Annotated in this window: 58 protein-coding genes (2 of these 58 running past the window's edge); 19 read left to right on the forward strand and 39 right to left on the reverse strand. The window is 41.2% G+C overall.

The features are described 5' to 3' along the window. The 4 genes from V7K61_RS20370 to V7K61_RS20385 all read right to left on the reverse strand — a co-directional run. A protein-coding gene (locus V7K61_RS20370) for a metallophosphoesterase (RefSeq protein WP_335056017.1) crosses the window boundary here: on the reverse strand, positions 1-570 show its 5' portion. The gene continues 258 nt to the left of window position 1, outside the view; 570 of the gene's 828 nt are visible here — the first part of the coding sequence; it begins with the start codon at positions 568-570; its stop codon lies beyond the left edge, outside the window. 368 nt (positions 571-938) lie between these two features. After that, a complete protein-coding gene (locus V7K61_RS20375) occupies positions 939-2,621 on the reverse strand; it encodes a DUF262 domain-containing protein (RefSeq protein WP_335056019.1) in 1,683 nt (560 codons plus the stop codon). A 403-nt stretch (positions 2,622-3,024) separates the two neighbouring features. Beyond that, complete coding sequence (locus V7K61_RS20380; RefSeq protein WP_094348080.1) at positions 3,025-3,297, reverse strand: GlsB/YeaQ/YmgE family stress response membrane protein; 273 nt, start codon at positions 3,295-3,297, stop codon at positions 3,025-3,027. 468 nt (positions 3,298-3,765) lie between these two features. Beyond that, entirely contained in the window at positions 3,766-4,035 is a 270-nt protein-coding gene (locus V7K61_RS20385; protein WP_094348081.1) for a hypothetical protein, read from the reverse strand. Positions 4,036-4,264: 229 nt separating this feature from the next. On the opposite strand from V7K61_RS20385, the gene V7K61_RS20390 reads away from it, so the two are divergent. The 4 genes from V7K61_RS20390 (at position 4,265) to V7K61_RS20405 (ending at position 7,213) form a co-directional block, all read left to right on the forward strand. Further along, entirely contained in the window at positions 4,265-4,897 is a 633-nt protein-coding gene (locus V7K61_RS20390) for a bifunctional 4-hydroxy-2-oxoglutarate aldolase/2-dehydro-3-deoxy-phosphogluconate aldolase (RefSeq protein ID WP_335056022.1), read from the forward strand. A 113-nt stretch (positions 4,898-5,010) separates the two neighbouring features. Further along, positions 5,011-5,526 carry a L,D-transpeptidase gene (locus tag V7K61_RS20395; protein ID WP_334893176.1) on the forward strand — a complete coding sequence of 172 codons (516 nt, stop codon included), beginning with the start codon at positions 5,011-5,013 and terminating at the stop codon, positions 5,524-5,526. Between the two features lie 472 nt (positions 5,527-5,998). Further along, positions 5,999-6,532 carry a L,D-transpeptidase gene (locus V7K61_RS20400; RefSeq protein ID WP_335056024.1) on the forward strand — a complete coding sequence of 178 codons (534 nt, stop codon included), beginning with the start codon at positions 5,999-6,001 and terminating at the stop codon, positions 6,530-6,532. A gap of 117 nt (positions 6,533-6,649) precedes the next feature. Then, positions 6,650-7,213, forward strand: coding sequence for a Uma2 family endonuclease (locus V7K61_RS20405; RefSeq protein ID WP_335056026.1), 564 nt, complete (start codon positions 6,650-6,652; stop codon positions 7,211-7,213). 97 nt (positions 7,214-7,310) lie between these two features. On the opposite strand, the gene V7K61_RS20410 is transcribed toward V7K61_RS20405, so the two are convergent. From V7K61_RS20410 to fni, 6 genes are all read right to left on the reverse strand, one after another. Beyond that, positions 7,311-7,712: a helix-turn-helix domain-containing protein gene (locus V7K61_RS20410; protein WP_335056028.1), complete on the reverse strand. Its 402-nt coding sequence runs from the start codon at positions 7,710-7,712 to the stop codon at positions 7,311-7,313. Continuing rightward, the gene (locus V7K61_RS20415; protein WP_335056030.1) at positions 7,696-7,995 is read right to left on the reverse strand and encodes a type II toxin-antitoxin system HigB family toxin; all 300 of its coding nucleotides are present in this window, start codon (positions 7,993-7,995) and stop codon (positions 7,696-7,698) included. The genes V7K61_RS20410 and V7K61_RS20415 overlap by 17 nt, the downstream gene beginning before the upstream one ends. A 5-nt stretch (positions 7,996-8,000) precedes the next feature. Continuing rightward, entirely contained in the window at positions 8,001-9,599 is a 1,599-nt protein-coding gene (locus V7K61_RS20420; RefSeq protein WP_335056032.1) for an Hsp70 family protein, read from the reverse strand. 227 nt (positions 9,600-9,826) lie between these two features. Continuing rightward, positions 9,827-10,066 (reverse strand): hypothetical protein, encoded by a 240-nt coding sequence (locus V7K61_RS20425; RefSeq protein WP_104909601.1) that lies wholly within the window; start codon positions 10,064-10,066, stop codon positions 9,827-9,829. A gap of 366 nt (positions 10,067-10,432) precedes the next feature. Continuing rightward, positions 10,433-12,268, reverse strand: coding sequence for a signal peptide peptidase SppA (sppA, locus tag V7K61_RS20430; protein WP_335056034.1), 1,836 nt, complete (start codon positions 12,266-12,268; stop codon positions 10,433-10,435). 174 nt (positions 12,269-12,442) lie between these two features. Then, positions 12,443-13,492, reverse strand: a complete 1,050-nt coding sequence (gene fni / locus V7K61_RS20435) for a type 2 isopentenyl-diphosphate Delta-isomerase (protein WP_335056036.1) — start codon at positions 13,490-13,492, stop codon at positions 12,443-12,445. A 153-nt stretch (positions 13,493-13,645) separates the two neighbouring features. Between fni and V7K61_RS20440 the strand changes: the two genes are divergently transcribed. Continuing rightward, positions 13,646-14,230, forward strand: a complete 585-nt coding sequence (locus tag V7K61_RS20440; RefSeq protein ID WP_335056038.1) for a Uma2 family endonuclease — start codon at positions 13,646-13,648, stop codon at positions 14,228-14,230. A 220-nt stretch (positions 14,231-14,450) separates the two neighbouring features. Here V7K61_RS20440 and V7K61_RS20445 read toward each other — a convergent pair whose 3' ends face one another. From V7K61_RS20445 to V7K61_RS20455, 3 genes are all read right to left on the reverse strand, one after another. Beyond that, positions 14,451-15,302, reverse strand: coding sequence for an abortive infection family protein (locus tag V7K61_RS20445; protein WP_335056040.1), 852 nt, complete (start codon positions 15,300-15,302; stop codon positions 14,451-14,453). A 375-nt stretch (positions 15,303-15,677) separates the two neighbouring features. Further along, complete coding sequence (locus V7K61_RS20450; protein ID WP_335056042.1) at positions 15,678-16,070, reverse strand: hypothetical protein; 393 nt, start codon at positions 16,068-16,070, stop codon at positions 15,678-15,680. 649 nt (positions 16,071-16,719) lie between these two features. Then, positions 16,720-16,998: a hypothetical protein gene (locus V7K61_RS20455; RefSeq protein ID WP_335056044.1), complete on the reverse strand. Its 279-nt coding sequence runs from the start codon at positions 16,996-16,998 to the stop codon at positions 16,720-16,722. A 160-nt stretch (positions 16,999-17,158) separates the two neighbouring features. Here V7K61_RS20455 and V7K61_RS20460 point away from each other — a divergent pair, with 160 nt between their 5' ends. Next, positions 17,159-20,272 (forward strand): HEAT repeat domain-containing protein, encoded by a 3,114-nt coding sequence (locus tag V7K61_RS20460; RefSeq protein WP_335056046.1) that lies wholly within the window; start codon positions 17,159-17,161, stop codon positions 20,270-20,272. 225 nt (positions 20,273-20,497) lie between these two features. Here the strand turns inward: V7K61_RS20460 and V7K61_RS20465 are convergent, their stop codons facing one another. From V7K61_RS20465 to V7K61_RS20475, 3 genes are all read right to left on the reverse strand, one after another. Next, positions 20,498-20,761, reverse strand: coding sequence for a type II toxin-antitoxin system RelE family toxin (locus tag V7K61_RS20465; RefSeq protein WP_335056048.1), 264 nt, complete (start codon positions 20,759-20,761; stop codon positions 20,498-20,500). Beyond that, complete coding sequence (locus V7K61_RS20470; protein WP_335056050.1) at positions 20,754-21,032, reverse strand: hypothetical protein; 279 nt, start codon at positions 21,030-21,032, stop codon at positions 20,754-20,756. Before V7K61_RS20470 ends, V7K61_RS20465 begins: the two co-directional genes overlap by 8 nt. 67 nt (positions 21,033-21,099) lie before the next feature. After that, a complete protein-coding gene (locus V7K61_RS20475; RefSeq protein WP_335056052.1) occupies positions 21,100-21,261 on the reverse strand; it encodes a hypothetical protein in 162 nt (53 codons plus the stop codon). Positions 21,262-21,352: 91 nt separating this feature from the next. Here V7K61_RS20475 and V7K61_RS20480 point away from each other — a divergent pair, with 91 nt between their 5' ends. After that, positions 21,353-22,072, forward strand: a complete 720-nt coding sequence (locus V7K61_RS20480; protein WP_335056054.1) for a transposase — start codon at positions 21,353-21,355, stop codon at positions 22,070-22,072. A gap of 52 nt (positions 22,073-22,124) precedes the next feature. Here the strand turns inward: V7K61_RS20480 and V7K61_RS20485 are convergent, their stop codons facing one another. Beyond that, the gene (locus V7K61_RS20485; protein WP_335056056.1) at positions 22,125-23,681 is read right to left on the reverse strand and encodes a phenylacetate--CoA ligase family protein; all 1,557 of its coding nucleotides are present in this window, start codon (positions 23,679-23,681) and stop codon (positions 22,125-22,127) included. A gap of 135 nt (positions 23,682-23,816) precedes the next feature. Between V7K61_RS20485 and V7K61_RS20490 the strand changes: the two genes are divergently transcribed. Then, on the forward strand, positions 23,817-25,508 hold the full coding sequence (locus V7K61_RS20490; RefSeq protein ID WP_335056058.1) for a serine/threonine-protein kinase: 1,692 nt from the start codon (positions 23,817-23,819) through the stop codon (positions 25,506-25,508). An 85-nt stretch (positions 25,509-25,593) separates the two neighbouring features. After that, positions 25,594-27,774, forward strand: coding sequence for a serine/threonine-protein kinase (locus V7K61_RS20495; RefSeq protein ID WP_335056060.1), 2,181 nt, complete (start codon positions 25,594-25,596; stop codon positions 27,772-27,774). Between the two features lie 376 nt (positions 27,775-28,150). On the opposite strand, the gene V7K61_RS20500 is transcribed toward V7K61_RS20495, so the two are convergent. Next, positions 28,151-29,353, reverse strand: coding sequence for a phosphoglycerate kinase (locus V7K61_RS20500; protein ID WP_193948422.1), 1,203 nt, complete (start codon positions 29,351-29,353; stop codon positions 28,151-28,153). A gap of 89 nt (positions 29,354-29,442) precedes the next feature. Here V7K61_RS20500 and V7K61_RS20505 point away from each other — a divergent pair, with 89 nt between their 5' ends. After that, a complete protein-coding gene (locus V7K61_RS20505; RefSeq protein WP_335056333.1) occupies positions 29,443-29,853 on the forward strand; it encodes a universal stress protein in 411 nt (136 codons plus the stop codon). Positions 29,854-30,343: 490 nt separating this feature from the next. On the opposite strand, the gene V7K61_RS20510 is transcribed toward V7K61_RS20505, so the two are convergent. Beyond that, the gene (locus V7K61_RS20510; protein WP_335056061.1) at positions 30,344-30,691 is read right to left on the reverse strand and encodes a hypothetical protein; all 348 of its coding nucleotides are present in this window, start codon (positions 30,689-30,691) and stop codon (positions 30,344-30,346) included. A gap of 507 nt (positions 30,692-31,198) precedes the next feature. On the opposite strand from V7K61_RS20510, the gene V7K61_RS20515 reads away from it, so the two are divergent. Continuing rightward, on the forward strand, positions 31,199-31,630 hold the full coding sequence (locus V7K61_RS20515; RefSeq protein WP_335056063.1) for a hypothetical protein: 432 nt from the start codon (positions 31,199-31,201) through the stop codon (positions 31,628-31,630). Between the two features lie 70 nt (positions 31,631-31,700). On the opposite strand, the gene V7K61_RS20520 is transcribed toward V7K61_RS20515, so the two are convergent. The 7 genes from V7K61_RS20520 to V7K61_RS20550 all read right to left on the reverse strand — a co-directional run bounded on the left by V7K61_RS20520 (position 31,701) and on the right by V7K61_RS20550 (position 36,733). After that, the gene (locus tag V7K61_RS20520) at positions 31,701-32,231 is read right to left on the reverse strand and encodes a DUF3122 domain-containing protein (RefSeq protein WP_335056065.1); all 531 of its coding nucleotides are present in this window, start codon (positions 32,229-32,231) and stop codon (positions 31,701-31,703) included. A gap of 248 nt (positions 32,232-32,479) precedes the next feature. Further along, positions 32,480-33,592, reverse strand: coding sequence for a ferrochelatase (locus V7K61_RS20525; protein WP_335056067.1), 1,113 nt, complete (start codon positions 33,590-33,592; stop codon positions 32,480-32,482). Positions 33,593-33,596: 4 nt separating this feature from the next. Beyond that, on the reverse strand, positions 33,597-33,911 hold the full coding sequence (locus tag V7K61_RS20530; RefSeq protein ID WP_335056069.1) for a hypothetical protein: 315 nt from the start codon (positions 33,909-33,911) through the stop codon (positions 33,597-33,599). Between the two features lie 162 nt (positions 33,912-34,073). Further along, positions 34,074-34,286 carry a hypothetical protein gene (locus V7K61_RS20535; protein WP_335056071.1) on the reverse strand — a complete coding sequence of 71 codons (213 nt, stop codon included), beginning with the start codon at positions 34,284-34,286 and terminating at the stop codon, positions 34,074-34,076. A gap of 38 nt (positions 34,287-34,324) precedes the next feature. After that, positions 34,325-34,561 carry a DUF308 domain-containing protein gene (locus tag V7K61_RS20540; RefSeq protein ID WP_335056073.1) on the reverse strand — a complete coding sequence of 79 codons (237 nt, stop codon included), beginning with the start codon at positions 34,559-34,561 and terminating at the stop codon, positions 34,325-34,327. A gap of 326 nt (positions 34,562-34,887) precedes the next feature. After that, positions 34,888-35,313, reverse strand: a complete 426-nt coding sequence (locus V7K61_RS20545) for a hypothetical protein (protein ID WP_335056075.1) — start codon at positions 35,311-35,313, stop codon at positions 34,888-34,890. 784 nt (positions 35,314-36,097) lie between these two features. Then, positions 36,098-36,733 carry a hypothetical protein gene (locus tag V7K61_RS20550; protein WP_335056076.1) on the reverse strand — a complete coding sequence of 212 codons (636 nt, stop codon included), beginning with the start codon at positions 36,731-36,733 and terminating at the stop codon, positions 36,098-36,100. Between the two features lie 140 nt (positions 36,734-36,873). Between V7K61_RS20550 and V7K61_RS20555 the strand changes: the two genes are divergently transcribed. Further along, positions 36,874-37,305, forward strand: a complete 432-nt coding sequence (locus V7K61_RS20555) for a biotin carboxylase (protein WP_335056077.1) — start codon at positions 36,874-36,876, stop codon at positions 37,303-37,305. A gap of 169 nt (positions 37,306-37,474) precedes the next feature. Here the strand turns inward: V7K61_RS20555 and V7K61_RS20560 are convergent, their stop codons facing one another. From V7K61_RS20560 to upp, 3 genes are all read right to left on the reverse strand, one after another. Next, the gene (locus V7K61_RS20560) at positions 37,475-37,753 is read right to left on the reverse strand and encodes a YggT family protein (RefSeq protein WP_069070457.1); all 279 of its coding nucleotides are present in this window, start codon (positions 37,751-37,753) and stop codon (positions 37,475-37,477) included. Between the two features lie 129 nt (positions 37,754-37,882). Beyond that, positions 37,883-38,236, reverse strand: a complete 354-nt coding sequence (locus V7K61_RS20565) for a hypothetical protein (protein ID WP_335056335.1) — start codon at positions 38,234-38,236, stop codon at positions 37,883-37,885. A gap of 75 nt (positions 38,237-38,311) precedes the next feature. After that, complete coding sequence (gene upp / locus V7K61_RS20570; protein ID WP_335056079.1) at positions 38,312-38,962, reverse strand: uracil phosphoribosyltransferase; 651 nt, start codon at positions 38,960-38,962, stop codon at positions 38,312-38,314. Between the two features lie 422 nt (positions 38,963-39,384). On the opposite strand from upp, the gene crtH reads away from it, so the two are divergent. Then, a complete protein-coding gene (crtH, locus tag V7K61_RS20575) occupies positions 39,385-40,875 on the forward strand; it encodes a carotenoid isomerase (protein ID WP_335056081.1) in 1,491 nt (496 codons plus the stop codon). Between the two features lie 304 nt (positions 40,876-41,179). Here the strand turns inward: crtH and V7K61_RS20580 are convergent, their stop codons facing one another. After that, positions 41,180-41,812, reverse strand: coding sequence for a DUF1003 domain-containing protein (locus V7K61_RS20580; RefSeq protein WP_335056082.1), 633 nt, complete (start codon positions 41,810-41,812; stop codon positions 41,180-41,182). A gap of 489 nt (positions 41,813-42,301) precedes the next feature. Next, positions 42,302-42,760 (reverse strand): hypothetical protein, encoded by a 459-nt coding sequence (locus V7K61_RS20585; protein ID WP_335056084.1) that lies wholly within the window; start codon positions 42,758-42,760, stop codon positions 42,302-42,304. 523 nt (positions 42,761-43,283) lie between these two features. Between V7K61_RS20585 and V7K61_RS20590 the strand changes: the two genes are divergently transcribed. Both V7K61_RS20590 and V7K61_RS20595 read left to right on the forward strand, forming a co-directional pair. Continuing rightward, complete coding sequence (locus V7K61_RS20590) at positions 43,284-44,624, forward strand: serine hydrolase (RefSeq protein WP_335056337.1); 1,341 nt, start codon at positions 43,284-43,286, stop codon at positions 44,622-44,624. A 720-nt stretch (positions 44,625-45,344) separates the two neighbouring features. Further along, positions 45,345-45,875, forward strand: a complete 531-nt coding sequence (locus tag V7K61_RS20595; protein WP_335056087.1) for a calcium-binding protein — start codon at positions 45,345-45,347, stop codon at positions 45,873-45,875. A gap of 352 nt (positions 45,876-46,227) precedes the next feature. On the opposite strand, the gene purT is transcribed toward V7K61_RS20595, so the two are convergent. The 4 genes from purT to V7K61_RS20615 all read right to left on the reverse strand — a co-directional run bounded on the left by purT (position 46,228) and on the right by V7K61_RS20615 (position 50,861). After that, positions 46,228-47,391, reverse strand: coding sequence for a formate-dependent phosphoribosylglycinamide formyltransferase (gene purT / locus V7K61_RS20600; protein WP_335056089.1), 1,164 nt, complete (start codon positions 47,389-47,391; stop codon positions 46,228-46,230). A gap of 65 nt (positions 47,392-47,456) precedes the next feature. Then, on the reverse strand, positions 47,457-47,939 hold the full coding sequence (locus V7K61_RS20605) for a pentapeptide repeat-containing protein (protein WP_335056091.1): 483 nt from the start codon (positions 47,937-47,939) through the stop codon (positions 47,457-47,459). A 148-nt stretch (positions 47,940-48,087) separates the two neighbouring features. Continuing rightward, the gene (locus V7K61_RS20610) at positions 48,088-49,863 is read right to left on the reverse strand and encodes an ABC transporter permease subunit (protein ID WP_335056092.1); all 1,776 of its coding nucleotides are present in this window, start codon (positions 49,861-49,863) and stop codon (positions 48,088-48,090) included. Positions 49,864-49,910: 47 nt separating this feature from the next. Next, the gene (locus V7K61_RS20615) at positions 49,911-50,861 is read right to left on the reverse strand and encodes an ABC transporter ATP-binding protein (protein WP_335056094.1); all 951 of its coding nucleotides are present in this window, start codon (positions 50,859-50,861) and stop codon (positions 49,911-49,913) included. Positions 50,862-51,091: 230 nt separating this feature from the next. On the opposite strand from V7K61_RS20615, the gene V7K61_RS20620 reads away from it, so the two are divergent. After that, positions 51,092-51,700, forward strand: coding sequence for an EcsC family protein (locus V7K61_RS20620; protein WP_335056096.1), 609 nt, complete (start codon positions 51,092-51,094; stop codon positions 51,698-51,700). Between the two features lie 260 nt (positions 51,701-51,960). Here the strand turns inward: V7K61_RS20620 and V7K61_RS20625 are convergent, their stop codons facing one another. Continuing rightward, on the reverse strand, positions 51,961-53,241 hold the full coding sequence (locus V7K61_RS20625) for a sensor histidine kinase (RefSeq protein WP_335056098.1): 1,281 nt from the start codon (positions 53,239-53,241) through the stop codon (positions 51,961-51,963). Positions 53,242-53,378: 137 nt separating this feature from the next. Further along, positions 53,379-54,059 carry a two-component system response regulator RppA gene (gene rppA / locus V7K61_RS20630; protein ID WP_335056100.1) on the reverse strand — a complete coding sequence of 227 codons (681 nt, stop codon included), beginning with the start codon at positions 54,057-54,059 and terminating at the stop codon, positions 53,379-53,381. A 674-nt stretch (positions 54,060-54,733) separates the two neighbouring features. Here rppA and V7K61_RS20635 point away from each other — a divergent pair. Further along, on the forward strand, positions 54,734-55,108 hold the full coding sequence (locus V7K61_RS20635) for a hypothetical protein (RefSeq protein ID WP_335056102.1): 375 nt from the start codon (positions 54,734-54,736) through the stop codon (positions 55,106-55,108). 15 nt (positions 55,109-55,123) lie between these two features. On the opposite strand, the gene V7K61_RS20640 is transcribed toward V7K61_RS20635, so the two are convergent. Further along, complete coding sequence (locus V7K61_RS20640) at positions 55,124-55,609, reverse strand: SRPBCC domain-containing protein (RefSeq protein WP_335056104.1); 486 nt, start codon at positions 55,607-55,609, stop codon at positions 55,124-55,126. 300 nt (positions 55,610-55,909) lie between these two features. Beyond that, on the reverse strand, positions 55,910-56,335 hold the full coding sequence (locus V7K61_RS20645) for a universal stress protein (protein WP_335056106.1): 426 nt from the start codon (positions 56,333-56,335) through the stop codon (positions 55,910-55,912). Positions 56,336-56,776: 441 nt separating this feature from the next. Between V7K61_RS20645 and V7K61_RS20650 the strand changes: the two genes are divergently transcribed. Next, positions 56,777-57,298, forward strand: a complete 522-nt coding sequence (locus V7K61_RS20650) for a hypothetical protein (RefSeq protein ID WP_335056108.1) — start codon at positions 56,777-56,779, stop codon at positions 57,296-57,298. Between the two features lie 295 nt (positions 57,299-57,593). Next, positions 57,594-57,671 carry the beginning of a cation-translocating P-type ATPase gene (locus V7K61_RS20655; RefSeq protein ID WP_335056109.1) on the forward strand. 2,691 nt of this gene lie beyond the right edge of the window, so only the first 78 of its 2,769 coding nucleotides appear in the window; it begins with the start codon at positions 57,594-57,596; its stop codon lies off the right edge, out of view.

Genomic DNA, 57,671 nt, shown 5'->3' on the forward strand with positions numbered 1-57,671 from the left:
ACCGTGAGTATGACCAGATAATTGTAAATCAACTCGCCATGTTTGTAATATCTCCGCAGTATCCGGGTTGTGGGATAAAACAATGCAGGGTGTGTCGGGGTTTAGCTGGTTCATAAGTGTTGCGGGGTGAAACTCCCGTGACCAATAATCAGCCAGTCCAACGAGTGGTAATTCTTTTCCTAGTGGATAGGCAATTTCGTTCCAAAGAACGTGAATTCCGATGCTAGTAAGGGCTTCTGTAACTTCTGCTTTTGCGTGTTTATATATATCGTGATTGCCAAGGATAGCATAGATACCACTGCGACTTTGCAGATGTTTGAGTCGAAGTACCAGTTGGTGAATTGGCGACGGATCGTCAGTTATGTAGTCACCAGTTAATAAAATTAAATCTGGTTTAGCTTCGTTAGTCACTGCGATCGCTTTTTCTAACATCTCTGCCGACAGCCGCAAACCATCGTAGTGAAAATCTGACAACTGCACCAGCTTTTTACCTTGTAACGATGCAGGCAACCCTGCAATGTTAACCGTCAATGCTTCTGTACTCAACGGCCCAGATAACAACCAATGCATAAAACGTTCAATAAAGCTTAATCATAGCGCTTACAGCTTAACTGAACATTGTTGGTTTGTGTGTAGCGGCCAGTGCAACTTATTGAGAATTTTATGAAAGCTGTAGATTTTAGTGTATTTATACTTAGTTAAATCAAAAACAAATTTACTATTAATTTATTTTGTACAAAAATACTAATTAATATTAGAGTTAGTCTGCGTAGGCGTAGCCCATCGTACCCCTACGAGGAAGCAAGCTATGCGTAACGTATGGCAGAGAAGATATCGCTTTCCAAATTTCTGTATAATTCTGGATGCGATGTCTAACAACAAGCTCGAAAGCAGAATGTCTTCGGTTTTGCTCTATGGGTCTACGCACGTGCAATTTACTACTGTAAACGCCAAACTTGTTTCAGTTTATCAATTAGTTGTTCCTGGCGTTTATTGATAACTTCAGGTGTCCATTCTTTTTCCATCAGCACTTGTGTAGTTAGCGCAAAATTTGAAACACCTGTTTTCGTAGTGAAATACTTCTGCTTTTTCAGTTCAAAATCGTAGTTTTGGGCTTGACTATTTTTATAGGAAGAGAGCAAAACTAAATTTCCTATACGATTAACATATTGATCGCGTTCTTCCTGAGTGGCAAACCATTTTTCCCACACACTATTAGAAATGGGATTTTGCGGAAGCACATGCTCAATAGTAATGTTATGGAAGTGATACGAAGCTTTTCCTTCCGACAATGCAGTATCTAAGCGAATTAAAACATAAAGTCGAATTTTCTTCATTAAATAAAGGTCATCATTCAGTATTTTGAGAATATATTGCTTTTCTTCCATTTTCAATTGCAGCGGTGAATGAGATGCGTACAAATCTTCTCCAATCTCGATAGCATACAGCAACTTGCTGTAACGTTCTATGCGTTCATTAATATTAGCTCGTTGAATCATTAAACCTGAAGCGAGGCGATCTAAATCTGTGAAAAACCTCACTAACAATTCAGGATTGCTGTAATTCCGAGAAAGGTACAAAATAGCTGGAGGTATCCAGTCAGAATTATCAATAAGCTGTAACCATCTAAAAAATTGGTTTACTTTTTCAGATAAAATATCACTGTGATAAGCTTGATTATTAATGTCATAAAAAGCTTCACCGAAAGGAATTAGTGTTTTATCAATTAACTGCTGAGGATCGTGGATTGGTTTAATATCATTTAGGAATTCCTTAAGTATACTTTCACGGGGCTTGGATTTGGCATTAATCATTCTAATGTGAGAGAATAAGCTTTTGAATATATCACGTCCCAGTTTTTCTTCTAGCTCTTCCCATTTTTTACTATATTTATCCTGTTGTTCAAGAGAAATTTTACCAATAATTTCAGCTTTCAATATATCAGCATGAGACAAATCCATTCCTCGATTATTAATTACGGAAAATATTCGATATGCAGAGTCAATATCTGGAGTAGAAACTACTACTAAAAAACATCGTTTAATTATGAATTGAGTTAGGCGTAGAAGCTGATTATTAGTAAATAGCTGTAAGCGTTTTACAAATAATAATGTATTTTCTTTTATGTTTTTACGACTATCTGATAGTTTGGCACTATGTAAATTTTTCAGTTTATCAATTCCACCTTCATCCTGAATATATTCTTTAAAAAACTGTGCATCTCGCTCACGCAAATTCAAACGGTAAACGTTATCATCAGGATCAAAATCATCTTTTTCGTAAAGATATCTTGTTAATATATGTATGTGTTCTTTAGAAACGCATGTCCGTAAAGCAGCTAGCAGTATAGTAAGTGTAGTCAAACGCTGTTGACCATCCACAACCTGGGCATCTCGTTTATCTCCTTTTATGAGTACAATATTTCCTAAGAAATATGGGTTTATCTCATCAATTTTATCGTCACTGTCTCCTAAAGCAGTAATTAAATCTTCAAGTAGTTCTCCAGCTTGTTCGGTTGTCCATGCATAGGGACGCTGATATAGAGGAATAGTGAAGACAAAATCGTTGCTAAATACTTTAGAGATAGGATAATCAGTAGCTTGAATTTTAACCGCGCTCATATTTACCTGCTTTAGTGGGATAGTAGACTGCACTTTACTAAAGTTAGTTTTCCCATTAAATACAGCAATATTTCAGGTCGTTGTAGTATTGTTCAGTTTTTTGTAGGGCTTGGGGAAAATAAGCATTTATTAAGGACAATAGAAAAATCTACACTTAGCGATCGCTAATCTTCTTATAGAATTTTTAGCAATACCTGTGCTAAATTCGGTAGATTTTCTTATTTTAAACACCCTCCAAGCCCTAACACGCCCTACTAAGGCTAATTTTGATAGTTTTATGCAAAATAATCAAAAAAATAACGCCTACCTGTCATTATGGTGGCGCTATTTTTTTAATTTAATTCACAGTTAAAAATAGTTAAATGAATTTGCTAAATCTTTGTCATTGATTTACCGCAATTTTTTATACAGCACTGCGGTTGGTTAATAAATTCCACAGGAAAACTGCGACAATCGCACCAAGAACTGCTACCGCAATACCTGGAATGCTGAGACTAGGAGCTGCTAGAGATAAAGTTCCCGTACTGAAAAATACACCTAAACTACCGCCAACAAAAGCACCGATAATTCCTAACACAATTGTTCCTAGAATTCCGCCACCTTGATGACCAGGGTAGATAGCTTTTGCGATCGCACCAGCAATTAGACCTAAAACAATCCAAGCAAGAATATTCATTGTTGTTAAGTTGGTAAACGTTTTTGACTTACAACTACATATTAACGATCTTCATTTCTGACTTAATCTACCATCAGAATTAATTATGAATATCCATTAGGAATAGTTTAATTGCTACTAAGCTTTTTGATATATTGCGGCTAACATCCAGCTTAGGACAAGTCCGCTATGGATAGCTGTGACAGCCGTTATCTTAGGATTTGCTAATGTCCCAAGCTGTCTGACTACTGCTAGATGACCCATTTGAGGTAGATAGTCAATTAAAAAAAAGCTCCTAGTAGGTCTTTAACTAGGGGCTTATATAAACTATTGCTTGGTTAATTGCAGTATATGCATTTTTAATTAGCTCTCTCCTCTACTAGAAGAATTAAGCTGAGTTTTTAGAGACTGTCTCTAAAGTAATGTAAAGGAAGCAAAATCAGATAATTGAGACGATCGCTTATCCCTTTACAAGTTCATGTCTAGTTTTTAATTTTTAATTGCTGCACGATCGCTGCCGATGACTCGATGGCCGATCAATGGGAACAGTCTGCGGTAAGACCAATGCATACTTAGGAAAATCAGACTTACTAAAGTCAGCAGCATGACGCCCAGAATCGTTGTATATGACTTGGTGCGCCACCAAAATCCATTTGCACCTAGTCGCACAAGCTTCCATAAGCTAGCTATATCGACGCTTTCGGAATCGTGAATGGTGATTGCTAAGGATGCTGCTGTGTTTTGTCGTGCAATTGTCATTTTAATTACTCCTTTAGACCCAAATGCTGAGGCATTAATCTTAAACTACGGTAATACGATAGATTTTATGTTATTTATATGTAATATCTCATAGCTTGATGCAAGAAGCAAGTTTTAAGGGAATTATGAATCGGGGATTGGGCATTAGGATTAAAAATTAGGTATTTACTAGATTGAAAACTATTCTCTAGTCCGAGTCCCTACTCCCAGTCCCCAATTCCCAGTTAAAATGCCTAATCAAATTTGGTTATCACAGTTGCAAAAACATCGAGCGATCGCAGTCATCCGCGCCCCCAAAATCGAATTGGGACAGCAAATGGCAATGGCTGTAGCATCTGGGGGAATGCAGCTAATTGAGATTACCTGGAATAGCGATCGCGCTGGGGAATTAATCAGTCAACTACGTTCGGAATTACCAGCCTGTATCATTGGCACTGGTACGCTATTCAATGTGCAGCAGCTAGAAGAAGCGATCGCATCTGGGGCGCAATTCCTCTTCACACCCCACGTCGATCCGGCAATGATTCAAGCAGCACAAGAAAAAAATGTGCCTATTATACCAGGAGCTATGACTCCTACAGAAATTGTTACCGCTTGGAATCAGGGCGCTAGTTGTGTAAAAGTGTTTCCCGTGCAGGCAGTGGGAGGGACTAACTATATCAAAAGTTTGCAAGGGCCGCTGGGTGAGATTCCCTTAATTCCTACTGGCGGCGTGACTCTAGAAAATGCCAAAGAATTTTTGCAAGCTGGAGCGATCGCTGTCGGTTTGAGCGGGGAATTATTTCCTAAAAAGCTTGTCATAGAGGGAAATTGGTCAGCGATCGCAACTCAGGCAAAAAACCTAATGCAACAGTTAGGTTAACTTAGAATCAAATTATCAAACATTCACGTCTATTAAAGTAATAGATATGGAAATAAAGGTGAAACCTGATAAGTTTCTCAAGACCCCATGATTTGAGTGTGAGTGTATCTAAAATGAAAAGACAAATTTCTCCTGACTGGGTGCGTCGCTTACAAATAATCCTCACTGGTACGGTACTGTCCCTAAGTGTTTTTACTACTACTGGAACCAGTGAAGTTTGGGCGAATTCCAAAACTCAAGTAATTGCACAAAAAATCCAGACATTACAACAATCAAATCAGCGCTGGATTCAAATTGATCTTTCCAAGCAAAGATTAATAGCTTGGCAAGGTGACAAAGTTGTTTATGGAAGTGCTATTTCCTCTGGCAAAAAAGCCACTCCTACTCTTGTTGGTACTTTTAGGGTTCAATCCAAATTTAAAACTACGCGGATGCAGGGAGAAAACTACAATGTTCCCAACGTTCCTTATGCGATGTTTTACCAAGGTAATTACGCTATTCACGGAGCTTACTGGCATAAGAGATTTGGCACTCCAGTGAGCCACGGCTGTGTGAATATCGCACCTAAACATGCAAAATGGCTATTTGAGTGGGCATCGGTAGGGACACCAATAGTCATTCATAAATAGTAGGTGAAGTAGCCAAAAGGCAATTTAGGTAAAATTATAAATAACAACAAATCAAGACAATTAAGTGATTCCCAGCAATATTTTATGCTGGGAATCTTCGGAGTCGGAATTACTGAATTTGAAATAAAATCTAGAGAAGGGCATTTAACGATTTGCCCAAAAAATAAGCGGAAATCCTGACAATTCCTCTATGAAATTACAAATGCAAACATAAATTTGGGGAAAGTTTGTATTTAAGCATTTAAATGACAGATTTTTGTAAAGATTGTCCTTTGTAATTAGTCACTTGTACTGAGCGTAGTCGAAGTATTGGTCATTACTCATCATTTAACCAAGAATAAATGACAAGTGACAAATAAAAGATGAACTGCGTAAATCCTGCACAGAAAGCAAGTAATTTTCTGGAAATTTGTAGTTTTCCAGAAAATTACTTCACTTCATGATTTTTGCGTAGTTTAGAAGGTGAGGCATAATGCAATCCTGGATTCGCAGTGGTGGAATTCGTTCTTCAGGAACTTTTTGTACAGGCGTGGCGCTGATGGTGGTGACTTTATTCTCTTGGTCATCGCCGTTAACAGGTACACCCAACTCGACTACAGCAACAGCCATGTCAGTCGATGAAAACAGCATCACTGTATCTGATAATATTAGCCAACCTCGCTGGATTGAAATTGATTTGTCAGAGCAACGTTTACGTGCATGGGAAGGTAATAAACTTGTTCATTCATATCGCATTTCTGGAGGTAAGCGAGCGACTCCTACACCCATAGGTAGGTTTCGGATTAATTCTAAGTATCGTATTAACAGAATGCGAGGCAGAGGCTACAACATTCCTGACGTTCCTTACACAATGTATTTTTACAGAGGGTATGCCATTCACGGAGCTTATTGGCATAATCGTTTTGGGACTCCAGTCAGTCACGGTTGCGTAAATTTACCTGTTAAGCAAGCCCGTAATCTTTACAACTGGGCTTCAACAGGAACTTTAGTAGTGGTGCGGAAATAATTCGTAATTAAGAGTTGCAATTCTTCCTTTGATGTATAGACGGGTGTGTTCATGGAGTTAAGCACCTGTCTATACATCTTGCTAGACTAAAAACAATCTTCAAGGGATTCAGGAGCTATGAGCGTCATAATTACTCAACCTCTCACATTGGAAGAGTTTCTGAAGCTCCCAGAAACAAAGCCTGCGAGTGAATATATTAACGGAGAGATTATTCAAAAGCCAATGCCAAAAGGGAGACACAGCCGCTTACAAGGCAAGCTTTGTGCTGTTATCAATGAAGTCACAGAGAATAAGAAGATTGCCTATGGATTTCCCGAATTACGGTGTACTTTTGGTGGACGTTCAATTGTACCTGATGTAGCTGTATTTCTGTGGGAACGTATACCGTTCACAGTTGACGATGAAGTACCCGATAATTTTGAACTTTCACCAGACTGGACGATTGAGATTCTCTCGCCAGAACAAAAACCTAACAAAGTAATTGGGAACATTCTTCACTGTCTGAAGTATGGTAGTCGTCTAGGATGGTTTCTTGACCCTGATGACCTCAGTATTTTGGTATTTCTACCAGAGCAGCAGCCAGTGCTACTCCAGGGAGAAGATTTTTTGCCTGTATTTCCAGAAATTGAACTTGCGTTAACCGTCAATCAAGTTTTTGGCTGGTTAAAAATGGGCAAATAGAAATAACTCGGCTGGAATGAGAAAAAGCGTAGCCCGCACTTCGGCTCCTTTCGACTTCGCTCAAGGCAAGTCGCTCAGTGACCTTCGTAGACATTGCCTAATTCTCAAACAAACTAGTATCAACGTGAAAAAAGTTCCCTAAGACCTTAGCCATCTCCTGAGTAATTTCTTGTTTTCCACTCATAACTTCAGAAACAACCTCTCTTGAACCAAGAATTGCTACTAACTCAGCTTCCTTAACACTCTGAGCATCGATTAGATGGAGGAACATTGAGTGTGCTGTTGATTCTCCCATTGAATAATGCTCATCCTCATATTTTTCTATCAGAGCGATCAACAGGTCTAATAATGCCGACTCTTCCAAAGTTCGGTTAACTCGATGAGACAGTTCCTCAGCTAGTGTAATAGCTTGCTCGTTTTCCTCATCTGTTTTAATAACCTTGGGTTGATATTTAGCAAGCAAACTAGCATAAGTCTCACGGTTAAAAGTAAGGGTCATTTTTCCATTTATCCTTATCGTATTCTGCGTGCGTCAAAATGTATTTAAGATAAATTATTTGGTCACTGTAAACCAAATCAACTATCAGACGGTATTTGTTGCCTTTGATATTAAAAACAGTAAAATTACCAACAGCTTCTGTTTGAGGATAAACTGCTTGTACCTGGGCAAGATTATTCCATGTAGCTTTATTGGCAGCCTTGTACCAGTTTTTAAGTGCATCACAGGAATCAGCATAATTTTGGCAAAATCCGCGCAGCTTTTTACGACTGATGATGTGCATTATATCTAGCTCAACTGTGCCACGAGTTGATTTTCTAAAAGTGTGTCATTCGTTAACAAGTCTTCAACGGTGATTCGCAAAAAGCGTTGTTCATCAACTTGAAAGAGAATTTTGATGCGATCGCTTCCAGGATATCCGGCTGGTGTCAGTTGGGCAATTGTCTTCGCACCTTCTCGATCGTTGAGAGGTTTGACGCTGGTTTCACTATTGTCCATACGGCGAGTAATTAAGCGATCGCCATCAAAATAAACTTCAGTACTACCTGTATCTGCTCCTAATTCTCCCATAATTAGTTCAATACTGGGCTGATTTTCTACAGAAGCGCCTAAGACTAATTCCACTGCTTGACTCATTGGGTATGCTTGTCCAGCTTTAATTAAAGAATGCCATTTGTGACGCTGATTGCGGCGATCCCAGTAGCGGATACCATAACTATGGTAAAGAAAGTCTTTGATTTGTATGCCTTGGGCTAACTGTAATGCACCTTGAGCGATCGCTTCAAAGGGACGTTCGCAACGGATTTTTTCTGGCTCAAAATACTGTTTGATCCATGTCTGCACTGCTGGCAATTGCACTGTTCCGCCAACTAACAAAACTGCATTAATATCAGGAAGTTCTATCCCTTGGCGTTTTGCTTGCTGTAACAGTGTCGTCATTGATTCATCGAGTAACTCAAAAAAGGCGTGTTCTTTGAGGATATTTTCAAAAGTATCGCGGTTTAGTTCTAGTTCATAGCTTTCAAATGTCTCATCATCAAAATAAACTTCACTAGCTTGGTTTTGAGTTGATAGCTGAATTTTTACCCGTTCTGCCAATCGTGTTGTCAAGGGACTTACCGCCAACTCTTGAGTTTTGGCAAAGTAATCTACTAACCAGTTATCAATATCAGTACCGCCCAGATTTTGCCCAGCTTTCGCCAGGACACGGGCTGTTTTAACTTTTTGTTTTGAATCTTCAGCCAGAGACTTATTACCCCACTTCAGGATAAATCCTAGCGGTTTGGTGGTTGCTTGCACACCTCGATCTAACCGGACAAGGGACAAATCTAAAGTACCGCCACCAAAGTCAATCACTAAAAGAATTTCTTGATCTGCCAAACCATAACCCAAGGCGGCGGCTGTAGGTTCATCCAGCATTCGCACCTGTTCCACGGGGAGAGCTTGACAAACGTTTCCCAACCAGTGACGATAAGCTTCAAAACTGTCTACGGGTACGGTTAACACGAGAGAATCTAAGCCACCTTCCAGGGGTGCTAGTTGTTCAATTACTTTGGTGAGAAACCATTGCCCTACTTGTTCAAAGGTGACAATTTGCCCATCTAATTCGGGTAAGAAACCTTGAATATTTGCACCAATACCGCGTTTGAAGCTGCGGAAAAATCGCGTTTCGCCTTTGAGGTCAAAACCGCGATCGCGTACTTGTTGCCCGACTAAGACTTTATTTTGGGCTGCGTCTTCAACATAAACCAAGCTGGGAATCAGTGGCGGATTGAGACTTTGTTTAATTGATAAACCTGGTAGAGTCAGGGTTTCTGGCTGCTGGGTTACAGGGTTCCAACGAGCAATGACTGTGTTGCTAGTACCAAAATCGATTGCGATCGCCATATTTTATATTTATTCTCTCGCACGAAGATGCCAAAGCTGCTTTATTTGTGATTATTCTCCATAACCCACCAACAATGCAATTAATGATCTAAGGGCAGTTTAAGAAAATCAACAATGCGATGCCTAGATTGGGCTACACTTACGCAAAAAATGATTTGGCGAAACTCCTAACTCCTAACTCCTAACTCCTAACTCCTAACTCCTAACTCCTAACTCTTGGTGTAAGCTCAATCTTCATTCCGTAACTGCCAGACTGCACCAAAAGCTGCCCCAGCCCCAGCTAACAATCCGGTACTCATCCCTTGGATAGTTTTTTGGAATGGATCTTGAGTTAGGCACTCACTTGTAACCTTACTGTCTTCTAAGCAGAGACTACTTTCTGCCCAACCAGCAGTACCTCCTAAAATTACACCAGTGATACTACAAGAAACAATTAGCAGCAAAAGGCGTTGTGTTTTTCTAGCCATAGATGGATGTTTAACTCAATTTTGTATTTTAGACTTTAAATTGGATCGGTATGTAAATACACTTGCTTTGGATAAAAAATTTTAGATTTTTCCATACTTGAGCCACTGTTTAATCGGGCTGCTTTAGCAAAATTCCAAATCTAAAATTCTGTCAAAGGTTGGAAATTGTAGTTGACTCTCAACTACTTTACACATCTGGGCAGCAAATGTCAGCTGGTTTATGGCTGATGAGGCAAACTCATGCGCCTCACCGCGATAAACAAGACGCGATAAACAAGAAGACGCGATAAATCGCGTCTCTACAATCTGTGTTTTGGGTTTATCTGAACTGTATTGAGTTTTGACCACTGATGCTCAAAAAAGCATCTACTCAATCTTCAAGTTGAAAGGCAAGCGGGCATATACCCCTTGTGGATCGTTCATCTTTTGCAGAATCTCTACTTCCTGTTGTAATTTCTGAAATTCAGCGGTGAGGGGATTGGATTGTTTGAGTTGCGTACCCTCAATCCCGAAAGCAGTTCGCGCTTCTTCTGTTGCACGCCCAAAAAAGCGTTCTCCGAAACTGCTAGTGCGAGGATATTCTTGCACTTCCCAGTCGTCTCCTAATTTCGCCTGCTTTACCGTGTATGCGATCGCAGTATTCAAACCACCAATTTCATCCACCAAACCAATTTCTTTGGCCGCCACACCCGACCAAACCCTTCCTTGAGCAATTTCTGCTACTTTTTGTTCTGGGAGTTTCCGACCTTGAGAAACTTTATTCAGAAACATATTATAAATCCGGTTAACACTGCGCTGATAAATTTCTAACTCTTGAGGCGATTTCGGACGCGAAACTGTTTGACTATCAGCATAGCGTGCGGTTTTCACTGAATCCCAAGTAATACCATTATTACTGGCCAGTTTTTCCCCATTGAATAAGATCCCAAACACCCCTATGGAACCTGTAATGGTATTTGGTTCGGCAAAAATGCGATTTGAGTCGCTAGCAATCCAATAACCACCAGAGGCGGCGACATCACCCATTGATACTACAACTGGTTTTACCTCACGAGTTAATTTCACTTCTCGCTGCATGACTTCGGCTGCGGTAGCGCTACCACCAGGACTGTTAATTCGTAAGACAACAGCCTTCACATCCTTATCTTGTCGTAGTTTGTTGAAGATTTTGGCAAAGCGATCGCCTCCTACTTGTCCATCTTCTCCTTTACCATCGACAATCTCGCCCTCAGCATAAACAACGGCAATTTGATTTTTGGAGTTACGTTCTACACCCAAAGATTTACCAGAAACTTGTGCGTAGCTATTCAGGCTAATTTGTCGGAATGTTTTGTCTTCTTTATCGCTATTTGTCAGCTTTTTCAGGTCAGCGACAACTTCATCGGGGTATTGTACTCGATCGACTAAACCGCTAGTTTTGGCTTGTGTGGCTTCTAGTAAGGATTGATTATCTGCGATCGCTTGCAACTTATTGGGTTCAATTTTCCGACTTGCGCCTATAGCAGTGCGCCACTCTCCCCAAACATCATCCAACAATTTCTGAGTTTGTTCGCGGTTTTCTGGACTCAACTTGTTGAGAATAAATGGTTCAACAGCCCCTTTAAATTTTCCGACTCGCACGACTTGAACGCCAATGCCATATTTCTGTAATGCTCCCGCTAAGAACATTGGTTGTGAACTCAAACCGTTGATTTCCATCATTCCCAGAGGATTAAGGACAATGGAATCTGCTACTGAACTAACGTAATATTCCTTTTCACTCCAATCACTGCCATAAGCTACAATCTTTTTCCCCGCAGCGCGAAACTCCTCTAGCGCTTTCCGAATTTCTTTCAGGGAGGCATAGCCGACGTTACCAGTTTGGCTGGCATTTGTTGCATCTATATAGATGCCGACAATGCGCGGATCGCGCCGTGCCTTTTCCAAGGTTTCCACAACTTTGCGGAGTGCCATCCTATCTTCATCAACACCTGATATTGTGTTTTGAAACAGTTCCCCGGAACTAGGTTCGCTATCAGTAATTTTCATTGACAAGTCAAAAACCAACACTGACTTATCTTTCACATTTGGCCCAGTATCTTTAGACGAGCTAGCAGCCAATATCAGCAAGAACAGTCCAGTGGTTCCCAAACCACCGAAAATAATTAGTCCTAGTAAAGTGCCAACTAAACTAGCAAAAGTTTGTTTGATAAAATTACGCATTAGTTATTTAGTTATTAGTTATTGGGTAAAACAGTTTCGTTAGCGGTAGCGGGGCATTGAGCCAGTTCTGAGTAAAAAAGTGAGATTTCCCACTCATTACTCATTACTCATTACTCATTACTCAACACTCTTGAGGGGCATTGGGCATTTACAAATGACAAATGACCTATTTACCTATTCTATGCGCTGTAAACTGCCAGAGTGCTTTAACTGATACAAGGTGGCATTGCCAGTACAAAATAAGACTGTGGTGATTTCAGCGATTAATACTTCAGCCAGTTCTGCAACTGCTGTCTCTGATGTTGCTGCTGCTTGCAAGAAAGGCATTGCTAAACCAGCTATATCTGCTCCCAAGGCGATCGCAGTTGCAACATCCAATCCATGACGCAAACCTCCTGAAGCAATTAAAGGCACATCTGGAGCGATCGCTCTAATAGTTGTAATGCACTCTGCCGTCGGTAAACCCCAATCGGCAAAAGTATTTCCTAAGCGACGCTGTAAGGGACTTTCCGCCCGTTCGCTTTCTACTTTTGCCCAAGAAGTACCCCCTGCACCCGCGACATCAATAGCTGCTACACCGGCGGCGATGAGTTTGTTGGCGATCGCTGCTGAAATGCCGTTACCAACTTCCTTTGCAATCACTGGCACTGGCAATTTTGAACATAATATAGAAATCTTATCAAGCAAACCCCGAAAATTAGTATCACCTTTAGGTTGAATGCACTCTTGTAAAGGGTTAATGTGCAAAATCAAGGCATCAGCTTCTAAAATATCAACTACGCGCAAACATTCATCTAAACCGTACTTGTAGTTAAGTTGCACAGCCCCCAAGTTTGCAAATAGCAGAACATCGGGCGCATACTTGCGGACAGCGAAAGTATCAGCCACCTGGGGTTTTTCCACCGCTACCCGCTGAGAACCGACACCCATTGCAATTTTGTAGTGTTGTGCTACTTGGGCCAAACGTTGGTTAATGATTGCGGCTTGTTCTGTTCCGCCAGTCATGGAAGAAATTAACAAGGGTGCGTCAAGGTTTTTTCCCAGGAAAGTTGTACTGATATCAATATCGTCGTGGTTGAGTTCGGGTAAGCAAGAATGGGTGAAACGATAACGTTCCAGTCCATTGGTGATTTGATGAGACTGAACATCTTCCTCTAAACAGATCCGAATGTGATCGGCTTTGCGATTCTGAGTTTGTGCAGAGATATTGGTAGGGGCGTTCACTGGTGGGTATGGCTAAAAGTATTGGCTTGCGATCGCTATTGTTACATTGTCTGCAACCGTCTTTTGATAACAAAAATATTTATTTTCCCTATCTTTAGGGTACGTTAGGCTATTGATAACATACCCATTCACTCATTTTATGAGTTAATTAATATGGTTTTACAAACAGAAAAGTGCTACACCCCAGAAGAATATTTGGAATTAGAAGAGAAAGCTGAATATAAAAATGAATACAGAGACGGAGAAATTATACCCATGACAGGGGGAACAACTAACCACAATAAAATTGCAGGTAATTTTTATAGAAAATTTCCTCTGACGGTGCAAGGACAAGATTATGAAATTTACATAGGGGATGTAAAATTATCAATACCTCGTCATCGCATTTATACTTATCCTGATATTATGGTCATCAAAGGTAAACCTATTTACGAGGAAACAGGTACAACAACTATTACTAATCCCTTATTAATTGTTGAAGTCTTATCAAATTCAACTAAAAATTATGACAAAACAGATAAGTTTAAATATTATCGTTCAATCCCTGGTTTTCAAGAATATATCATGATTGACCAGTATAGTTTTGCTGTGGAACAATTTACTAAACAAGCAGAAGGGCAATGGATTTTTAAGGAATATGAAGGTGAAGATGCAGTTTTAGTCTTAGATTCTATCGATTTTCAAATTACCTTGCGTGATATTTATGAACGGGTAGATTTTGAGTTGATTGAGGAATAAAACTGCGATAACATGGGCATCATTCACGGTGAATGATGCCTATTTGTTGCTCATTACGCCGTCTGTGTAGAAGCCGCTTTTGAGTCTGCGGTGGATTTTAACCGCGTAATGGTGGCTTTGCGAATGCGATCGCTACCAAAGCGATAGGGTTACTCGTCAGCTTATAACGTTCTTGGTCGGCGATCGCCGACAACCTTTGCAACACCACAGGCAGCTTCAATCAGTCCGCTGTACTAGGGGTGGCGTTGTCCTCCTGCTTTTGCATTTGATACTCCTTGGTTTCAAATAAAAAGTCGCACAGTGTTTTAGCCGAATTAACTGCTAATCTTGCGTGATGCTCCAATGGTTTATACGAAATGACATGAGAATCGCTCATCGTATTTCGTAGAGTAGCCAAACCAGAAACTATGCTTGTTAACCCAGAGAGGATTTGCCTCAGACATTCTGCAAGACTTTCTTGCCCTGGAGAAAGATTAAGATGTTTTTGAACCCTTTTATAAAGTTTCGGGAGGTTCCCATCAGACTCCGGTGGATTATGATCAAATTCTTTTTCAATTGCAGACAAAACTGCCTCAACGAGAGATCGTGCGTTAGTAATTGCTCCATCAAAATCGCCTTCAGCAAGTTTCTTGTCACATTTTTTGATTTGCTCATCGATAAAAATGTGTGTTATCTCAACCGAATTTTCATAAGGATGTGACAACTCGATTTGAGAACGACCTAATTTATAAACTTCCCATTTCTTTCCCGCAGGACGTAATTCATAATTATCAAATTCGAGAAATTGGTTGAGATGTTCAATTGCAACGTTAATATCGAGTTCCTTTCCAAGAAAATGACGAGGATCAAGAGCCGAAACCAGGATGTCTTTCATGGTTGGTGTATCATTGAATTCACGTAACTTCTCTTCGGCATAATACCAACGTGAAGGAAAACCATTACCGTATGTATCCTCCGAACCAAATTGATTAAAAAATGAAACCAGTTGTGTACCAGTTCGATAAGGTGAACGCCTTCCATCACCTGTAATAACAGAGCCAAGAGCTGATATTGTTTGTTCCGATAATTTCACACTTCAACCAACCTTTATTACCCGACTAACAATTCTAAAGTACTTCCCCCACCAAAGACTAAGCCACCTAACTATTTAGTATACAGAAAGTTTTCATGCAATCTTTTTCATGATAAGTGCCATTTTAAAGACATGGAAAGCGCAGAAATTGAAGCATTGATGCGATCACCAGTCACTTAGTTTCGGGTAAGCATACACGCAAGCTCCCAAGTAAAGCATTTGATCGCGCTATTCATTATAGTGTGTAATTTATTGTTAGATAACAAGGAAACAGGCAGCAATCGCATCCTGTTTGCTGGTGAGCTAACTACTAAGGTGTGATCGATCACCAAACATAGGCATCATTCACGGTGAATGATGCCTACTTGTTGCTCATTACGCCGTCTGTGTAGCAGCTGCTTTTGAGTCTGCGGTGGATTTTAACCGAGTAATGGTGGCTTTGCGAATGCGATCGCTTTTGCGTACTCCGCCAGTCATCTCGTATTCCCGGCTGTCTTTGCCATACTTTAATACCACACCACTGACTAAGCGCTCTGAAGTTTCGCGGATAGTCTTTTCAAGGGTTTCTATTTGTTCCTTTGCTGTGTCAATGGCAGTTAGCATCATATTATACTGGTCAATCTGGTTGCGGAGTTGCCCGGTTAACTCGGTTAAATGGTTTAAGCTGATCGAATCACCAAAGTCGAGGCTGGAATCAATCGATTTAAATCCAATTACTCTCTGTTCGGTTTTTTCTAGCACGGTAGAGCTTCTTTTTTGGCGTGGCATCAATGCAGACTTTTTACTAAACTTTATCTTTCTAGAGTGTCTCAATGGAGCAATGTAGTGGTTCAGTAAAGCTTGCAAAAAAAGGTGTTTTTTGTAATAAGATTGGATTGCTAGCTCAGTAATTACACGACAATAAACTTGTGTTGTGGACGAATGGGGTTGTGTTCTGAACGAATAAGCTCGTGTTCTGGACGAATGGGGTTGTGTTCTGGACGAATGGGGTTGTGTTCTGAATGAATGGACTTGTGTTCTGAACGAATGGACTTGTGTTCTGAACGAATAGGCTTGTGTTCTGAACGAATGGGCTTGTGTTGTGGACGAATGGGCTTGTGTTGTGGACGAACAAGAGAGACGCGATAAATCGCCGTCTCTACAAGGCGTTTTTGTCATCTATTATAATTTTTATCAAAAAACCCGATCCCAACCGGATTGCACGCAATCGAAAAACGTAACAAATAGACCATACATCTTGTAGAGACGCGATTCATCGCGTCTTCATCCCACGATTCATCGCGTCTTAAACCAAGGATGTGTTGCAATCATTAATTAAATTGTTATTAGATTTTTTCATACAATTAAACCGGATTCCTATATAAATCAACCAATATAGCCACAGCCTCTCTTTGCAAGCAAAGAGGGGCTTTTGGTATTATTGATTCTCAGAACGGCGATGTTTGGATAACAAGCTCTTTTTCTGTTTTTCTTGCAAACTGCTGGCTTGTTTCAGAACTGGAATACACTGGTTAATCATCCAGATTAAAACCTCAATTGGTGAGTCTCCTTGCTGAAGGCGGTTTTCGGCATTCACGCAAATTAATATTGTTTGTAGAATTAGCAAGAATGCGTAGGCGTAGCCCGCACTTCGGCTGCGCTCAGTGACCTTTGTAGACATCGCTCTTTGACTTGCATTTTGACCCTTGTTTTTCATTTCGTACCACCTGAATGAGTTGTTGAATACAGCATCTCTTTGGGGTGGTGAACGCAATCAAGGCGGATAAAATCTCGTCAAAATAAGGAATACATGGGTTTGGGGTGGTAGATTCAATTAGGGGTAGCCCCAAACTTTTTGGAATTTGTTTTTGACTGTCATGCCGAAATATACTTACGGTCCTATAGTAAAAAAACGGGTAAAGCGCCTTTTAGAGGCTTTGCTTGATTTTGCCAATTGGGAATTTGAAGACAGTAAGTTTGATATTAAGTTCAAGTGGGAAGCAGAAAATAGTGCCAACCCGAAACTGATAATCGAGACAACCCAGGTAGCTTTGGGATACCTGACAGAAAAAGATAAATATCCAAGCAACTTAAGCAAAACACAAATTCAAGAAGCGCTGAATCTGCTGAAAGACTTTTTGAAGATTCTAGAGGATAACCGCATCCAAACTCAGGGTGTTGAGAGTTGGCACTTCACGCTGAGACTCTGGGCAAAGGATAAGAAGAAGAATTTAGATCAATTTGAACAGGCATGGGAAACCAGTAGACCAGAAAAATCTAAAGCTTTACAAGCGAATTCCCAGAAATCAGACGAGTTTGATTGGCAAGAAATCTGCGGCGCTATGCTGGAAAAGCACAAGCGTCTCACCACAAATGAGTTGCTGTTTGCTGATGATGAGATGAAATTTGAGCTAGAGGCGATTCATGTCCCTTTAGCATTGGTGGAACGTAGCAAACCGAAGAAGTGCAGCGAGGATATTTCCGCAGAACAAGGTTCGCGACTTTACGAACCGAGTTATGAAGAGAAGCAGCGATTTGAACATCAGGCTTTTTTAGAGCAAATTATCCGTGATAGTGTTGGTAAAACTCAAGGACACCGCATCGCTTTAATTGGGGAACCGGGTGCGGGAAAAACTACTCAGTTGCAAACTATAGCTTTTTGGATATTAAACAACAATCTGGGTTTACCAATTTGGATTTCTTTGGCAGACTTGCAAGAAAAGCAAGAAAAGCAAGAAAAGCAAGAAAAGAGTGTAAAAAATTATCTGCTGCAAGATTGGCTGAAGAATGCTTTGGAAGTGGTGCGTGTAACAGAAGAACAGGAAAACACTTTTGCAGATTTATTGAAGAATAATCGTGTGTGGTTGTTGTTGGATGCAGCAGATGAAATGTCTTCACCCCAACCATTAACTGAGATTTCCCAGCAGTTGACGGGATGGGTGAAAAATGCGCGGGTTGTGCTGACTTGTCGGGTGAATGTTTGGGAAGCAAACGCCAACGCTTTAGAAAATTTTGAGACGTATCGGTTACTCAATTTTGAATATCCGCAACAAGTGCAAGAGTTTATTGGGCGTTGGTTTCACAATAAGGATGCAGACAAAGGCGAAAGATTATGGCAGGAATTAGATAAACCTGAACGTCAGCGCATCCAAGATTTAGTTAAAAATCCTTTGCGGTTAGCGCTGTTGTGTAGCACTTGGCAAGGTTCCGATAAAGGTTTACCGGAAACGAAAGCCGGACTTTATCAGCAGTTTGTGGAAGAGGTTTATAGGTGGAAAGAAAACCGCTTCCCTACCACCGAACAGAAGCAAGAGGAATTAAACACTGCGTTGGGACGTTTGGCAAAACGGGCAATTGATCAAGAAACGTCACGGTTTCGGCTACGGCATAAATTTGTGCGTGAGGAATTAGGTGATGCAAAACAGCAAAATTCTTTATTTTCGTTAGCGTTAAAGTTGGGATGGCTAAATGAAGTTGGAGTGGCTGCGGAATCAGCAACGAAAGAGAAAGTTTACGCTTTCTACCATCCCACATTTGAGGAATATTTTGCAGCGTTGGCGATCGATGATTGGCACGAGTTTCTGAATCATGTTCCCGACAACCCCGCGCAAGGCGTTTATCGCATTTTTGCCCCGCAGTGGAAAGAGGTGATTTTGCTGTGGTTGGGACGTGACGATGTGGGGAAGGAGAAGAAGGAAGAGTTTATTCAAGCGTTGGTGGAATTTGATGATGGGTGCGGAGAATGCAGAGCTATTGATAGAGTTAGAAGGGGATTTTACGAGTTTCGCGCTTATTTTCTCGCTGCTGCGGGGGTTGATGAGTGGAAAAATTCTTGCAACACAGATGCTATTGTGGCGGAAATCGTTAAATGGCGCTTTGGCGAGTTTAAGGTTGAGCAAAACAAGTCGGTGGGATTTCTCGAACCAATCGAAAAGGGAGCAAGGACAGCACTATCTCAGACAAATCGTACAAAAGCGATCGCTGCCTTGTTTAAATTAATTAACATATCACAACTGGATAATTTTACCCCAAGGCAAGCGGCAGAAAGCTTAAGGCAAATTGACTTTGGCAACCAAAAAGCGATTGATGCCTTGTTTAAATTAATTAACATACCACAACTGGATAATTTTACCCCAAGGCAAGCGGCAGAAAGCTTAAAGCAAATTGACTTTAGCAACCAAAAAGCAATTGATGCTTTGCTGGAGTTAATTGGCAAACCACAACTGAATTATTCTACCCGAAGGCAAGCGGCATATAGCTTAGGGCAAATTGGCTCTGGCAACCAAAAATCGATTGATGCTTTGGTGGAGTTAATTAGCAAACCACAACTGGATCATGATACTCGATGGCAAGCAGCATCTAGCTTAGGGAAAATTGGCTCTGGCAACCAAAAAGCGATTGATACTTTGGTGGAGTTAATCAGCAAACCACAATTGGATGATTTTACCCGAAGGCAAGCGGCATATAGCTTAGGGCAAATTGGCTCTGGCAATCAAAAAGCGATTGATGCTTTGGTGGAGTTAATCGGCAAACCACAACTGGATGAGGATGATCATACCCAATGGCAAGCGGCATCTAGCTTAGGGAAAATTGGCTCTGGCAACCAAAAAGCAATTGATGCTTTGGTGAAGTTAATCAGCAAACCACAATTTGATGATTTTACCCGAAGGCAAGCGGCATATAGCTTAGGACAAATTGGTTCTGGCAATCAAAAAGCGATTGATGCTTTGGTGGAGTTAATCGGCAAACCACAACTGGATTATTCTACCCTAACGCTAGCGGCATCTAGCTTAGGGAAAATTATGTCAGAGGAACAAATGCCGAGTGTTGTCACCGTGTTGAAGGATTACTTATCACCTGAAACTTACGAAAATGACTTTGAGCGATTTGATAATTGCTACAAAGTTATCTGGAAGTGCGCCCAAAGTATGCCCTACCCCGCTTTTTATCAAGCTTGGCATCAACAAGAGAAAGTGAAAGATGGAGAGTAGGAAAGAAAAATACTTCCTCCAGCCAAAACATAAGCGAAATGTGGAAGCAGCAATCCCTTGTAAAGACGCGATTCATCGCATCTCGTAAGCGTCTCGTAAATCTATCGCGTCTGATCTTTCCGCAATCCAGGGAATGCGTCGCCCCTAATAAAACAAATATCGTAAACAGAATGGGAATGCGATCGCTCTTTTGATCGCCGCGATGAATTGATTAAGCGATCGCCTTTACGGTTTATATACCTCACTGCGATGAGCGATCGCCACAACAAGTACCTGCACAACTTCATCGTCTATAGAATAAATGACCCTGTAATCCCCGATTCGGTAGCGATAGTAGCCTGTATAATCTCCCTTCAGGGCTTTAATGTTGGGGTGCGATCGAGGAGTTTGTTCTAGCTGCTGCAAACATCGGGCAATTTTCTTAGCAAAAGCTTTGTCAGCATTGACATAAACTTCTTGGACATCGGGATGAAGAATAACTTCATACATCAGAGCGAAGAGTTCTCCATGCGGTGTATTCGGCTTTAGGCGTTACTTGATTTTGCTTAACTCGCTCTAACAATCCAGGAATTGCCAAAAGTTCTTGGGTTGCAGCTTCGCTTTCAGCATTTGCCAAATAAGCAGCAAAATCAGTCAGCACCCGTAATCGCTCTGGAGATAGTTGCTGGAGTAAGTCATTAAGCTGTTGCTGTAACTCTGCGACAGAGATCAAATCTGCTGATGACCCATCATCCATCGGAGAATTATCGGTAGTATTCATTGCCTACTTCATAATTTCAAAGTTTAGTTTTTATTATGCATCAAATCTTCCAAGTGCTTTGATTATCTTAGGGAAAACAGAGGCAGAGGCGATCGCCCCTAATAAAACAGATATTGTAAACAGAATGAGAATGCGTAGGCGTAGCCCGCCGCAGGCATCGTTTTTGCGATCGCCCCTTGTAGAGACGGCGATTTATCGCGTCTTCTTCCTTCCCATCATTTACATACATAGCGCGAATAATTCCGAGTTTTTTGGGTTGGCAATTACATCAATGCAAAGCAATAATTGCATAAATTTTTGTATCAACCAAAGATGTAATCATGAATAATGATCCTCAACCAGAAAATAACAAACCTAAATACAAAGGTAAATATCGCGTTGATTCAACCCGTTTACCAGCATGGAGTTATGCTAGTAATGCCGGATATTTCATTACTATTTGCACCTACGGTAAAAAATGCTTTTTTGGTGAGGTTGTGCAAGGTGAAATGCAGCGATCGCCAATTGGAGAAATTGCTCATAAATTGTGGTACGAGATTCCTAATAATTTTTCTAATTGCCAGATAGATTCGTTTTGCGTCATGCCTAATCATATTCATGGGATTTTGATTATTAATCAAATACGAGAAGAAGACGCGATGAATCCACAAACACAGGAAGAAGACGCGATGAATCCACAAACACAGGAAGAAGACGCGATGAATCCACAAACACAGGAAGAAGACGCGATGAATCCACAAACACAGGAAGAAGACGCGATTCATCGCGTCTCTACAAGGGTGGATATTCAACGGGGTGGGGTTACTGGGTTATTTAATCCGATGTTGTCTAAAAATTCCCTTTCTAAAATTATTAGGTGGTACAAAGGACGATGTTCATTTGAAATTAATCAAATCCATGAAGGTTTTGGATGGCAAGAAAGGTTTCATGACAACATAATTCGTGATGAATTCGCTCTCGATCAAATTAGACAATATATCATCAATAACCCAATCAATTGGGAATGCGATCGCGAACAACCACCCCATCCCCCCTTGTAGAGACGCGATTCATCGCGTCTTCTTCCTGATTCCTAATTCATCGCGCCTAGTACTATTGACGCGTATAACGATGTTTCACCCCAATAGGAAAATATTCAAAATCCCCCATTGGCGCTAATGCAACCTGTGGTGTTTGATATTCTACAGGAACATAATTAGCAAACTCGCTATTTAGACGTAGCAGTTGTGAAAGAATAGAAGATGCGATCGCAAGTCTCTGCTCTTCACTACCCTCTACCCCTACTGCTAATTCCACAACTACAGATAAAAATCGATTCTTATCTGCATCTTCTATTACCTGCAATACGAATTTACCCGTCACCCATTCTTGAATTACTGGTTGTTCTAATCCCACCGTTACATTTTCGGGATAGATATTTGCACCAAAGTAAGAAACTGTAAAGTTAGAACGCCCAAAGACATAAACAAAAGGTAGCTGATGAATACCTCTAGGCGAGTGCTGAGTGCTGAGTGCTGAGTTTGGAGTGTTGAATTCTGAATTGTGACTCTCATTCTGTAACGCTGCAACAGCATCAAATCCCCATTCTGCTAAAAATTGCAGCATGGCATCATAACTAATTATCCCGCCAGTATCCAAGATGTCATAACGCACTAAGGGAATACCGTTATCTCCCGAAAACAGCAATCCGCCATCTTGAACTTCAAAAAAGCGATTGCAAGGATCGTATTGTACTAGTGTGGGTAAACGCGATTCCCCAAATAAAGCTCTAGCTGCATCGGGATTTTCTGCTAAAAAACGGCGAATGCAGATACTTAACGGGGTTTCATTACCCAAAACTCCCGCATCCGCAGTACCGTAAAGTGATGCAAAATCATAACAAAGATTTCGCGAACCAACTCTTTCGCCAACTAAACTCCGCCATTCTTCACTAAATACTTCTCCCGCCATCACTAATTTAATCTGATATTGCTGCCACTCCACACCACGAGCGATACCAGTATCAATCACATCTTTTAAAAATGGCGGGTATCCCAATAACACCACTTGCTCAAAACCTGAACCTAATTCTTGCACAACTCGCAATATTTCTTCTTTGTTGTTACCAGGAGTAATTACAGTGATGAGATAACCTTTGCTAGCAAGATAACGACAGCAATTGGTAGTAAACATTCCACCTACCCAAGTGCCTAAAGTGAAACAAATCACTGCTAGGGTACGTCTGCTATCTGTATAGAAACTATCGTGAAAAATCTGTTCAAAGCGTGTGGCGATTTGGAGTTCATCTGTGAAAAAACGAGGCCAAAATGTCGGTTTACCACTAGAACCTGATGAAGCAGCTATCATGTCGCACGCTTCTAGTTGTCCGTTGCGGCACAAGTCAGGTAAGGGATAACGCAGTATATAATTTTGTTTAGCGATCGCTGGTAGTTTTTGAAACTCCTCTAAGCTTTGAATAGTTGCGGGATTAATTTCCCTTTCTGCTAAAAACGCCTTGTAGGCAGGTACATTCGCCGCCACATCGTGAAATAAACTCAAAGCTGCCGAAGTTTGAGTGTTGAGATGCCTTTGCAGTACTGTTTCTAGGGGGGTAGACAAAAAATCTTCAAATGCTTTAATTACTTGCTGCTGTCTTGATTTGCCGTTCATGACGCTTGTTGTTTATCCTGAAGTAGAATCAACACCGTTTAAAATAATTCGTAATTCGTAATTCGTAGAATATCCGAAAATGAGGGTATGCGCGTTGTAGTCATTCAATAAAACCTTAATTTATCCTTCAGCACCATGCAGCTCTATTGCAGTAAACAACACACAAATAATGGTAGTAACCGCTTTTGCACCCATTGTGGTGAACCATTACCTCTTGCTGTGGGACAGGTTGTGGATAATCGCTATCAAATTATCCGTCAATTAGGACAGGGCGGCTTTGGACGCACCTATTTAGCGGAGGATATCAATAAATCCCATCAAACCTGTGTGCTGAAGGAATTTGCACCCCAAGTACAAGAAAATCAAGATTTACAAAAAGCTAAAGAGTTATTTGAGAGAGAAGCGAATGTCCTGAAAAAACTCCAGCATTCACAGATTCCGCGTTTTCACGCCTCGCTACAAGTGAAGATAGGCAGTAAAGATTTTTTCTTTTTAGTGCAAGATTATGTGGATGGTGATAATTACTACCAGTTATTAGAACAGCGTGAAACTCAAGGCAAAACCTTTAGTGAAGAGGAAGTACTTACCCTCCTGCAACAGATTTTACCTGTATTATCATACATCCACTCACGAGATGTAATTCACCGTGATATCTCTCCCGATAATCTGATATGGCGGCGTTCTGATAATTTGCCAGTGCTGATTGATTTTGGTGGCGTTAAGCAATTGCCAGCTTCTCAGGGTTTTTGGCGCACCAAGTTGGTTGGAAATAACACTCTGCTGGGTAAAAAAGGTTACGCACCAGAAGAACAGCTACGGCAGGGTAAGGCATTTTTTAGTAGTGATTTATACTCTTTGGCTGTGACAACATTAGTGTTACTCACAGGTAAAGAACCGCAGAAACTATACGACAGCTATCAGGGAATTTGGGGATGGGGCAAGGAAATCCAAGTTAGTCCCAAACTAGAAGCAGTGTTAAAAAAGATGCTGGCTTATAGACCGAGCGATCGCTATCAACGAGCCGAACAAATTCTCAGAGATTTACCATCAACAACTGCAACTAAATCTCCAGGTAATTATATTACGACCAAGATCAAGACGATGGTAGTTGCTCCGGGAAGACAACACGCCAGTGCTGTTATGAGTAGATTCCAGAGGCAAACGCAAGCGATTGCTAAACCGAGAACTTTCCCTGTTTGGATTCGCCCTTTTGTGATGAGTTTAGGGGGAACGGCTTTAGTTGGATTAACTTTAGCGGCGGGAAATGCAGCCATTCGCGCCGTAACTTCAATCACTATCCCATCAATTTCATTACCTTCATTACCGCAAATCCCACAGTTTCCAACTGGAAAACCAGCCGGCGACAAAGGAAAAAATAGCGACCTCCAGAAAATTATCAGTCGTCGTCAAGAGTTAGAAATTACTGAAGGATTTTTTATTCGCACAGTAGATGATTTATTTTATACAAAAAAACCAGAATTAAAGGGACGTAGCCTGACATCTAAACCTGAAGATGCTGGTTTACGAGATGAATGGTCTGATATCGCTGATAATTTATTGGATAAACTAGAACAGGCTAACCTCAGTACAGCAGCTCGTCGGAAATTGGGGAACTACAGTCAAAAAGATTACGATACATGGAGACAACAAGCGCGATCGGGGCAGTTTGGGAACTATACAATCGATCAGTTGACGAAAGACACCAATGAAAAATTCGATCGGTTGTTTCCCGATCAGCAGCGTAGAAAACTCAATCAACAAACTTTTGGTCAAATTTGGTATGCGATCGCAGCCGATCAAGTTAGTAAAGTACAATCTGGCAAATAAGGCGACTGGAGATTGGGGACTGGGGACTGGGGAAGAGTAACAAATGACAAATAACAAATGACAAATGACAAATGACAAATGACAAATGACAAAAATATATTGTTCTAAAGGACATGAAAATTCCCCAGGTAGCCGCTTTTGTCTCCAGTGTGGCGAAAATTTGTTGGATACGCCCATGAGTTATGGTATACAACCGGGACTGACTTTAGGCGATCGCTATGTGATTGTGCGTCAAATTGGCCAAGGTGGCTTCGGACGTACTTATTTAGCTGAAGATGTCAACCGTTTCCGCGAACTTTGTGTTTTAAAAGAATTTTCCCCCCAAGTTCAAACCGCTTACGTTGTCCAAAAAGCTGAAGAACTCTTTGAGAGAGAAGCAAGTGTTCTTTATAAATTGCAACATCCCCAAATTCCCCGCTTCCGAGAACTGCTGCGGCTAAATTTAGGGGGCAAAGAATATCTGTTTTTGGTGCAAGATTATGTAGAAGGGGAAACTTACAATTCTTTGTTAAATACCCGGATAAAACAGGGTTTGCGCTTTACAGAGGCAGAAATACGCCAATTGTTCCAGCAAATTTTGCCAGTGTTGGAATACATCCACTCACTAGGAGTAATTCATCGAGATATTTCTCCAGATAATTTAATGCTTCGGACTGTTGACAAACTGCCAGTTTTAATTGATTTTGGCGGTGTCAAACAAGTAGTAGCAACTGTGGCTTCCGAATATTACCAACCCGGTATGGTTGCACCTCCGCCAGCACCAACCTTATTAGGCAAAATAGGATTTGCACCCCCAGAACAAATGCAAACTGGGTTAGTATCTCCCCACAGCGACTTGTATGCTTTGGCGGCAACAATATTGGTTTTACTGACAGGGAAACAACCCCAAGAATTAATTGATACCTATACTCTTAGCTGGCAATGGCGACGTGAAGTTAATCTGAGTCAAGATTTGGCACAGGTATTAGATAAAATGCTATCTGCTAGACCAAGCGATCGCTATCAATCAGCCCGTCAAGTACTCCAAGCCCTCAACTCACCGCCAGCGAACTATCCGCCAACTCAATATCCCACTCCACCACAACCCACATCCGCCACCGTCGCCGTCTCCCCACCTCCCCCACCTTCCCCAACCCCTGCATATCCCTCATATCCCTCATCTTCCCCCTCTTCCTCCTGGTGGACACCAACAAAAACCTTTCTGGTGGCGGCGCTAGTGGCTGGTAGTGTGGGATTAATTTGGTGGGGATTGAATGGCAGACGAGATGTCGGGCAAGTCGATCCTAATCCTACAGCCAGCCCTATTCCAACTAGCGAACAACCAACCGATCCTTTAGCGCAATATTCGCCAGCAGAACGAGAACGCAAAGAAAAATTAAACGATCGCCGTCAACAGTTGGGTATTGTCTCTAACTTCTACGTGAACTTGGTGAATCAAGTTTTTTGGGACAGAAATCCCAGTTTACGGGGACGTACTCTCAGCAATGGGACTGAAGATGAGAGTTTGCGCGCAGAGTGGGATAAAACAGCTTCGGAATTACTAGAAAAGCTTGCACCACTGAGTAATAATGCCCGCCAAAAGCTGGGAACTTACACAACTGCTGAACGCGATCGCTGGAAAGTAGAAGTCAACAAAATCAACGTTGGTAGTCGTTCTTTGTATGATTTAGGAGATACTGCATTCTTACGTGTATTTCCTGAGCAGCGAGGTAAAAGTTTCCAAGGTCAGCCCATTGGACAAGTTTGGTACGGATTTGTTAGCGATCGACTCAGTGCAATCCTTGACGGTAGCGCTTTCCAGAAACTTGTCTTCGATCCTGGGGCTACTGGCAAAACAGTCAGCAGTACTCTCCAACCTGGTGGTGGTAAAGTATTCATTGCTGGACTTGCCAAAGACCAATCTTTAGACTTGAAGCTAGAAGCAAATTCCCAAGTCTTGTTATCAGTCTATTCACCCTCTGGCAAAATCCGATTTTTAGAAGATTCTACCAAGCGTGGTTTGTCAACTAAATTACCAGAAAATGGATTTTATGAGTTTGTTGTAGTTTCCACAGCAACGAAACCAGTAGATTATCAACTCACTATTACAGCCGAAAATCCCACAGTTCCCCCATTACCAACACCCACGCCCACGGAAACATCCACGCCGACACCAATTCCCACGCCAACGCCGACACCTACGCCCACACCAACTCCCACGCCTACTGAAACCTCCACACCTGAACCTGAACCTACACCAATCCCAACTCCTGAGACAACGCCTTAGTAACGCAAGGCGGAATTAAAAATTAAAAATTAAAAATTAAAAATGAATACAGCATAAGGGTTTCGTTGATTTGGAGTGATTGGTTTATTTCCGCCGTGTTGTACTAAGCTGTTGCATATTTAATTTGTATATGCGATGCGGGCAAGATGCCCACACTACAATAATTTTACGTTTTCGTGTTATACAATTTAGCTGCACATCAGCTTAGTGGTCTGTCAAATTTAAATTGATATAGCGTTTCCTAATCAAATGAGGTACACCATAGCCCCCTCCTCGCTTGCGGGGAGGGGGTTGGGGGTGGGGTTCTTCGGGTTTAATAAGCAATCAAGTGGACATGATATCACCCAGTCCCCAGTCCCCAGCCCCCAGTCCCTACTTATGCATCATCTAAAGCTGCAATTCCAGGCAACACCTTGCCTTCAAGTAACTCCAAGCTAGCGCCGCCGCCGGTGGAAATGTGGCTCATTTGGTCGGCTAAACCAACCTTTTCCACAGCCGCTACAGAGTCACCACCGCCAATAATGGTAGTTGTACCAGTTTTACCGATTTCGGCGAGGGTATGAGCGATCGCTTCCGTACCTGCTGCAAACTTATCAAACTCAAACACACCCATTGGCCCGTTCCAAATTACCGTTTTGGTATCTGCAAGGGCTTCTTGGAAAAATTTCACCGAGTCTGGCCCAATATCCAAACCCATCCAACCATCAGGGATATTTTCAATGCTAACGGTTTGAGAATTGGCATCTGGGGCAAAGTTATCTGCCAATACCACATCTGTGGGAAGCAATAAAGCAACGCCACGTTCTTTAGCCTTAGCTTCCAAAGACTTCGCTAGTTCCAGCTTGTCTTCTTCCACCAACGACTTACCAACATTCAAACCACGGGCTTTGTAGAAGGTGAAAATCATCCCACCACCGATGATCAGCTTGTCGCACTTCTCCAGCAACGTTTCAATTACGCCAATTTTGCTAGAAACTTTGGAACCGCCAATAATTGCCGCTAAAGGACGTTGGGGATTTTCAATGGCGTTTTGCAGATATTGCAATTCCTTCTCAACCAAATATCCAGCCACAGAAGGGCTGAGGAATTTAGTCACACCTTCAGTAGAAGCATGGGCGCGGTGTGCAGTACCAAAAGCATCATTTACATAAAAATCCGCATTAGCTGCCAATTTTTTCGCAAATTCTGGGTCGTTTTTCTCTTCTTCTTTGTAAAAACGGACATTTTCGAGTAACAGCACTTGGCCATTTTGCAACGCGCCAACTTTAGCTGCAACTTCATCACCAATAGAATCATCAGTTTTAATGACTTCTTGCCCCAGTAACTCAGACAGACGCTTGGCAACGGGAGTTAGGCGTAATTTGTCATCCACACCCTTGGGACGGCCAAAATGGCTGGCGAGAATGACCTTAGCTCCCTTCTGCGTCAAATCTTGGATGGTTGGTAGAGCGGCGCGAATACGAGTATCGTCAGTAATGTTGCCTTGATCGTCCACAGGCACATTAAAGTCAACCCGCACTAAGGCACGTTTCCCAGAGATATCAGCCGAAGATAAACTTGCTAAACTTTTTTTGGACACACCAAACTCTCCTGATTGCCTTTTTGTTATTGTTTTGAAAGTAGAACCATCAAGATTTTACCGGAGTCAGGGGTACCCAAGTGACAGATATATTTAAGACGGTATTATTTCCTATCGATCAAAGCCGGGAAACGCGGGAAGCTGCTGATGTTGTTACCAACGTAGTCAAAAAGTACAGCAGTCGCTTGATACTGCTGTCTGTGGTAGAAGAACCACCTCCAGACGCGCCTAATGCCGACGATCCGATGGTGTCGCCAGAGGTAGTTGCGAAACTACTGGAAAATGCCCAATCTTTATTTTCTGGGCAAGGAATTCAATCTGAAACCTTAGAAAGGCGAGGCAAACCAGCTTTCACGATCTGTGATGTTGCTGATGAAATTGGGGCAGATTTAATTATCATGGGCTGTCGGGGCCTAGGTTTGACTGAAGAGGGAGCGGATGATAGCGTTACCACTCGCGTGATTAACCTTTCCCCTTGCCCAGTGTTGATTGTGCCTTAGCAGTGTGTTGCTCAATACTAGTAATAAAAAGTTCTGCGGTTGCTATAAAAAGGGGGCTGAAGAAGGTTGTCCTAGATTTATTGGTGCTAAATAAAGGCATCAAGTTTTTAGCCTTAACCAAGCATTATTGCCTCCTGTCTTCTTAGCTCGACTTTATCCATTTTTTGACAACGCTCAAACTGACGCTGAAACCTTTGTAGGACAGTAGTTTTGCTTTTTCGACTTTACCGATAATTTGTGGCGTGGAAAAAGTATTTGCCAAAAAGCCAGGGTTTTTGCCGGATAAAGAAAACTGACTTCTTAATTTTGGATAAAGTCAAGCTTAGAGCATATTTGAAAAGTCCTCTTGTCGGTATTAAAAGTTTTAGATCCCCCTAAATCCACGCCATGTGCTTCAGGGGAGACCCCTTGGCGCTAGCCTCTCCCTTTTATCGATAGGACAGTGGAGCAAATTGGCAAGCATGAAGTAGTCTTGGCGTTGGAGTTTTTTTTATGCGTTTTCATAAAGAATTGGTATTAACTGATATTTAGGTACTTCAACACGATATTTGGGTACTTCAACACGATATTTGGGTACTTCAACACGATATTTGGGTACTTCAACACGATATTTGGGTACTTCAACACGATATTTGGGTACTTCAACACGATATTTGAGTACTTCAACACGATATTTGGGTACTTCAACACGATATTTGAGTACTTCAACACGATATTTGAGTACTTCAACACGATATTTGAGTACTTCAACACGATATTTGAGTACTTCAACACGATATTTGGGCACTTCAACACGATATTTAAGATGCTTGTGGACTTGCCAACGCTTTGCTATCACCCAGTCTTATAAAATTCATCCTGAATTCTGACTCCTGAATTCTGAATTCTTCTTATGAATTTTTTTATACAAATAATTTTCAAAATTTCAAGTGAAATTAGGGAATAAATATCAGATTTTATATCATGTCCGCTTGATTACTTACTAAACCCCAAGAACCCCACTTGCGGCTACGGTGTATACAGAAGTCGAATTACCCCCCTTAATCCCCCCTTTCTAAGGGGGGAAACCGGAAAATCTTGTTCCCTCCCCAATATATCGGGGAGGGTTAGGGTGGGGTAATTTGATAACTTGTGTGTACACCGTACCGTAGCCGCTTGCGGGGAGGAGTTGGGGGTGGGGTGCAATGACTGTGGGAATCATAACTAATTATGCGGACATGATATTACCGTAAACTTCACTTTAATTTTGGTGGTTTTTACTCAGGGGAAAAAGAATGGCAAATAGCTAAAGTGGAACCACAAGTCTGTACTAATTTTCATATAAGTTTTTGCAGGAGATGCATTCATGGCGCGACTGAAACGCAGTTCTACGGTATTGGATAAGGCAACGCTACGGATATCGGGGATGAGATCGATTAGCGAAACGCTTGAGTTTAGCGATAGCTTGAATTTAGCGGAGTATGAAAGGCGGATTCAAACCTTGCAAACGAAGCTATCGAGCTACAACACAATGCTTTCCACAGTTGATGAAGCGGTAGGGCAGATTGAATTGCTAGAGCAGGATTTGAGAAGCTACTCGGAAAAAATGTTGATGAGTGTGGCGACGCGCTATGGTAAAAACAGTTTGCAGTATATGCAGGCAGGGGGTAAACCACGCAAGAGTAGTAAGCGATCCGTGGGGAATACTGCGCCAACAACGATGATCGCAGCAGTGATGACACCGAATACAGAGAAAGCGACGACAAATGGTGGGGGCACGAAGGCGTTGGTAAAGTAAGGAAATTAGTTGATCGGTGCGATCGTCCGGTTCTTTTCTAGCCGAGCGATCGCCATAAATTTGGGGTTAGTTAACGAGCAGAAACTGCTTGCCACTCTTGAATCGCTGTGGATGGGATTTGTAACTCGATCGGTGAGCCAGTTACCATCGGTAAAGTTAGATGAAGAGGAATTTCAGCCTGCAACTGCGGTAGGACAGACTTAATGTCATATTCTGCGACATTGGCTGGGGTTGGTGTGTCCTGAGAAATTTTGCTGGAAATATCCTTGGCGGTTAGAGTTTGCCCCATAGATGTTGTTAGTGTCAGTGGTTGAGTGCGATCGAATTCCACCCCACTAGGAAATCCCACTAGCCGCAGAGAGACAATAGCGCTACCTTCGGGATGAATGCGCTTGAAGGCGATCGCCTGCCAGGAATTTCCGGTCTGATCCGGCAGTTGTTGCCGGGATTGATAGAGCATTTGCCCTGGATATTCTTCGATTTTTGTCACAGCAGCAAAGGCGGGTAGGGGACTGCAAACAACCAGTAAAACGCAGATCCAGGCAGCCAGCAGCCAGCGCATTGGGCGAATTTTAGACGCGTTAAAATAGATAGAGTTCATCACAAAAGTCCTGATCAAGTTAAAATCTCTTGAAATTCCAGAGTAAAATTTGGAATTTTAGCCCTAGTTGTTTTGGTGCATTACCTGGAGGCGATCGCTTCTCCTGCGGCTTGCCAAGCTACAAAGCTAGGTGGAAAACCTTGCACATTCTCATAGCCCAACAAGTGTAATGTCATCACTCCCATTGCCGATCGATAACCGGAGGAGCAATTTCTGTGTATTTATGACCCTACCTTTCCATATAACGTTCAGTCAAAATCAAGTCTTCTAGTTTGAATATGCTCGTGGTGTTGCGGCACTGACAGCATGGCTTCAATGTGAGGATTTGCCCATCCTGCGGCTATTTTCAGAAAATCAGGATCGTCATTGACACAATCGAGTCGTGTGTAAGTCACTGTTGGATATTGACGCTGCAAAGATTGAATCGCATCTTCGACATCGAGAATAGTTTCATAATTATCTGTCACCCAGCCGAGGGGTTTAAATAGAATAGTTTGTGCCCCTGCTGTAATTAAGCTTTTGGCGGCTTGTTTCAAATTGGGTTGTGACCAATTAATGAAAGGTGTGTCATGATTTACCCAACCGATGGAAACTAGGGGATATTGATGTTGCAACTGTGCTTCCACGCGATCGTAAAGGGCTTGTCCATCAATCACCCCAGTTAACAGTCCTTGCGCTTTTTCTGGGCCACCGTGAACCGTTAATACAATGCCAATCTGAGACTCAAAAAAGCGACCAACAAATAGCTGATTCAGAGTTTCTTTAATTCGACGCGCCATCAAATCAATGTAGGCAGGTTCAGTTGCAAAGGCTGGAATATATCGAATTGCTTTGAAGACCGAATGTTGAGGCTCATTTACAGATGCAGTTGCTGCAATAACTTCATTGACTTGCTCGACAGCTATTTTGCCCGTGAATGCAGAATCAACCACAAGCATTGGATAAATTAGCAAATTTTGAAAACCTTGCTTAATGATATCTGCTACAACTTCTTGCACAAAGGGCTTACAGAAATAAAATCCTTTGAACACTTGCACCCGATTTCCCCATTGGTGTTGTAACTGTTCTTCGATACCAAGACGTTGTTTTTCAAAAATCTCATTTTCGGGCGATATGAAACGATCGTGCTTGACTCCAAAATTGTACAAATCTTGAAGTGCGAGAAACCAACCAGCAAGAGGGTATAGCCATTCTGGAATCGGCACAAACTGAGATGCAATGTACTTAGTTGCAGCTTGGTTGTAAACACTCAGAGCGCGGTAAGATTGGACTTCACCATACCCTGCAAGTAAAACTGCCACGCGTTCGCTATTTTGGGTTCCGACGGGTTGCGTCCCTTGAGATTGATGACTAATAATCATTGTTTTAAGCCTGAGTAGGTTGTTTTTTAGAAGTACGTCGTAGATGAAGCCACATAGAAATTCCCGTAAAAAGTAATATCAACAAGCCGAGAGCATTCAGGAAGGGATAAATTACTTCTAGATTAAGTGCCCCAAAGTGTCCCTTGTGCAAATTTAATAACCAGTCAAACGCATCTCCTTTGCCTGCCAAATCAACGATCTGATAAACCGATCCTGTAATGGCTGTCAGCAATAGAGGCAACAACATAATGGGAGCAAGTGTGCGATGAAAACGGCGAATATCTTGAAAATATTTGCTGTTCTTTTTGGAGGTTGTCATAAAATAATTCCTTATTTGTTGCTTCAAAGCTTTAGACAGCTATCGACAGAATAATTTTGTCTAAGTAGAGCGGCGTGAATAATTCAAGGTTTGTAGTGTACCCCTTCGGGGAAGCAAGCTACGCGTAGCGTCTCGTAGAGAGGACTTTAGTCCTCTACTTTTCTACTGTAAAGCGCGTCGCTGTCCTGAATGCAGAGTTAGCATCCAAACTCCATCGAATAAAAGATTGATGCCAATGAAAGTGCCAATCAGCCAAACTGCGTTAAATGGAAAGTTAGACCAAATGAAAATACCGAAAATAATGCCGATGATTCCGCTTACCAGCATTAATCCCCAGTTAGATGAAATCCGGCGCATTTGAAATGCGATCGCCACTTAAATCACGAGAATTCCAGATAGGAGATACAACAGACCTAGAATAGAATCAGCTTCGCGATGACTCTACCTGTACCTCTTGATTGAAAGGCATAAACAATTTGAGTAATTCCAGCAAAGATGAATATCCAGCCAAACAGTAAGGTTGAAGCAAGGCTGGCAAAGAAAGGAAATGCGATTGCAATGATGCCCAAGACGATCATCAGAATAGCGATCGCGGTTGTCCACTCAGAACTAACAACTTGCTCATCAATCTCAGACTCAATAACTCTCATCTTGATCTCCTTTTAAATTTATATAAATGGATCTAATGTTGTACAAATTGTGATAATAATTTGCGATTTGTGATATCAATCGAGCCTTGGCTTAACCCAACCAGTTGAGCAACTTGAAAAGCAGAAGTTATAGCTCCTTCATGCAACCCATAGGGTTGTTTAATGCCATAGTGGTTATATATGTCAAGCTAATTCATAATTATTAATTCATAATTAAAAAAGGTTTGTACTTAGTCCTTATACAAGCATTCAGAGTTTTATTTGAGTTCTGAAACAGTCTTTAATTACGAATTACGAATTACGAATTACGAATTACGAATTACGAATTATTTCTTCGTAGTTACCGCAGCAGCTTCGGCATCTAGTCTGGCGGCGATCGCTTCTAAGGTTGCTTTTTCTGCCTCTTCAATGGTTGCGATCGCTAAGAATGTTGCCGTAGCTGCATGGTTTTCAGCTTTATCTGCCCGATGTTCGAGTTTCTTTGCTTTGCGACCCGTTTTCCATTCCTCGACATGGGACTTCACTTCAGATTCTTTTTCCTCGAATTGAGTTTTGAGCTTTGCCCGGTACTCATCAAATTCTTGTTTCTTAGCGTCTAGCTTTGCTTTTGCTTCATCAATTTGAGATTCAATCTCAGTTTGAGTTTTTTTCGGCGCAGATTGAATACTTTCTCTTAGCGATTTTACCCGTTCTTCAACCGCTTCTAAATTGTCATGAAGATTTTTGGTGAAGTTATCAATTGCAGTACTCATGATAATTGCCTTAGTTATGTTGAATTTCTGAAATCTGGCTATATTATTATCAAGTTAAGATTAAATCTCAGTTTGAGTTTGTTTAGCCGCACATTTAATGGTTGCAAATTTTGACCAACATAACCTCTACCTTTGGAACGTTTTAGTAGAATTAATACAACTTATACAACATTTCAAACATTTTTGACACCTATTTTCTATTATAATTAATTATTTTTTGCTGCTTTTGGCAAGACCTTCAGTACTAGGTTCAGATAATGATATTGCAGTATTCGTTTCACCATCCTAAACAGGGTTGTCTATATTTCTGTATACTTATGACAAGCTCCTAAAAATTAAGTTGATTGGTAGTGTATTAGTGTATTAAAGAGAAATATTCCCCGCTTTATATCTGTTATTGGAGTAGATATGTGAAAGTTGAAATAATTCATAAAAACAGAAAGCATCAAATACTTCTTGCTTGTATTTTGCTAGGTAAATAAGTTCAATTTTATCTACCACTTTTGAATTGTTTATGAGAATTTGTATAAGTTATACATAAACTCAAACATTTACTCAAACATAATATTTGACCGTGAAACATTATACTTATTCTTGTCCAAATCAGGGGACATCAATGGATACACAAAAAAGTATTCGGATTGACCCGCCTGGAACAAGTAATCAATCTAATCTTCAAACTCTGTTTAAATTTAGAGGAACTATTAGAAAAAAATAAAGAAAACTTACTCAATCCAGATGATTTGATTCGCAGCATTCACAAGTATTAAAAACTCAGTACTCCTTACTCTTTTTGAGGCCAGCGCCAGTTATAGCGATTCCATTCATACATTCCTTGAATTTCATACTCAGCGCCATTGAAGAAGCGGACGACGCAATTAGTAGAGGAATCATCGCTGCATCTACGCTCGTCGTAGACATCGCTAATTTCCTCGACTTTAATCACCATACAGGGAAACCATTCCCGCTTACAAGGCCCATCTTCTTGCACCCATTCCCATAGTGCATTGGAAACTTCAATGCGATCGCCTACTCTTAACTTCAGTGCATCCTCAAAATAAGAATACTTGTCAAAATGATATGACTCAACCCGATTCAGCCACTGCAAACCATAGCGTTGGCGAATAAATTGTACCGTTCCAGAGTCATTCTCCAGCAACCAGTCGTTGAGTAATTGCACTTTCCAAGTGCGGTTGCGTTGTTCTTCATCCTTAACAAATTGTAAAAATGCTTCTAACTCCTCTGGGGTAAGTTCGTCTAAAGGATTAGCAATATTTGACTTCCCAGAGGTAGAATTTCCCTGAATTTGCTCAACCACTTGCAGTAATATCTGTTTCTGCGTGTCAGTGAGAGGACAGCTTGCTGCATCACAATCATTAAAGGCTGCGAACATAGCTACTTCAATCTCATCTGGAGTCATAAGTTCATAGCAATTGAGGGGTTATTCCCCTAATTATTACAAATGTTAAATTCAAGTCTCCAATCCCCCTGTAGTTAAATTCAGGTAAGCTGAGGTTGTAAGTTAAATATTGTTTGCTAAATTAACTCACGGGGTCTTTTATGCGGTTGCGTTCACTCACGGTCGTTTTTATTTCATGTCTCATTACCTTTATCTCGTGGGTAATTATTCCCTCAGCTGTAGCCCTGACACAGATTAAACTATTTGATGTCTCCTATAAAGATTGTCCACCAGAACTAGCACAAGGGGCTGTTATCAGTAGTGGTAGCGCGGCTGCCAATTGTTTTCTTGTCATTGGCAAAGCAGAAAATGGCACTAATAAAACAGTCTACGACGCAGATATTTTTGGACGCATTTATGATGCCAATAATGACTCGGTGATGCAAAACCGCACTCGTTTAGGCTCTATTACCGAGGTGCCACCAGGTATTAGCGATTTTGAATTGAGAATTTCTGTACCTGCGAATCAGCCTACTCCGTTGAAGCTAAAACAGTTCAAGGCTGCCGGGTTTAGCGGTCAAGTGCGTAAGTAATATGATGTTTGGTAAAATAAAATCTCACTCTGCCAACCCTGTGCTTTATCTCCCTTCTTCGCTTGCTGTGGGGTATTAGAATATACAACTATATAATTTAGACGCAATAAAAATTGTAGAGACGCTTTTACACTTGGCGTCTCTACAAAAGTTTTTATTAGGGTAGTAATCAAAATCCCTGTACGAATGGCAGACGAGTTAGGGTTCTCAGAAACTCTCCAGCTAGGTTGAGTGCTAAGAAAGCTAAGATCGGTGAAAAATCCATACCGCCTAATGGGGGAATAATTGAGCGGAATAGATTCAGATAAGGATCGGTTATCTGGGCTAAAGCGGCAAATGGCTGGTTATACCAGTTGATTGTCGGGAACCAGGTTAACAAAACCCGGATAATTAGCAAATAGCTATAAAAGGTGACAAAGGTAACTAGTGTCGTAATCAGTAAACTCATGGATAGCTTTGTTTCCTACTAGGTGTCAAACGCGGTCTTATCTTTTAATTTTAATTTAGTCCAAAGTCAAAAGTGTTTGCGGATTTCACGTTTACCACACTTGACACTTTCACCACGCCTGAACAAATTTCAGGAGTCTTTAGTGAGGGAGCGGTCATTGGTTGGTTGGGGTGAACTGCTATTAACATTTCCCAGTTGCTTTCGCACTTCATCAATTGTGGCATTTAGCTGGGCAATTTTATCTTCTAGCGATCGCCTGGCCGTTTCTATGCCGATGCTTTCGCTTTCTGAGGCTTTCATCTGACGCCGCTTTGCTGCTATTTTCTTAGCTTCGACTTGGCTATCTGTCAGTTCTGTCTCCTCTTCTATTAGCAATTCTGGATCGCGTCGAGAAGCAATCAGCGCCCCGATGACACCGCCAAATACGCCACCAACAAACGCCCCTGCTACAAAACCACTACCAAAACCATCTCGCTGACTCATATCTTTACCGCCTTCAACAAACCTTGCAACTTTTACAGTAGTTATGCTATTTTCCTGCCCTAGCTGCATACTAGCTTAAGTCCCAAAGATGCGATCGCCTGCATCTCCTAATCCCGGTACAATATACCCCCTGCTGTCCAGTTTTTCGTCAATAGTAGCGGTGTAAATTATTAAACCTGGATAAGCTTCACTCAATTTTTGTAAAGCTGGTGGAGCCGCCACTACACAAACAATCCGCGTCAAAGCTGGGTCAGCACCCCGTTGTGTCAATTCTGCCATTGCCGCCATCATTGACCCTCCAGTTGCCAACATTGGATCGGTAACTAACACTCGTGTTTGGGGGTCAAATTTTTCTGGTAACTTGTTCAGATAACAATGAGGTTGCAGTGTCTCTTCATCTCGCGCCAAGCCAAGGTGGTAAATCGATGCTAAAGGCAGTAAAGTCTGCGCTCCCTCTAGTAATCCTAGCCCAGCCCGCAGAATCGGCACTACTGCCATAGGTACTTGCGGATCGATCACCGTTGCTGGACAGGTATCTAAGGGACTCTGTACTGCTGTTTCTTGAGTCGGCAACCAGTCTCGTGCAGCTTCATAAGTCAGCCATCTTCCCAACTCAGTCATGGCACTGCGGAACAATACTGAAGGCGTGCCTGCATCACGGGCAACTGCTAGCCAGTGCTTGATCAGGGGATGGGGTGGAACATAAACGCGCAATTGTAGCGTCATAGCCAGAAATAGGCGCCTTTTTATTGTATAAGAACTGAAACACCATAATACTCTTTCCTGCATCTGGCTGACAGCTTAAAATTAACAATCTCAATTTTATTGAAAAACTTTTTCATTAGTAGTTGACATTAATTCTTAATTAAGGCTATATTCTTATAAAGTGTTCTCCTCTCTTTTAAGGATCGGCAGACGGGATTAGCCAGCAGTAGCAGGCTCGTCCCTCTTTTTTTTGATTGGTCATTGGTCATTTGTCATTGGTCATTGGTCATTTGTCATTAGTTAAATTAAATATTGATTGACTCTAGACAAAGGACAAATACTTACTTCTCTACGTTCGCGCAGCGTGTCGCAGACAGACGCTACGCGTTAGCGATACGCTCAGTAGAAAGGACTAATGACTAATGACAAAGGACAAATGACAAATGACAATTGACGCGATCGTAATTGGGTCTGGGATTGGCGGATTAGTAACAGCGACCCAGTTAGCGGCGAAGGGAGCGAAAGTGCTGGTACTGGAACGTTATTTGATTCCCGGTGGTAGTGCTGGTTATTTTGAACGCCAAGGCTATCGATTTGATGTTGGTGCGTCAATGATTTTTGGGCTGGGACAGAACGGTACTACCAACTTACTCACCCGTGCATTATCAAGTGTAAATGTCAGCCAAGAAGCGATCGCAGATCCGGTACAGATTCACTATCATCTACCCCAAGGTTTAGACCTGAAGGTTGACCGGGTTTATGAAAAATTTTTGCAAAATCTTATTGCTCATTTTCGCCATGAAGAACAAGGGATTCGTCGCTTTTATGACGAATGCCAAAAAGTATTCAAATGTCTCAACAGCATGGATTTGCTGTCACTGGAAGAACCTCGGTATTTACTGCGCGTATTTTTTCAGCATCCTTTGGCGTGTCTCGGTTTAGCCAAGTATCTGCCCCAAAATGCTGGGGATGTGGCGCGGCGTTACATCAAAGACCCGCAATTATTGAAATTTATCGATATGGAATGTTATTGCTGGTCGGTGGTTCCATCGGATATGACACCAATGATTAATGCTGGGATGGTCTTTTCTGACAGGCATTATGGCGGAGTTAACTATCCCAAAGGCGGAGTCGGACAAATTGCTCAAAAACTAGTGGAAGGTCTAGAGAAGGCTGGAGGTCAGATTCAGTACCAAGCTAGAGTCACCAAAATTCTCACAGAACAGGGAAAAGCGGTAGGTGTACAACTGGCTAATGGTAAAGTATATCGGGGTAAACGCATAGTTTCTAATGCTACACGCTGGGATACATTTGCACAATTATTACCAGCGGAAGAAATGCCAGATAATGAGAAAAAGTGGCAACAAAACTACCAAAAATCTCCAAGCTTCTTGAGTTTGCACATCGGGGTAAAGGAGTCAGTTTTACCTGCGGGGACAGAGTGTCATCATATTTTGCTGGAAGACTGGGAAAAGATGACAGCAGCAGAAGGCACAGTGTTTGTTTCGATTCCCACATTACTTGACCCAGATTTAGCACCAAATGGATATCACATCATTCATGCCTTTACGCCTCACTGGATTGATGATTGGCAAGAACTTTCTGTGAGTGAATACGAAGCGAAGAAAGAAGAGGCCGCTTGGCGAATTATTGACCGCCTAGAGAAGCTTTTTCCCGGTTTAGATGCCGGATTGGATTATTTAGAAGTGGGGACACCGCGCACCCATCGCCGCTTTTTGGGTCGTGAGGATGGCACTTATGGGCCAATTCCCCGGCGTAAGTTGTGGGGGTTATTGAATATGCCCTTTAATCGCACAGCCATTCCAGGACTTTATTGTGTAGGGGATAGTACCTTTCCGGGTCAAGGTTTGAATGCAGTCGCTTTTTCTGGATTTGCTTGCGCCCACCGCATTGCTGTAGATTTAGGATTTTAATTACAGGAACAGCTTACGCTAAAAACCTAGTAAGTGGATAGCGTTACTAGTGAAGCTGATAGCTACCCTAACAATCTGAGTAACTCTCAATACGGTTTGGTTAAGAAAGTTATTTGTTAAAGCGATTTCTTTGAGCGAAGTAAAACAAAGTGCTGGGGAAGCAAGAGTATTTAAATTTAATCTCTTCACTTTAAGTGCCTCCAAGCCACCTCCCCAGCTTATCCAAACCGTATTGAGATGGGTAGCAAATACAATCAAAAAGTTACTATCTTTAGTGCTTTTGCTAACACAATGGACAGTATTATTACTCCTTATCTAATGTTTTTTGGTTCTGAAAATTAGCTAACTCTGATGCTAAAGTCTCTTCTAATGCATCTAGGATCGCTTGGGGATCAACAGCTTCCTTCATTATTTGGGCCTGCGGATCGGAGCGATTTTTGACATTAGGAATATCTTCGCGTAATTCTTCAACTAAAGCGATAAGTTTTGCGATTTTTTGCTCAGAGAGCAGGTTAAGCTGAAGGCTAAGTTGCGCCCGTTGCTCTGCTAATTTTTCCTGACGCTCTTGTTTTATCAACACCCCTGTTGTTACTAACAGGGAACCTGCGGTCAGTGAAAATTGTAGCCAAGAAAATGGCGGGGGATCGAATCTTGATATGCCGAAACGTCGTGGTAAAACATTGGGTGTTACCCATAAAATAATTCCTAACAGGATGCTATACAGGAATACCGGACGACCAAAAAAGGCTGTTACGGTTTCTACAAACCGTTGATGTTGAGGTACGTCTTTTTCATAACGTCTGTGCAGGGCAATAATAGCCTCTATATTTTGACTAATCGCTTCCGGCAATGGGGCTGTGGGCAAAATGGTTTGGCAAGGTGCTGAAGATGATACTTGCGGTGAATCTTTTGGATTTGGTTTATCTTGGGAAAACATGGACAGTTTTCTTGTTGTATTGATTTCTCTAAATCAATAACTCAAGTTTTACCTATATATGTATACTTTTAGGTAGAAAAATATATGAAAGTACCTATAGACAGATTCTGGCAGATTGCTATTGCTGTTGAATCAAGCAGAGATATTGAAACAGAATCATAGCATCAAATTTCTTGTTTCAATATTGTATTGAGACTAAACGCCTCAATGCCCAAATCTAACGTCCAGTCAGCGCTGTTGCGATCGCGTACAGGGTGCGCTCACTTATTTGAAGGAAACACTCCAAACAATTAAAGGATTAAGTCACCAGAGGCTGTGTTTGTAGCTGCTAGTAAGTAGGGGAGGAAACTGCAAACCGCACAGGTAAAATTGAAAAAGTAAAACTACTGTCCCACTAAGGTTTCAGCATCAGCTTGAGTGGTGCAAAAAAATGGATAAAGTCGAGCTTAGACGAGATTTTAATTGAGATTGCAAGTCAAAGGTAGACAGTTAATTTTTAGAAATTGAAAAGTTTAATTCCTGTTGAATACTTTTAGTGTCCTCATCCAGATTTGTCACTCTCAAATCATTACTTGGACAGCTAATATCTTGAGATACTTGCCCTTGATACCTAACTTGAGTTGATGTACCGAATGAAACAGATTTAGCACATGATTTATATGGTAATTTTGATAATGGTTTAGCTGCCGAAATATCATTGAAAAATTTCGTAGCTGTCTCCACTTTTATTTCACCTGCACCGTTTCTGTTGCAAACAGTATAAGTTGCTTTCCCAGATGGCAATAGGTGAATTCTATATTTGCAGGTATTTGTAGAGCCACTATTAATAATAACCGCGGGCTGTTTTGGATTTGGAGTTTGTGCAAGTATTTTCAGCGGAAAAATACATAAGGGTGTAGCTAACAATACTGAAGCTAAACTAATTGTATATATGTTAAAAAGTTTCACTTTCACCTCACATTATTTTTTTAAGTTATCTAATTAGCCCAGAACTAATTTAAAATATCTTATGGAGCAAAAAATTCTGCAATAGCAATTGCTTGGTTAATACTCGATTAAGTTTTATTAAATTTGCGAGAGGCGCAGTTAATAAACAGAAATTATGGTTATTTTTTAAAACTATAGTTGATTATATACTTTTTAGATATGTCATTTTGATGTCAATACTATGTCAGGATAACACTCATGTTTATGTGGTATGCCTATCGAATATCTAATGTAGATTTCGCAATAAAAGCCTTCAGTGACACAATTGAGGCATTGCGGCTCACGCCGGAGAAACAGTCATCAGCGGCGATACGCAAACGCATTCGTGCGTGGATACGGTAGGTTACGCCACGCTCAAAATCGGTTCGGTTGGTTCTTTACCATGCCTTTTCACTGGAATTTACAAAACTTTTTATAATTGTGCTTTAATGGTGGGCGGCTTTTGTTCGTTCAAGAGTCTTCCTCACACACAAAGCGATCGCTGATGCTACTCACACACAAAGAAAACATTGTAAAATTTAGCTGGTTTCTACCCAGCCTCTTAAGCTTGATCCTGTTTGGCTCCACTGTAAAGGCTAATGCTGCGATTGCAAATTGGCATTTTGATAGCAATCGCAATCATCTGGACTTCACCACAGATGAAAATGTTCAACCGAAGGTACAATTACTTACGAATCCTACTCGTCTGGTAATTGATTTACCTGGAGTTACATTAGGATATCCACAGGCTAGTCAAAGAGTGGGGTTAGTAATTAAAGACATTAGCATCGGGCAGTTTAACGCAGAGACTACCCGCATGGTAGTTACTTTAGCACCCGGTTACACCTTTGATTTAGCACAGGTGCAACTACAAGAGGAATCCCCCAATCATTGGTCTGTGCAGTTACCCAAACCAATACAACAGACTGCAACCCAGCCGCAATATTTAGAAGTAACTCCGAGTATTTCTCCAAGAGTGAATGATAATAGCACTCTCTTTGCGGGCGTGGTTCCAATGCATTCACCGATGAAAGCGCTGGAACCTCAAATTAAAGCCTTGATGAGTCGCTACAGCTTTCTGAAAACAGGAATGTTTTTCCTAGATTTGGATACTGGGGATTATCTGGATATTGGAGGCGATCGCGTTTTCCCCGCTGCTAGTACAATCAAACTGCCAATACTCATCGCCTTTTTTCAGGATTTAGATGCTGGTAAAGTCACCCTTCAGGAAAACCTGACGATGCGGCGTGACTTAGTTACCAATGGTTCTGGAAGTATGCAATATGAGCGAGTTGGGAAGAAGTACACAGCTTTGGAAACCATCACTAAGATGATTACCATTAGTGATAATACCGCCACCAACATGATTATCGATCGCTTAGGTGGGGCGGCGAAACTAAATCAGCGCTTCCGTAGTTGGGGACTGAAAGACACAGTAATTCGCCATCTTTTAGCTGACTTGAGAGGAACCAATACCACAAGTTCTCAAGATATGGCGCGGGTGCTGGCTTTAGTTGTGAACAACAAGTTAGTTTCGCCACAAAGTCGGGAGCAAGCCTTAGATATTCTGCGCCATACCACAATTCACACACTGCTTCCCGCAGGTTTGGGGAAAGGTGCAGTTATCGCCAACAAAACTGGAGATATCGGGTTTCTCATCGGCGATGCGGGATTTGTAAGTATGCCCAATGGTAAGCGCTATTTGGCCGCCATCTTCGTCACCCGTCCTTATAAGGACACCAGAGGGAGAGACTTTATCCGTCAAGTTTCCCGATTAGTTTACGATTATCTGAATCAGCTGAATCCAGTTGCTGCGGTTAATTTGCCTAATAGTGCTACGAGATAGAAAAAGCATCGCTTCTCCCCAATTTGTAACGCAATCACAGATCAATAAGGATAAACACCATTGGCTGATCAACGGTGTTTATTAGATTTGAGGCATCTCATTTTTGCCCCTTTTATATAGCAATACGCTTGGTTTAAGCATTTATTTCTTCTCTTCGCGTCCTTTGCGTCCTTTGCGGTTCCTCAAAAAAATTGACTTTGGCAAAGAGTTTTAGCCTTAACTGAGCTGTATTGCTTCATACTCATCATCTTTGCCAAGCCGGAGTGGGCTGCCATGCAGTCTTGATACTCGTGTTCATAATTCATAGTCAAATAAATGATTTGCTGTTCAATTGGGCTGAAACTTGTCGTAGTAAACAAATCCCATAGTGCCATCGAACCTTTGAGCAATGCAGGTGCTTCGGCGAAAACTCCCAAAACTCCACACTGACTGCCGAGACATCATTCGCAACCCAGATCATCGCATCATGAGTAAGGTTTCATTACCTACTTAGACGTTAATATATCCCATTACTCCATACGGATTGCACTTAATCAGGAATCGGTATAAGATTAAGCGCGTAAATAATTAAAGATTTGTAGTAAGCGGCTCCAGCCATCTTTTCAGGGTTCGAGCCGCTTACTACGAGGCAATTTAATTAAATTTACACTGCGTAACATAGCTTGATTTATTTTTGCTTAGTTACCTAATTCAAATTACTTCATAGTCAAGGTTTAGACAATGGCATTAATAGACGGAAGTTCTCTAACTAACGATGTACTCACAGGTACAAATGGCAATGATGAAATCAGGGGATTTCGAGGTAATGATACTTTATTTGGTTTAGATGGTAATGACTTGCTTGTAGGAGCATTAGGGAATGATATCCTGGACGGAGGAAATGGCAACGACATACTCGTTGGAACCCTTAGTGTTAGTGGAGTTGGTGAAAGAGATGTTTTAATCGGCGGTGCTGGGGCAGACAAGTACTACCTTGGCGCTGGCGAGACTCAAAGCTTCTTTTATAACGACGGTGATATACTTAGTAGTGGAATTGGAGACTTTGCCCTGATCAGAGGTTTTGATGTTAGTCAAGACAAAATTGTACTCTACGGTTCATCAAACAAATATGTTTTAAGCCGTAATCCTGAAGGTTTACCAGCAGGTACAGCTATTTACTTTCAACAGTCAGGAGAGGTCAATGAGTTAATAGGGATTGTTGAAGGCGTAACAGGTTTAAATCTTGGAGGCAGTTACTTTAATTATCTGTAATATTTTACACAGTTACTTCTTCTTCTCCCAAAAATAAGTTTAGACAACTAGGCTTACTGAATTGAGATTCCCTCTAAATTTGGAATAGATCCAAACGTTTGTTGTGCGTCATGGGCAATTACGCAAAAGAAATTAGGTGTTGCTGAATACAAAGGATGATTTTTGTAGCTAGCCCACTTGAAAATACAAGGAACGGGCAAAATGTCCATACTACAAAACTAGCAAAATCGTCTCTGTATTATGTAACGCCTAATTTTTCGTCAACCCGCGTAGGCAGACTTCACTTATATAACCGCGACTTCTAGTTGTTCGGTTTTCTGGTAGAAGATGTAAGTCAATTTAGTTAACACAACTAGATAATTGTAATTTTACTTGCGGCTTTAGTAGCTTTTTCCCTAGCCTCTTCGACATTAACGCCCTTCGCCAAAGCTACGCCCATTCGCCGATATGGATGAGCATTAGGTTTACCAAATAATTTAATATCTACATCTTTTTCTGACAAAGCATCGGCTACACCACTAAAAGCAATAGAATCAGATTTTTCTGAGGCTAAAATTACCGCACTGGCTGAGGCTCCTAATTGTTCTATATGAGGAATTGGCAAGTCTAAAATAGCTCGTAGATGTAGTTCAAATTCATTGAGATTTTGTGAGATTAATGTCACCATTCCCGTATCGTGAGGTCTAGGAGAAAGCTCAGAAAAAATCACTTCATCTTTGGTAATGAAAAATTCAATGCCAAAAATTCCGGCTCCTCCTAAAGCATCAGTGACTTTTATAGCTATTTCTTGAGATTTTAATATTTTATCTTCAGAAATGTCTGCGGGTTGCCACGATTCTTGATAATCGCCTCTTTCTTGGCGATGACCAATGGGAGAGCAGAAAATTGTGGGTGCATTCCACTGTTTAATTGTCAGTAAAGTTATCTCAATTTCAAAGTTAATAAACTCTTCGACGATGACCTTTTGACTGTCTCCTCTAGAATTAGCGATCGCATAATTCCAAGCTTTCTCAACCTCACTCTTATTCTGCACTACAGATTGACCTTTCCCTGATGATGACATCACAGGTTTAACAACATTGGGAAAGCCAATTTTATCCGAAACTGCAATCAATTCTTCTAAAGTTGTTGCATAACCATATTTAGCTGTTCTGATGCCCAATTCTTGATGTGCCAGTTCCCGAATTCTATCGCGGTTCATTGTATAGTTAGTAGCAGCCGCAGTCGGTATAACTGTAATCCCTCGCTGTTCAAATTCGAGCAGTTTTTCTGTTCGGATTGCTTCAATTTCTGGTATAATAATATCTGGCTGATGTTTTGTCACTACAGCTTCTAAATCATCAGCACTGAGCATAGAAATAACTTCATAAGCATCAGCAACCTGCATCGCCGGAGCATTGGCGTAGCGGTCAACAGCAATCACATAATTACCAAGACGTTGAGCTGCGATCGCAAATTCTTTGCCTAGTTCTCCTGAACCCAGCAACATCAATTTTTGGGGCAACTTAATACTCATTAACTTATCCAGGTCAATATCAATTCAATCATCTTATAATTTTTTGTGTTTTCATTACTAACTTCTCAAGAATTAAATATAGCTTTGCGTAGTTCTAAATCTTGACGTTGTAGATGATTTAAACCAATACCTCCGCCAAACTGACATTTATCTACTAGAGTCTCTAACCAAATAGTTTCGTTCAGAGTTGCACCTCGTAAATCTGCATTTCTCAAGTCGGCTTTCGTAAAATTTACAAATAAAAGGTCTGCATTTACTAAACTACTACCTTGGAGATTTGCTTCTGACAAATTTCCTCGGATGAAGTTGACCCCATCTAAAATTAAACCAGATAAATCTGCTCCCATAAGATTAGGAAATTTTAGCTGACTGGGAGATTGAAAAAATCGCATTATACAGATTATATTGGCTTCATTTAGTTGAATTTTACTTAAAAACTCATAACGAGCGATACCCAGTTGCTTAAGAATTTGTAGACGTTGTGGGGGAGTTTGTTCTAAAAACTGGATGGCTGTATAGCGTAGGTCTTGAGTAGAGATATTTAACATAATTTTCAGATTGCTGTGATACTTGTGTCAATAAAAAAATAACAAATAATAGATAATATAGCAGTCTTAAACCATTCATAAAAAATAAAAACCCCAATTTATTTGAGAAATTGAGGTTCTAAGTTTATTGATAACTACCTAGCTAATATTATGCTAATAATGCTTTCGTAGTAGATTCGCCTGCTAATCTAACTTGCCTTGTCAACTGCAAGTTTAACCATCCTAGAAAAGTTAACTCAGCGAGGAATGCCATAAAAATTGTTGTCGTTCCAGAGCCTTGGATACCAGCCCAAGGAAAAGTTGAAAACAGCCATACAGTAGACATCACAGTAGACACCTGTGATGTGATGCCGATAAATTCTAAAATTATCGGTGGTAGGAACACTGCTGCACCTATAATCCGAATTGCCCAGAAAGAACGTTTGGGAGTTTTCAGCAAAAGTATCAATTGGGCGATGGTAGCGTAAATCATGATTACGCTGATAGACAAAGCTATAGCTAAAAGTGCTTTAAACCTGTCAATATCGTTACTCAGCCAAGTTTGACCATTGTGGGTATCAAAAATAGATGTAAATGAAATCCAGACTAGCCAGGGGATAGTAACAATTGTAAGATTAATTGCGATCGCCACGAGTGCAGGGCTTTTTTCAGCCCAAATTAGATCCTGCCAAATACTCTTGTGGCTAGAAACTCCCTGATGTCGATATCTTGCCCAATCTTGTACATCTTGACGGTGAGGGGAAAGAACTGCAATTAAACTTAAAATCAACACCAAGTTGTACGATGCTAGCAAAATGTAATTTTCCCCAACTTGTTGATCTAATGCGTAACTATTTTCACCAATTTGCAGAGTAAAACCCCAGAACATCAACTGGCAAAACGCTACTAACAAATAACTTTGCTTCTTGCTAATTATTGAGGCTTGAGGATTACGGAAGCAACGTTTAAGAATTTGCAAAATTCCGTAACTGCACAATCCCAAGTTTAATAAATGAAAGCCAACAACACTAACAATATTTCTCCCTAATGGTAAATAGAAAAACTGCAATTTTTTAATGTCCGAGCCATTGGATAGATTAAATAATCTAGGAAATAGATAATTAGTTGTATCCCAAGGATTAAAAAGTCTAAACCAAGCAGTTGAATGATTTAAAGTGTTGCTATCAGACGATGCAAGTAACATCGTTATGAACAAAAATACAAAAATTATACCACTAACTAATAAACCCAACAAAGGCTGAGAACCACTAAATGAACGACTAAATAAGCTAAGTAGTAGTGCAGCACTGTAGAAGAAAATACAACTAGCAGCAAGAATTGCGTAGTAACCCAAAATGTAACTAAAAGCAATTTTGGCAGAAAGCCCAGCCCATAAATGTAAAGGAACTGCTACTAAAATCATGAGATAAATTAAACTCGGAACTCCTAGCAACTTGCCAGTCAATATACTTGTTTCTGATTGGGGACTAAGACGGATAAAGTTTAGTGTGCCGCGAGTTTCTTCTTTAGCAAAATCATTGATTAGCAAATAAGTTCCTGCAACTAGTAGTGTAAATAGAAAAATTACACTAAATGTTAAGAATATATATTCCCAATGATCTCGCCACCACAACTGCCAATCAATTTGATTTTGAGGACAAAAGTTTTTTGAGAAGAAATCATTTAATTCATCAATTTTAGATTGATTTGATTCTTTGAAAACCTGTGTTTGTTGCGGCTCATATATTTGACGTAAACGACAGTATGTACCAGTTAGGGAGTATTTATCATCAGGAGGATTGCTTAAATGATATAAAATAACTACCAGTTGCAATAGTAAAGATGTCACAACTACGATCGCTACATTAACAAATTTAAATTGCCCTTTGAGTTCGCGGAATAATTGCGGATTCCAATCGCCGATTTTGTCTATTAAATTGAGCATAGTATGAAAAATTTCTCCAAAAATAGGGAGTGAGATTTATTGATGAATCAAGATGCTTGTTTGTGACCTAATTTTAAGAAAATACTTTCTAAGTCTTCTTGCGTGCAGTGAAAATCAGTTAAAGGAATGCCCGCTTTGATGAGCGATCGCAATAACTCAGCGCTATCTTCATCTTTGCCGGAAAAATTCACCCGCACACTGTTTTTTCCTGATATAACCTCCCATTCTTCTACTAAAGGATGATGTTTAAGCTCGTTCAAAAGTGTCTCTAAGTTTCCTAGAGTTGATAACACAATTTGCTGATGGGCTAGACGTTGATAAAGTTGCTGTAGGGAAGTACTTTCTACTAAGAAGCCAAGTTCCATAATTCCTACAGAAGTACAAATTTCCGCTAAATCACTGAGAACGTGGGAGGAAATGATGACAGTCATTCCAGCTTCTTGCAATGCCTTAATAATTTCCCGAAAGTGCATCCTCGCAATAGGATCAAGCCCTGAAACAGGCTCATCGAGTAATAGTAAAATTGGTTCGTGGATAATAGTTCGCGCTAAACTTAAACGCTGTTTCATTCCCCTCGAAAGAGTTGAAATCTGACTATTGCGTTTATTACCAAGTTGAATAAGTTCTAAAACTTCATGTAAGCGTTTAGTGCGGCGCGGTTCTCGCAAACGATATAAACGCGCAAAGTAATCTAAGTAATCCCAGACTGTCAAATCCTCATATAGTGGGTAGTCATCGGGTAAATAGCCAAGATGACGCTTAAGTTTGAGGTTACTGTTGTCACGAATGAGGCGATCGCCATTAATATAAATCTCACCCGCAGTTGCTTCCTCAGCAGTCGCCAACATCCGGATGAGAGTTGTTTTACCCGCGCCATTCGGCCCAATCAGTCCATAAACTTCCCCCGCCTGAATTTCTAAATCAACATCATTGACAGCAACATGTCGGTCAAATTGCTTAGTGAGTCCACGGGTGCAAATTGTTAATTCTTTTACCATCGCTGCTAGGGTGCGGCTTGTGATTAACCGCTAACCTAACTTTTTTTACAGCTTTTGTCAGGATGGTTTCCAAAATTGAAACTGGTTTTATTTAAAGCTGCTTTGAGTTCTGGGCATTATTTACCCTATTTTCACTAAAGTTTTAAATGATACCAATAATTAAGTTTGCTTACTGGGAATACTAAAGTTAGAAATCTCTAGTTCTTCTCAGTTAATCAGGTGTAAAAATTATGGATTTTGATTCGATTATGAAGATGCCTGTTATCGGGCAAACTATTGCTCATGGTATTGAAGGAGGTAGAGACTGGGGGCAAACGTATCTTGACGATTTACGCTGGTGTGGTGATAAAGATAAAATGGCAAATAACGTTATATATCAGTCAACCCTTTGGTCAGTAGGCGAGGGTATTGGCAGTGGGTTTATAGGAATCGCTGGAATACCGTTTGATGTTGCTAATACACTTTATTCCCAAGTTAAACTTGCATCTACTCTTTTTACCATATATGGAATTGACACTTACAGCCAATCTGCACAGCCCTTAGTCTTAGCTGCTGCTGCTGGAGTTAGTGTATCTGAATTAGCTAATAAGTTGGGAACAAAGGCAGCTTCACAGGCCATTCAGAAAGCTTTGATGTCTATCCCTGGTAAAACTTTTGCTGAGATAAATAAAGCTTTAGGAATTAAGTTAATTTCCAAAGCAGGCGAGAAAACTTTAGTCAACGTAGCAAAAATGATGCCTTTTATAGGGTCTGCGGTCGGTGGTACGGTAAATGGTGTAATGATGAATGCTTGTGGACATTCAGTGATTGCTTTTATCAAGGCTTGGAACAGGTCATAAATTAGCAAAATAGGTAAGGCGTATGTCCTACCTACTTTTTAATTTGTATTCTACTATTTAACCTGAGTTCGGGATAAGCTGAAACCCTGATTACACCGTTGCTTGATTTTGGGATATATTAACGTGCTTATGTCATTTCAGCTAGTTAGAGGTGAATAAACCTCCTTAACCCGAACTGAGGTTATTTAGTAAAATTCTCAGATTAAAACTTGACTGTTTAGCCTAGTAGTCCGCCAAAGAATCATCTCTTAAAGGTGAATTTAGGAATGGCTCATCAGCGGTAATTTTATCTGAAACGTTGAGCCTTTACCCTCATTGCTCATCACATAAATGTTACCGCCGTGAGCCTGGACAATTTGTTGAGCGATCGCTAATCCCAATCCAAATCCGCCGCTTTCTCTGGCGCGTTCTGTATCAACTCGGTAAAAGCGATCGAAAATGTAAGGTAAATCTGCCTCTGGAATTCCAATTCCAGTATCGATGACTTGAATTACTGCCCGATCTGGGTGAGGTTCTAAGCGTAACCAGACAGTTCCACCAGGCGGAGTGTAATTACAGGCGTTATTGAGCAAGTTTTCCACAGCTAGCCTCAGCAAATCGGGGTCAGCCCACAACTTAATAGGTTGTTCTGGTAAATGGCTGACCAACTCGATCGACGCTTTTGCAGCAACAGTATTGTAATAAATAGCTAAATTCTCTAGCAAGCTATTAAGATTAACCTTTTTAAGAGATTCGGGAGTTAACTTTCCCTGATGCCGAGCCAACAGCAGTAGGTTATTAACTAAGGTACTCATCGACTTAGCGCTATCGATGATGTTCTGCACTGAGGGATGGATTTGGGGATGGTCTGCTGCCATTAGTAACCCGACTTGGGCATTGGTCAAAATCGCAGAAAGGGGCGATCGCAACTCATGAGAAGCATCGGATGTAAAGCGTTGTAGTTGATTATAGGCTTGCTGAACGGGTTGCATAGCTATGCCGCCAAGTACCCAACCTGTAAGTCCAATTAACCCCAGTGCTACAGGCACAGCCAGCGTCAACATTAACTGAAATTCTCTAAGCTCGTTTTGAGTTTCTGTCAGCGGGATAGCAACTTGCAGATAACCGATGACCGAATTTCCTCCTTGAACAGGTAGGGTGACTTGACGCAGCCAAAGCGTCTCACCTGTAAACTGGTCAACGGACTTAATTGTGAGAAACTCAGATGCTATTCCCAACTTTTCTGGAGGTGGAGTACCAAAAAACCGCTTGAGTTTGCCATTCGGGTCATACCAGCGAACATAAACCAGTTCAATATCAGCAGGGTGAGAACCACTACCCAATAGCGGTATATTGCTCAGATCGACTTCTTTTTGTCCTTGATACAGCCGATATTGTGAACTGGCTGCCATTAGCTCTGCTCTTTTATAAAGCAGTTGATCTAATGCTTTGAGCTTGTCTTTTACCTCAAGATTGTAAATGACTCCAGCAAAGAGAATCAGAATGCACCCCATTGAAAGGGTAAACCAACGAGCTAAATTACGACGACTGCGGTTAAACACAAATAGAAGAAGAATTCAGAATTCAGAATTCAGAAGTCAGAAGTCAGAATTCAGAAGTCAGAATTCAGAAGTCAGAATTCAAGATGTAATTAAATCGGACTAGGATTCTACTTGATTGTAGACTCTGAAATTAAATCTCAAGATGGTTCTGGAGGATTGAGGCGATAGCCCATACCATAAACAGTTTCAATCCAATCGGCTGCTGCTAATGTTTGCAAACGTTGGCGAAGTTTACGAACTAGAACGGTGATTGCATTGCTTTCTGGCTCACTACCCCACTCCCATACAGCTTGCTCAATTTGGTTACGAGTCAGGACTTGCTTAGGATGACGCATAAAGTACTCTAGCAACTGAAATTCTTGGCTGGAAAGGGATACGATCGCCCCTTGTCGCTCCAAAATTAGTCTATCGAGATGAAGTTCGAGGTCTACCAAACGGAGGGTGTCTCCTTGCCAGAGAGGCGATCGCCTCCTCAATGCCCGCACCCGTGCCATGAACTCTACGATATCAATCGGTTTGACGAGGTAATCATCAGATCCGGCATCTAATCCTATGACTTTATCGGGTGTGGTATCTTTTGCCGTAATCATTAATACGGGAGATGTTTTTCCCGCCGCCCGATACTGTTGACACAAACTCACTCCACTAATCCGAGGTAACATCCAATCTAAAATCAGCAGATCGTATTCTTTTTCAGCCAAAAGCCATTGAGCAGTTTCACCATCCTTGACACCATCGACGCTGTGTCCAGCCTGGGAGAGAACCATTTGTAGCGGCATTAATTGCTTTGGATCATCCTCTACCAGTAAGATTTTCATCGCTTTTGTGGGCTTGGGCTTATCTTAGTAAAATATAGCAGTTCTCACTTCGGTGCAATACAGTCGTCACCTCACCTCGCCTTTGACTGCCGTCGAAGTCTCCCCTCTCCGAACTTCGGCTACAATACTGTCTGCCGACGAGAACAAATCATTGCTTTAATAATGGGTTCGTCGAAATAACAAATGAGTTCGCCGAAATAACAAATGCGTACACCGAAATAACAAATGCGTACACCGAAATAACAAATGAGTACGCCGAAATAACAAATGAGTACGCCGAAATAACAAATGGGTACGCCGAAATAGCAAATGAGTACGCCGAAATAGCAAATGAGTACGCCGAAATAACAAATGAGTACGCCGAAATAGCAAATGGGTACGCCGAAATAGCAAATGGGTTCGCCGAAATAACAAATGAGTACGCCGAAATAGCAAATGGGTACGCCGAAATAGCAAATGGGTACGCCGAAATAGCAAATGGGTACGCCGAAATAGCAAATGGGTACGCCGAAATAGCAATAAACCTCTTGCACAAATATTAATAGACTCCCACGAGCATTTGCCCACAAAGAGGGCATAAAAATATTTTTTCTGTTCCCTGTTCCCCGTTCCCTATTTTCAAGACAGAATGAAGGTGCGAAGTATAACCAAGCAAAATCACAGGCAGGTGTAGTGTGAAACGTTGGCTGCAAGGGCTGGGATTAGAGTTTTGGTTGCCTCTACCACTAGTAGCGGTTGTGTTTTGGCTTGGCTGTAATTTCCTAGCTGCTCAAGAGTTAAGCCGACCCTACTCCACGAAGAAAAAACTTCAGTCAGATACTCAACTTGAAGCACGGGTATCAGTCAATGTCTTGCTCATTAATGCTGCCGTTAACCGAACCAAGAGAATTACTCAAGTAGAAGTGGAAACAGCAGACCCCATCCTGAAGCGATTGGAATTAGAACTTCCAACAATAGAATTCAGCCAAATAGAAGCGATAATTGCCCAAGAACTAGGTCTACCCCGTCAGGATGTTAGAAAGTTAGTGCGCTATGAGATTGTGGAATAACATTGATCCGAAATCTTAAGAGTCCCCAATCCCTAGTCCCCAATCCCCAGTCCCTAGTTCAATGCGTTCTGCCTTGGTTTTCAATGTTTGGTTCATGGCTTCAAACCCTTGGCGAACTTCAATATTTAATCGACGAGCCAACAGAGGTACTAGTAAGCCCTGGAAAGATTCTTGCTGAATAAAGCGGACGCGTAGGCGTAGCCCATCGCTTGCTAACGGTTCAATGATAAAGCTATGTTCAACGTCAAATAATCCTGGCATCAAAAAGTGCCATAACCAGCGCAATTTGCGATTAGGTTCTACCGTAATCACCGTAGGTTGAAAGGTCACAATATCTCTACCCGGAGGCTGAAAGTGAACGGTTAGCTGTGCCCCTTCACTCAGCGAACCACTAATTTGACGAATAAACAGATTCCAATGTGGAAAACTGGCAAAATCAGTGAGTAGGTTCCAGACCTGCTCATCGGATGCCTGAATTTCAATTTCAGTGTAGATTTTCATGGATATTAGTTGATATAAAAACCAGAATTAAAACGGTTATCCCTGCTAAAAATAACCCTATGTATTCTAGTCCTAGTAATCGACCAACCCAAAAATTACGGGTGAAGGTAGGCAGATAAAGTAGGGGAAGCAGGGTGAGAAAATAACTTGATTTTCCTACCATAAAATAAACCCCGCAAAGTTTCTTTGGTGGACTATGAGGAAACTAAATTGTTTCTTGTAAAACATAATGAATACTATTCGTGGAAAACTTACGTTTTAACAGCAAAATTAGGTGGTTGGTAGACAGTTATGAAGGAACTACTGACCTTGAACAACCAGGACGGAACATGGAGCGTGATGAACGACGTGATTGCTCACACTTCCTGCTAAAAGTTCGGCAAATCCTTTAAGTCCTCTACGACCAAGCACAATCAAATCTGCTCCCCAACTCCGGGCTAAATCACAGATGTTAGTCCCAGGATCTCCTGTTTGAGAACTGGATTCTGCCATAATGCCTTGTATTTTCGCTTTCTGATAGTACGACTGGAGTAAATTTTGTGCCTGTCGTGTTTCTATTTCTAGGTCTACTAAATTTACAGTGAGTTGACTAGAAGTTGCTAGCTCAATGCTGTGACAAATCATTAACTGAGCAGCATCTTTTTGGGCTAATTCCAGCGCTTTTGCAAACACTGTTGCAGTAGCAGGTGAATCATCGACTGCTACCAAAATCTTCTTAAAGCTCATCTCCAACTCCAATAATCAATTACTTCATTTACTTGTATTGTCTTTTAGTTTGAGGGACAAATGTGATTTAAAAGTGAAATTAAGTAGGATAAACGATTTATTCACTTTTCGTTCACATTCATCAGTAATCCTGGAAAAGAAGCAGAGAAACGAAACTAACCCAATTGAGGTTTAAAACGAATATCCGAACTAATACGGTTCATGCTCACACTAGAAAACTATAGTTTTTTACTATTTGGAGATTAATATAGCGGTTTCCAGTTTAGTCCAATACAGACCTAACCCCCAACCCCTTCCCTACTAGCGTTGGGGAGTAAGATTCAAAGCCTCTCTCCTTGCAGGAGAGAGGAATGGAAGTGAGGTCAAAATTGTACTTCACCCAAGCAATAACCGCTATAAAGCTTCGTTTTAAACTTACTAATTTTTATAGGAGATGTTGTTATGAATTTCAGTCCAGTTAAAAATGCAACCGGCATCATTTCTACCCGTCAGGCAGTAACACAGGTGCTTGATGAACTCAGAGCAATTGACTTTCCTATGCAGAAAATTTCTGTGTTCTCTTTAGACTCTGAAGACGAAAAGTTGCACAAGAAAACTAATGCGAGTAAACATCCCATAACTCCTATCGAAGGTGCTAAAGCAGGTGCAATTACAGGAGGAACAACCGGGGGCTTCCTGGCACTAACAGCCGGACTTGGCGTATTAGTTATTCCCGGTTTTGGGCCGGCATTAGCAGTTGAATCTGTGGTGGGTACACTCCTGGCGGGTGGAGCGAGTGCGATTTTTGGCAGTGTTTATGGCGCATTTCAAGGTTGGTTTGCTCCCGAAAGGCAAGCTAGACTCTGTGAGCCAACCACCTGCCAAGAAAAATTTTTGGTGAAGGTAGAGGGAACAACAGATGAAATCTGGCAAGCAGAATCGATTCTCCGTGACTGGGGTGTGCGGGAATGGCATATTTATTAACTTAGCCAAAGATTCTTGTAATAACACCAATTTGAAAAAAGAAAGATACAGATTCAAACAGAGAAATCCAGATTAAATCTGATGAGTCTTAGAGGTTGTTTTAAAAGTGGTTTGCTGTGATTTAAATCGAATTATTACCCCCCTTAATCCCCCCTTATAAAGGGGGGAAACCGGAAAATTTGCTTCCCTCCCCAATACATACGGGGAGGGTTAGGGTGGGGTAAAAAATATTTCATACATCAATCATGACTTTTCAAACATCCCCTTAATTACGAATTATTTTTTGGAGACGAAAATGACAGCAAATACGATCGCTACAAATACTTTTGCCCAGACAACAAAAGATTTACTCAACTATGAATGGCATACTTTG

The sequence above is a fragment of the Nostoc sp. genome (genome assembly GCF_036918015.1).
Lineage (GTDB): Bacteria > Cyanobacteriota > Cyanobacteriia > Cyanobacteriales > Nostocaceae > Nostoc.

Coding starts and splice junctions, on each gene's coding strand:
- rppA (WP_335056100.1), bottom strand. CDS start 54,059: ATGAAAATCTTACTGGTAGAGGATGATCCAAAGCAATTAATGCCGCTA.
- V7K61_RS20450 (WP_335056042.1), bottom strand. CDS start 16,070: ATGCCACGCCAAAAAAGAAGCTCTACCGTGCTAGAAAAAACCGAACAG.
- V7K61_RS20475 (WP_335056052.1), bottom strand. CDS start 21,261: ATGTATGTAAATGATGGGAAGGAAGAAGACGCGATAAATCGCCGTCTC.
- V7K61_RS20480 (WP_335056054.1), top strand. CDS start 21,353: ATGAATAATGATCCTCAACCAGAAAATAACAAACCTAAATACAAAGGT.
- V7K61_RS20590 (WP_335056337.1), top strand. CDS start 43,284: ATGCTACTCACACACAAAGAAAACATTGTAAAATTTAGCTGGTTTCTA.
- V7K61_RS20580 (WP_335056082.1), bottom strand. CDS start 41,812: ATGTTTTCCCAAGATAAACCAAATCCAAAAGATTCACCGCAAGTATCA.
- V7K61_RS20405 (WP_335056026.1), top strand. CDS start 6,650: ATGAGCGTCATAATTACTCAACCTCTCACATTGGAAGAGTTTCTGAAG.
- V7K61_RS20555 (WP_335056077.1), top strand. CDS start 36,874: ATGCGGTTGCGTTCACTCACGGTCGTTTTTATTTCATGTCTCATTACC.
- sppA (WP_335056034.1), bottom strand. CDS start 12,268: ATGCGTAATTTTATCAAACAAACTTTTGCTAGTTTAGTTGGCACTTTA.
- V7K61_RS20375 (WP_335056019.1), bottom strand. CDS start 2,621: ATGAGCGCGGTTAAAATTCAAGCTACTGATTATCCTATCTCTAAAGTA.
- V7K61_RS20470 (WP_335056050.1), bottom strand. CDS start 21,032: ATGAATACTACCGATAATTCTCCGATGGATGATGGGTCATCAGCAGAT.
- V7K61_RS20565 (WP_335056335.1), bottom strand. CDS start 38,236: ATGAGTCAGCGAGATGGTTTTGGTAGTGGTTTTGTAGCAGGGGCGTTT.
- V7K61_RS20395 (WP_334893176.1), top strand. CDS start 5,011: ATGAAAAGACAAATTTCTCCTGACTGGGTGCGTCGCTTACAAATAATC.
- V7K61_RS20610 (WP_335056092.1), bottom strand. CDS start 49,863: ATGCTCAATTTAATAGACAAAATCGGCGATTGGAATCCGCAATTATTC.
- V7K61_RS20390 (WP_335056022.1), top strand. CDS start 4,265: ATGCCTAATCAAATTTGGTTATCACAGTTGCAAAAACATCGAGCGATC.
- V7K61_RS20620 (WP_335056096.1), top strand. CDS start 51,092: ATGGATTTTGATTCGATTATGAAGATGCCTGTTATCGGGCAAACTATT.
- V7K61_RS20460 (WP_335056046.1), top strand. CDS start 17,159: ATGCCGAAATATACTTACGGTCCTATAGTAAAAAAACGGGTAAAGCGC.
- V7K61_RS20490 (WP_335056058.1), top strand. CDS start 23,817: ATGCAGCTCTATTGCAGTAAACAACACACAAATAATGGTAGTAACCGC.
- purT (WP_335056089.1), bottom strand. CDS start 47,391: ATGAGTATTAAGTTGCCCCAAAAATTGATGTTGCTGGGTTCAGGAGAA.
- V7K61_RS20385 (WP_094348081.1), bottom strand. CDS start 4,035: ATGACAATTGCACGACAAAACACAGCAGCATCCTTAGCAATCACCATT.
- V7K61_RS20530 (WP_335056069.1), bottom strand. CDS start 33,911: ATGACAACCTCCAAAAAGAACAGCAAATATTTTCAAGATATTCGCCGT.
- V7K61_RS20595 (WP_335056087.1), top strand. CDS start 45,345: ATGGCATTAATAGACGGAAGTTCTCTAACTAACGATGTACTCACAGGT.
- V7K61_RS20615 (WP_335056094.1), bottom strand. CDS start 50,861: ATGGTAAAAGAATTAACAATTTGCACCCGTGGACTCACTAAGCAATTT.
- V7K61_RS20415 (WP_335056030.1), bottom strand. CDS start 7,995: ATGCACATCATCAGTCGTAAAAAGCTGCGCGGATTTTGCCAAAATTAT.
- V7K61_RS20605 (WP_335056091.1), bottom strand. CDS start 47,939: ATGTTAAATATCTCTACTCAAGACCTACGCTATACAGCCATCCAGTTT.
- V7K61_RS20420 (WP_335056032.1), bottom strand. CDS start 9,599: ATGGCGATCGCAATCGATTTTGGTACTAGCAACACAGTCATTGCTCGT.
- V7K61_RS20645 (WP_335056106.1), bottom strand. CDS start 56,335: ATGAGCTTTAAGAAGATTTTGGTAGCAGTCGATGATTCACCTGCTACT.
- V7K61_RS20410 (WP_335056028.1), bottom strand. CDS start 7,712: ATGACCCTTACTTTTAACCGTGAGACTTATGCTAGTTTGCTTGCTAAA.
- V7K61_RS20640 (WP_335056104.1), bottom strand. CDS start 55,609: ATGAAAATCTACACTGAAATTGAAATTCAGGCATCCGATGAGCAGGTC.
- V7K61_RS20540 (WP_335056073.1), bottom strand. CDS start 34,561: ATGAGAGTTATTGAGTCTGAGATTGATGAGCAAGTTGTTAGTTCTGAG.
- V7K61_RS20485 (WP_335056056.1), bottom strand. CDS start 23,681: ATGAACGGCAAATCAAGACAGCAGCAAGTAATTAAAGCATTTGAAGAT.
- upp (WP_335056079.1), bottom strand. CDS start 38,962: ATGACGCTACAATTGCGCGTTTATGTTCCACCCCATCCCCTGATCAAG.
- V7K61_RS20515 (WP_335056063.1), top strand. CDS start 31,199: ATGGCGCGACTGAAACGCAGTTCTACGGTATTGGATAAGGCAACGCTA.
- V7K61_RS20425 (WP_104909601.1), bottom strand. CDS start 10,066: ATGGCTAGAAAAACACAACGCCTTTTGCTGCTAATTGTTTCTTGTAGT.
- V7K61_RS20400 (WP_335056024.1), top strand. CDS start 5,999: ATGCAATCCTGGATTCGCAGTGGTGGAATTCGTTCTTCAGGAACTTTT.
- crtH (WP_335056081.1), top strand. CDS start 39,385: ATGACAATTGACGCGATCGTAATTGGGTCTGGGATTGGCGGATTAGTA.
- V7K61_RS20520 (WP_335056065.1), bottom strand. CDS start 32,231: ATGAACTCTATCTATTTTAACGCGTCTAAAATTCGCCCAATGCGCTGG.
- V7K61_RS20440 (WP_335056038.1), top strand. CDS start 13,646: ATGGTTTTACAAACAGAAAAGTGCTACACCCCAGAAGAATATTTGGAA.
- V7K61_RS20560 (WP_069070457.1), bottom strand. CDS start 37,753: ATGAGTTTACTGATTACGACACTAGTTACCTTTGTCACCTTTTATAGC.
- V7K61_RS20545 (WP_335056075.1), bottom strand. CDS start 35,313: ATGAGTACTGCAATTGATAACTTCACCAAAAATCTTCATGACAATTTA.
- V7K61_RS20465 (WP_335056048.1), bottom strand. CDS start 20,761: ATGTATGAAGTTATTCTTCATCCCGATGTCCAAGAAGTTTATGTCAAT.
- V7K61_RS20550 (WP_335056076.1), bottom strand. CDS start 36,733: ATGACTCCAGATGAGATTGAAGTAGCTATGTTCGCAGCCTTTAATGAT.
- V7K61_RS20455 (WP_335056044.1), bottom strand. CDS start 16,998: ATGAAAAACAAGGGTCAAAATGCAAGTCAAAGAGCGATGTCTACAAAG.
- V7K61_RS20650 (WP_335056108.1), top strand. CDS start 56,777: ATGAATTTCAGTCCAGTTAAAAATGCAACCGGCATCATTTCTACCCGT.
- V7K61_RS20525 (WP_335056067.1), bottom strand. CDS start 33,592: ATGATTATTAGTCATCAATCTCAAGGGACGCAACCCGTCGGAACCCAA.
- V7K61_RS20495 (WP_335056060.1), top strand. CDS start 25,594: ATGACAAAAATATATTGTTCTAAAGGACATGAAAATTCCCCAGGTAGC.
- V7K61_RS20380 (WP_094348080.1), bottom strand. CDS start 3,297: ATGAATATTCTTGCTTGGATTGTTTTAGGTCTAATTGCTGGTGCGATC.